This window comes from Arthrobacter sp. ov407 (assembly GCF_900102895.1).
Lineage (GTDB): Bacteria > Actinomycetota > Actinomycetes > Actinomycetales > Micrococcaceae > Arthrobacter.
On sequence record NZ_FNGD01000002.1, the window covers coordinates 112920 to 169477 of the forward strand.

Genomic DNA, 56558 nt, shown 5'->3' on the forward strand with positions numbered 1-56558 from the left:
CCGACGCCGGATCCTGCGCCCTGCTCCTGGAGCGCCTGGACGCCTACCGCTCCCTGCTGGATGTCCCCTTGGAAACGGCGGTGACGGTGTGGGGCGGCGTGGTCCGCCAGCTCAGCGTGGTCCCCGATGACCGGCCGGGGTGGCAGGAAATCGACCACGTGGCGGCCCGGGCCGAACAGTGGAGCGATGAGCTCCCCGCGACGTGGGAGCAACTGGCGCGGCCGTTCCCCCGGTGGTTGCTCGAGGCGGCGCTTGAAGTCTGCCAGACCCGCGGTGCCGTCGGCAGGCGGTCCGGCAAGGACGTTCTGGTCCACGCGGACCTGCACTACTTGAACATCCTGGCCCGGCCCGGCGTGCCGGGACCGGGCACCCGGCAGGAGGAACCGGCGGGGCTGGAGCCCTACGCTGCGATTGATCCCCAGCCCATGATCGGCGAGGCCGAATTTGCCGTGGCCCCCGTGCTGTGGAACAGGCTCCGCGAGTTGCCACAGCAAGATCCCGGACGGGCACTGCTCGCACGCTGCGGGGATTTCAGTGCGGCCGCCGGTCTGGACGCCGAGACCGCCCGGCAGTGGAGCCTGGTGCGCGAGGTGGAGAACGCCCTCGGGTATGCCTCGCTGCGACACCACGACGGCGATCTGGCCCGTTCACTGTGGGTGGCGAGCACGCTGGCCGGCCGGACTCTTCCCGGCTTGCCCGCTCCCCAGAAGCTCCCTTCGCCCGGGGAAGCAGCCGGGGAAGCAGCCTGGATGGCCGGCGGCTAGCCCCGCACGGCCGCCAGTGCGTCGCGGACGGCGTCGACGGCGATTCTGACGTCGGCGTCGTCCGTGCTCCAGTTGCTCACCGAAATCCGCAGGATATCGCGGTCCTGCCAGCGCGACCCGGACATCCAGACCCGGCCATCGCCCATCACCCGTTCCGTCACGGCGCGCGTCACGGCGTCGTCCCCGAACGCCAGGGACACCTGGGTGTAGTCGACGTCGTTGAGCACCTCGACGCCGTCCAGCGCCGCGAGCTGATCGGCCAACTGCGCGGCCCGGTGCACGAGCGTGCGGACCTGGCTGGCGACGCCGTCGCGGCCCAAGGATTTCAGCGCCGCCCACACCGGCACGCCCCGCGCGCGGCGGGAGAGCTCAGGCACTCTTTCGGACGGGTCCCCGGCCCCGTCCGCGGCCTGGATCAGGTAAACGGCGTGCAGCCCCATCGCCGAACGCAGGGCGCGGGCGTCGCGCACGATCACGATCCCGCAGTCGTAGGGGACGTTGAGGGTCTTGGGCGCATCCGTTCCCCACGAATCGGCCAGGCCGAGTCCCGCGGTCAGGGCGGACAGTTCGGGCACGGCGGCCGCCCAGAGCCCGAATGCCCCGTCCACATGCGCCTTCGCGATGGCGATGGCCTCGACTAAGGGGTCGAAGGCGCCCGAATGCAGGTTGCCGGCCTGAAGGCACACGAGGGCTGGGACCGGGCGGCCACCCTCCCCCGCGCTGAGCGCAAGGTCCAGGGCGCAATCCAGTTCCGCCGGGATGATGCGCCCTTGGCGGTCCGAGGGCACCACAGTGGGACGTCCGAGGCCCAGATAGCGCAGGCCGAGGTCGATCGTTTCGTGGCGCTCCTGCCCCACGAAGCAGCGGATCCGGGGCGCACCGGCGAGGCCGTCGCCGTCGAGGTCCCAGCCGGCATCGGCCATGAGCCGCCAGCGGGCGGCGGCGAGTCCGGTGAAGTTGGCCATGGTGGCGCCGGTGGCAAAGCCGACGTCGGACTCTTCGGGCAGACCCAACAGCTCCAGGATCCATTTGCCGGCGGCTTCCTCGATCGCGGCGGTAGCGGGCGTGGCGAAGCGCAGCCCCGTATTCTGGTCCCAGGCGCTGAGCAGCCAGTCCGCCGCCAAGGCGGCAGGCAGCGTGCCGCCGATGACCCAGCCGAAGAACCGCCCGGACGGCATGGCCATCAGCCCGGGTTCGGCCTTGGCCGCGAGATAGTCCACCACCTCCGCGGCCGGCATCCCTTCTTGGGGCAGCGGGCCGCCGAAGTCGGCCGCGAGCTCGGCCGCCGTGGCCTGCGGCCCGATGCGGCGTGTTCCCTGGCTCTCGAGCCACCGGCGCGCGTGCCCGGCCGCGGCCTCGAGGGCATCCCGGTAGCGTTCCTCACTTGCCGACATAGCTGCATGCTACGCCCGGGACCAGCGGACCGGGAGTCCTTGCGGGAGCTGCGGCCTAAGCGAAGTTGTCCTGCCAGACGTCGGAGCCGAGCTTGATGATCAGCGCGCCCACCACCACCAGGAACACGATCCGGATGAATTTGCTCCCCTGCCGGACCGCAGTGCGGGCACCGAGGTAGCCGCCGGCCATGTTCGCCATGCCCAGCAGCAGCCCGAGCCCCCACAGCACGGCGCCGTGCGGCACGAAGAACAGCAGGGCACCGGCATTGGTGGCCACGTTCACGATCTTGGCCTTGGCGCTCGCTTCCAGGAAGGCGTAGCCCATGGCCGAGACGAGGGCGATGATCAGGAACGAGCCGGTGCCGGGACCGATCAGGCCGTCATAGAAGCCGATCACGCCGCCGATCAGGCAGGCCACCACGTAGTGCCGGTGCCCCGCGTGGCGCAGTTTGGTCAGCTCACCGATGCCGGGCTGGAAGGCGGTGAAAAGCGCGACGGCGATCAGCGCCACCACGATGATCGGCTTGAAGACGCTCGCCGGCAGGTTGGCGGCCAGCGCCGCACCGCCGTAGCTGCCCGCCAACGCGATCGCCGCCATCGGCAGGGCAGTGCGCAAATCGGGCCGGACGCGGCCGTAATACGTGACCGCACTCGTGGTGGTGCCGAAGATGGAGCCCATCTTATTGGTCGCCAACGCCTGGACCGGGCTAATGCCCGGCACCAGGAGCATGGCCGGGAGCTGGATGAGCCCGCCGCCACCGACGACGGCGTCGACCCAGCCCGCGGCCAGGCCGGCCACGACGATCAGGATGACAGTTCCGAGCTGGATCGACTCGAGTCCGGAGACCATTACTTAGTACGGCCCGGGACTGTGCAGCATCAGCTGTTGCGCACGGCGTTGACTACGTAGTCAACAGCCTTGTCAACGGCTACATTCTCGGCATTGCCGCTGCGGCGGTCCTTGATCTCCACGACGCCGTCCACGAGTCCGCGCCCGACGGCGAGGATGGTGGGGACGCCGACGAGTTCGGCGTCGCCGAACTTCACGCCGGGGGAAACCTTGGGACGGTCGTCATAGATGACGTCGAGGCCGGCAGCTTCGAGCTCCAGGGAGAGTTTTTCGGCGGCGGCGAAGATTTCCTCGCCGCGGCCCACCGCCACAACGTGGACGTCGGCCGGGGCGACTGCGCGCGGCCAGACCAGGCCCTTGTCGTCGTGGTTGGACTCGGCCAGGGCTGCGACGGCGCGGGTGACGCCGACGCCGTAGGAACCCATGGTCACCACCACCTGCTTGCCGTTCTGGTCCAGGACCTTCAAGTCCAGTGCCGCGGCGTACTTCCGGCCCAGCTGGAAGATGTGGCCCATTTCGATGCCGCGGGCGGTTTCGAGCGGACCGGAACCGTCCGGAGCCTCGTCGCCGGCGCGCACGTCGGTGCACTCGATGACGCCGTCCCAGCCGAAGTCGCGTCCGGCAACGAGGCCGAAGACGTGTTTGCCGGCCTCGTTGGCGCCGGTGACCCAGGCGGAGCCGCTGACGACGCGGGGGTCCACGAGGTAGAGCATCTTTGCGGCGGCCTCGGTGCCCAGCAGGGGCGCGTTCAGGGACATGCCGGGGCCGAGGTAGCCCTTCACGATCAGGGGCTGCTTCTTGAGGTCCTCGTCGTTGGCGGCTTCGAGCGTGATTTCGCCTGCGATCGGCAGGAAGGACCCGATGTTCGCTTCGACGCGCTTGAGGTCGACGCCGCGGTCGCCGGGGAGGCCGATGACGACGAGCTGGCGTTCGCCGGTCGGCAGCGTCACGGCGAGCACGACGTTCTTGAGCGTGTCGGCGGCGGTCCAGGGGCCGCCGTCTGCCTCGGCGCGCGGGACGAGGACGTTGGCGGCGTCGACGAGCGTTTCGATGGTGGGCGTGTCCGGGGTATCACGGACTTCGGCGGCCGGTGCGTTGCTGAAGTCGATGTCCGCCGGGACCACGGTGGTGACGGCTTCGACGTTCGCCGCGTAGCCGCCGGCCGAGCGCACGAAGGTGTCCTCACCGATCTCGGTGGGGTGCAGGAATTCCTCGCTCTTGGACCCGCCCATGGCACCGGCGGTGGCAGCAACCGGAATCACCTCGAGGCCGAGGCGCTCGAAGATCTTCAGGTACGCGCCGCGGTGGGCGGCGTAGCTGTCGTCCAGTCCGGCGTCGTCGACGTCGAAGGAGTAGGAATCCTTCATGATGAATTCGCGGCCGCGCAGCAGGCCTGCCCGGGGACGCGCCTCATCGCGGTACTTGTTCTGGATCTGGTAGATGCTCAGCGGCAGGTCCTTGTACGAGGAGTACAGGTCCTTGACCAGCAGGGTGAACATTTCCTCGTGCGTGGGAGCCAGGAGGTAGTCGTTGCCTTTGCGGTCCTTGAGCCGGAAGATGCCCTCGCCGTATTCGGTCCAGCGGTTCGTGGCCTCGTAGGGCTCCTTGGGCAGCAGCGCCGGGAAGTGGACTTCCTGGGCTCCGATGGCGGTCATTTCCTCGCGGATGACCTGCTCCACCTTGCGCAGCACGCTCAGCCCCAGCGGCAGCCACGTGTAGATGCCCGGCGCGGCCCGCCGGATGTAGCCGGCCCGGACCAGGAGCCGGTGGCTGGCCACCTCGGCGTCGGCGGGATCTTCGCGCAGGGTGCGCAGGAACAGCTTGGAGAGTCGAAGGACCACAGGTGGGATATCCGTTTCTGGGGAAGTGCGGGCAAAACCGGGAAAAGCATCTAGGTACTAATCTACCGTCCGGAGCGCCCCCCTTTGCCGCGGCGGCCCCGCTGCGGCGGAGGGCAGGACATGGAAGAGCCACGCCATAACTGTGGAAGCCCCTGGCCGTTTCCGGCTGGTCATCCTGTCATGGCGTGGCTCCCGTGGCCCCAGCACCCCCAGATCTCAGGCTGCGAGCTACTTGGTGTCGTCTCCAGGCGCTGCTTTCCCCGGAAAATCCGCTGGGGAACGTTCGCGCCTATGCGACACGGCTAGCTAGAACCTATGTGACACCGGGCCGCGAAGCAAGAGTCTGCACCCAGATAATTTCGTCATGTCCTTACAAGTCCTTTGCGGGCGGCCCAGCCGGCTTACTTCCCGACGAGCGCGGCGGCCTGATCCAGCAACTTTCCCGCCCTGGACACGGCGTCGGCCTCGCTGGCGCCACCGGCCGCGCTGACGGTAAAGAGGACGCCGTTCTGCAACACCTGGCCGGTGATCGCGGACTGCATTTGGCCGTCCGGGAGGGCCGTGTCTGTCCGGTACGCGATGCTGCCCGGGGTTGAACCGAGTGCGCCCAGCTTGGTCAGCTTGACGTCCACCTTGGTGCCGCCGGTCATGACGGACAGGTTCGAGCACTTCTTGAGGTCCTCGGACTGAACGAGTCCCTGCGAGAGGACTTTGGAACCAGCTACTGACGCCAGCGAGATCCCCGTCACGGCGCCCGTTGCAGCATCCTGGGACAGCCCCGCCCCTGCCGCCAGACTTTCGGGCGAGGGCATCTGGCCTCCTAGCGCCAGCGGCGCGCACTCCGCGGGCTCCACCGAGATCGATGCCAGCGCGGATTTTGCCTGACCGATCGTTTTCTTGAGATCGGCGGTCGACATCACGGTGAGCGGCTTGCCGTGAGCGTCCTTCAACTTCGCCACAAGGGCCGTCAGTTCCTTGCTGGTGTAGGCCCTGGCCTGCGTCTGGGTGGGTGCCGGCGTCGCGGTCGCGCTGGAAACCGGAGTCGCAACCGGCGCCGCCGGACTCTTGGCTGTGTCCGGTGAGCCGGCCGAGTTGCCGCACGCGGACAGCCCGACGGCGCCCCAGATGAGTAGAACCGAGGCTCCGGCAATGCGCAGCGCTGACGTCTTCATGTTTCCCCCAAAAAACCAGAAAGGTAGCCGGCAGCCGCCTGCTAGAAGAGCACTGTAGCGAACGTGCCCACCTGGCGGAAGCCGACTCGCTCGTAGGTGGCGCGGGCCTTGGTGTTGAAGTCGTTGACGTACAGGCTGGTGACCGGCGCCAGGGTCTGGGCGAGGTCGACGACGGCGGCCATGTAGCCCGCGCTCAGTCCCAGGCCGCGGAACTCAGGATTCATCCAGACGCCCTGGACCTGGGTCACTTCCTGCGTGACGGCGCCCAGTTCGGCTTTGAAGACCACTTGGCCGTCCGCGTTCACGTGCACGAGGGAATGGCCCTGGCGGACGAGGTTCCTGACGCGGCGGCTGTAATACTCCCTGCCGCCAAGGTAGGGCGAATAGCCCACCTCTTCCTCGAACATGGCGGCGCACGCGGGCAGGATCTTCTCGAAGTCAGCCAGTTGGCCAAAGCCCAGTGCGGGCTCGGGCAGGACAGCGGGCGGGCCCGAGATCGTCAGCAGGGGCTGGTGGTCCCGGACTTCATGGGCCACCTGGCCGAGCTGTTCCAGGGCCGAGTAGATGGCCAGGACAGTCTCGGCGGGGCCAAAGATCGAGGCGTAGCGGCGCCCCGAGCGGTGTGCGGCCATGGCAACGAGGCCTGCGAGGTCGGGGGCCAGCTCGATCGGCACCAGGTTGGCACCGGCCCAGCAGGCGCCGAGGAGGGTGTCGCCGTCGAACACGCCAAGAATGCTGGCGCCCCCGGCCGTGGGTGCCGCCGTGCCGGCGGCCTCCAGATGCGAGAGGATGAAGACATTGGCCACGGCATCCCGGTGCGCCAGCGCCAGCAGTTGTCCGGTGTCGGCGCCACCTAGGACCCGGACAACGACGCCCGGAGCGGCGTCGTCCTTACGAGACGCTAACCACGGGGCTACCCTTGACAGCATCTTCGCCATCGGCGTCCCCCATCTCTTCCGCGATACGCATGGCTTCTTCGATCAGTGTCTCAACAATCTGATCCTCCGGGACAGTTTTGATGACCTCGCCCCTGACAAAGATCTGGCCCTTGCCGTTACCCGAGGCAACCCCGAGATCGGCCTCGCGGGCCTCGCCGGGGCCATTCACTACGCAGCCCATGACTGCCACCCGCAGCGGGATCTCCATGCCTTCCAGGCCCGCAGTGACCTGCTCGGCCAGCGTGTAGACGTCCACCTGGGCGCGGCCGCAGGACGGGCACGAGACGATTTCGAGCTTGCGGGGGCGCAGGTTGAGCGACTGCAGAATCTGGTTGCCGACCTTGATCTCCTCGACCGGCGGGGCCGAGAGGGAGACGCGGATGGTGTCACCGATCCCACGGGAGAGCAGGGCGCCAAACGCCGTCGCGGACTTGATGGTGCCCTGGAATGCCGGTCCGGCCTCGGTGACGCCGAGGTGCAGGGGCCAGTCGCCCTTTTCGGCCAGCATCTCGTAGGCGGCAACCATGATGACCGGGTCATTGTGCTTGACGGAGATCTTGAAGTCGTGGAAACCGTGCTCTTCAAAGAGCGACGCTTCCCAGACGGCGGATTCCACGAGGGCTTCCGGGGTGGCCTTGCCGTATTTCTTCAAGATGCCGGGCTCCAGGGAGCCGGCGTTGACGCCGATCCGGATCGAGGTGCCATGGTCCTTTGCGGCCCGGGCGATTTCCTTGACCTGGTCATCGAACTTGCGGATGTTGCCCGGGTTCACGCGCACGGCGGCACAGCCGGCCTCAATCGCGGCGAAGACGTACTTCGGCTGGAAGTGGATGTCTGCGATCACCGGGATCTGGGACTTCTTGGCGATGATCGGCAACGCCTCGGCGTCATCGGCGGAAGGGCAGGCGACACGCACGATGTCGCAGCCTGAAGCCGTGAGCTCCGCGATCTGCTGCAAGGTGGCATTGATGTCGGTGGTCGGCGTCGTGGTCATGGACTGGACGCTGATGGGCGAATCGGAGCCGACGCCCACGGATCCCACCTTGATCTGGCGCGTCTTCCGGCGGGGGGCAAGGACGGGGGGCGGTGCTGACGGCATTCCCAGGCTGACCGAGGTCACATGGACTCCCTTTTAGTATCGATGAAGCGAAGGTGGGCGGGACGGGCTAGGCGTGCTCGGCCAGAAGACCGGTCAGCGGCGCCCACACAGTGGTGCGCGTGCCCGAGATGGCACCGGCGGCCGCGAAGGGGTCCTGCCCCAGGAGGTCGTTCAAGGCCGCCTCATCGGCCGCCTTGAAGATGAGCAGCGCGCCCGCACCGTCGCCGTAGGGGCCGCTGGCCAGCAGGGCGCCCTCGCGGGCAAGTCCCGATGTCCATTCGCGGTGCGCCGGGCGGCTGGCATCGCGGACCTCGGAAGATTCGGCGTCGTACACGTACTCCACAGCAAAAACAGTCATATGGATACACTATCGCCCTGTTTGCCCGGTTCCCATCCGGGGGGTGCCGGGGCAGGCGGTCAGCCGAGGAAGAGGACCTTGGCCAGGGCGGCGACGCCGGCTGCCCAGAGCATGGAGGTGAGGGTTCCGATGATGAACCGCTCGGCGGCAACCGGGGTGGCTTTCAACTCGGCAAACCGGCCGAGGCCCTTGATCGCCACGACATAGGCGATTGCGACGGGCTGGCCGGCGAGGATTGCCAGGCACACGGCGAACCGTTCCAGGATGCCGATAATGGCGCCGCCGCGCAGGATGCGCACGCTACTGACGGTGTCGTCGGGCGCAGGGGCGCCCGGTGAGGCCGGAGCGGCGCCCGGCGAGACCTGCGCGGCGTCCGGTCCGGCCTCAAGGGGCGCCTGGATTTCGGGGTCCGTGGTGGAGTCGGCAGAGGGGTCTTCAGCCGCGTCCCCGCCGGGAGTGCGCGCCGCGCCGGCAGCGCCGCCGGCGTCGGCCCGGTCATCGATGGTCCGGGCGAGACGGAACACCCATGCGGTGACCGGCCAGCCGGCGAAGCCTGCGGTGAGCAGGGCCAGCATGATCCAGAGGGCGTTCACTTTTCTCCTTCTACGGTGTCGTGGGCGAGGGCCAGCAACATTTCTGCCGCCGGCCTCGCCGCCCATTCTTCCTGCCAGCCCGAGCGCAGGACTGCGCGGCTCACCGACTGTTCCGTGATTCCGAGTTTCTGCGCCGCAATTTTTTGGGTGCCATGAGTGCCGTGGGTGTCGTGCCGCACCGAGCGCAGCACGTCCACCACCTTCCATTGCGCCGCGGTCCGGTCCTGGACCAGGCGACCAATGAGTCGGAGCACCGCCTCGGCATTGGCGCAGGCCTTCGCCCCCTGGGACCCGCTTGCGCCGTCAGCGGCCGCCGCTGCGCTTACCGTTGCACTTGCCCGGCGGCGGCCGCGGCCGGCGACCACGGCGAGCGGTACGTGGGCGGCCGCCCCTTTGGCCCGGTCAACGGCGGCCCGGGCTGCCACGAAGGCAGGACCGGAGCCTTCCCGCGGGCTGTCCGGCAGCGGCTGGTCCACCTCCCCCACCCCGATTCCGACGTACCAGCGGCCGGTGCGCAGCGCATGCAGGGCGATCTCCACAACCTCATCCGCCCGTTCCACCACGCCCTGGACCTCGTCTCCCACCGAACGCTCAAAGCGCCCGGCAGTGGAGAGTGCACTGAGTTCCTTGAGGAGCCCGGGAACGCGGTCGACGTCGCCCGTGCTGCCGCGCTGGTCGATAGTCATGACGTACATGACTCCAGCCTAGGGAGGTGATTGACAATAATCAACCACTTCCAACTGATTAGTTAAAATCAGCTGAAATAAGCTTAGAAGTGAAAGTCGGTCGAATTTGACTGAGACGACAGGCGCGGATCCCTTATCCGAAGAGGTTGACCGGCTTGACGATGTCCGCGTAGATCAGCAACGCTCCCATACCCATCAGCAGCACGGCCACCACATACGTCACCGGAAGCAACTTGGCGATATCGAAGGCTCCGGGATCCGGGCGGCCGAACAGCTTGGCGATCTGGCGGCGGGCCCCCTCGTACAGCGCGCCCGCCACGTGGCCACCGTCGAGCGGCAGCAGCGGAATGAGGTTGAAGACGGCCAGGGCGAAGTTCAGTCCGGCCAGCAAACCAATCAGCGCGGCGAAGCGGGACTGCAGCGGGACCTCCTCCATGGCGGCGACCTCACCGGCCACGCGGCCCACGCCCACGACGCTGATGGGACCATTCGGGTCCCGGGGTTCCTCGCTGAAGGCTGCCTTGGCCACGCCGGCCACGCGGGCCGGCAGGTTCACCACAACCCCGGCAACCTGCTTGATGTTCTCCCCCGCCATCGGCAGCACGGACGACGCCGGCTGCTGCACGAGTGCAGTCTGGGCGCCGATGCCCAGGAAGCCGACGTCCTGGTACTGGAGGCTTCCGTCGGCGGCCTTGGCCTGACGGCCGTCGGGACCGATCACCGGGCGGGCGGAGAGCACGGGCGTGACGGTGGTGGACACCGTGGCGCCGTCGCGCTCCACGGTGATGCTGACCTGCTTGTCCGCCGAGGCGCGGATCCAGCCGGTGAGTTCATCCCAACTGGTGACGGCCTTGCCGTCGAAGGAGGTAATGGTGTCGTTCGGCAACAGGCCCGCGGCCGCGGCGGGCGTGAGCTTGCAGTCGGCGGAGTTGGGGTCCACGGTTTCGCCGGCTTTGACCTGGCACTTGGAGACGTCCGCGATGGTGGTGGTCTGGGTGGCGGTGCCGAATCCCATCAACAGCACCGCGGTCAACACGACGCCGATCAGCAGGTTCATCGCGGGCCCGCCGAGCATGATGATGACCTTTTTCCAGACCGGCAGCCGGTAGAAGACCCGGTTTTCGTCGCCGGGCCCGATTTCCTCGTGGGCCAGGGAGCGGGCGTCGGATGCCAGCGACTGGAACATGCCGGTGCTGGACGTGCGGACGGTGCCGTCTTCCTGGTTCGGCGGGTACATCCCGATCATGGACACGTAGCCGCCCAGCGGGATGCCCTTGAGGCCGTACTCGGTTTCGCCCCGCTTCTTCGACCAGACGGTGGGTCCGAAACCGATCATGTACTTGGTGACGCGGACTTTGAACAGCTTGGCCGGGAGCAGGTGCCCGACTTCATGCAGGGCAATGGACACGGCGATGCCCATCGCCACGAAGACGACACCGAGGATAAAGAGGAGGACGGGGCTCATGCTGTGATCTGCTGCTTCCTGAAAACTGGCAAAACTATACGCTTCTGACGGCTAAACGTTCGTGGGTGCGGGCGCGTGCCCATCTTTCAGCATCCAGCACAGACTCCAGCGTCAGCCCGGAGGATCCTGTGTGTTCGCTGAGGACGGCGTCAATCGTGTCGACGATGTCGGTGAACCGGATTTGCCCGGCGTGGAAGGCCATCACCGCTTCCTCGTTCGCGGCATTGAACACGGCAGGGAAGGTGCTGCCCTGCCGGGCGGCGGCCTTCGCGAGGGCGACGGCGGGGAAGGCCGCGGTGTCCAGCGGCTCGAACGTCCAACTGGTGGCCTTGCTCCAGTCGCAGGCGCTGGCGGATCCGGGGACGCGGTCCGGCCAGCCAAGACCGAGGGCAATGGGCAGGCGCATGTCCGGCGGCGAGGCCTGGGCGATCGTGGAGCCGTCGACGAACTGGACCATGGAGTGCACCACGGACTGCGGGTGGACCACGACGTCGATCCTCTCCAGCGGGATGTCGAAGAGCAGGTGCGCCTCGATCACCTCCAGGCCCTTGTTGACCAGGCTGGCGGAGTTGGTGGTAACCATGAGGCCCATGTCCCACGTGGGGTGGGCGAGGGCGTCCTGCGGCGAGACGTCATGCAGCTCGTCCCGGGTCTTGCCGCGGAACGGGCCGCCCGATGCCGTCAGGATCAGCCGGTCCACTTCCGCGGCGGAGCCGGAGCGCAAACATTGGGCAATGGCCGAATGCTCCGAATCCACGGGCACGATCTGCCCTTCGCGGGCAGCGGCCTTGACCAGGGCACCGCCGACGATCAGGGACTCCTTGTTGGCCAGTGCCAGCGTGGCACCGGAGCGGAGCGCGGCCAGGGTGGGGGCAAGCCCGATCGAGCCGGTGATGCCGTTGAGGACGACGTCGGCGCTGATTTCCGCGATCCGGGTGGAGGCATCCGGGCCGGTGACGATCTCGGGGCTGTACCCGATGAGTCCTGCCGCGCGGGCGGCGTCGGCGATCAGGTCCCGGAGGGCGGAGGCATCCCCGGACGCGACACCGACGGCCTGGGCGCGGGTGTGGACGGCTTGCCGGGCAAGGAGTTCGAGGTTGCCACCGCCGGCGCTGAGCGCCACCACCTCAAAAAGGTGCGGGGCGCCGTCGACGACGTCAATCGCCTGCGTGCCGATGGACCCGGTGGACCCGAGGAGGACGATTTTGCGCGGCTGCATGCAACAAGTATCCCGCACTCCGTTCTGTGCTCGGGTTGCCCCGTTTCCGCGCGCCGGCGGGTCGCCGCCACTCGTTGACGCAGCAGAGCGGAGGCGTAACGTGGAAAACGTGGAGTGGACCGCTTGGTTCGACGCGCCGGAGTACGAGTTCGCCCGGCAGGTGCTGCAGCGCAGCATCGCCACCCTTTACCTCGTGGCCTTCCTCTCCTCGCGTAACCAGTTCCCGGCGCTCCTCGGCGAGCGCGGCCTGTTGCCGGTGCCGGAGTATCTCGAGTGGTTCAACCGGCTGGGCCGGCCCAGCCTGTTCCGCTGGCGCTACTCGGACCGGCTGCTGCGGACAGTCTGCTGGAGCGGGATGGCCGTTGCCGCCACGCTCATGGCCGGGCTTCCCCAGCTCGGGCCGCCGTGGGTTCCGCTGCTCGCGTTCCTGACCCTGTGGCTGTTGTACATGTCGATCGTGAACGTGGGGCAGACGTTTTACGGGTTCGGCTGGGAGATGCTGCTGCTGGAGGCCGGGTTCACGGTGGCCTTCCTCGGCTCCGACCAGACTCCCCCGCCCAGGCCCATCCTGATCCTGCTGGTCTGGCTGGTGTTCCGGCTGGAGTTCGGCGCCGGCCTGATCAAGATCCGGGGCGGCCAGGAGTGGCGGGACCTGACGGCCCTCTACTACCACCACGAGACCCAGCCGATGCCGGGGCCGCTGAGCCGGCAGGCCCACCTGCTCCCCAAGGCCTGGCACCGGCTGGAGGTCCTGGGGAACCACTTCGCCCAACTGGTGGTGCCGTTCTTCCTCTTTGCCCCGCAGCCCCTGGCCAGCGCCGCCGCCGGGATCGTCATCTTCACCCAGCTGTGGCTGGTGGCGAGCGGAAATTTCGCCTGGCTGAACTGGATGGCGATCATCCTGGCGTTCGCGGCGGTCAGCGATCCCGTGGCCCACGCCGTGTTTCCGGCGATCCCGCTCGACTGGAACGCCCCGGCGTCAGCAGCAGGAGCAGCGGCCGGAGCCTCGGCCGGCAGCCAGGCGCCGGTCCCGTGGCTCGTGGTGGTCCTGGTCGCCACCGTGCTGCTGGTGGTGCTCAGCTACCGGCCCATCGAGAATCTTTTCTCCCACCATCAGCTGATGAACGCCTCCTTCAACCGCTGGCAGCTTGTGAACACCTACGGCGCGTTCGGCACGGTCACGAAGCGGCGGATCGAGATCGTGGTGGAGGGGACCCTCGACGCGGAACCCGGGGACGACGCGGACTGGCGGGAGTATGGATTCAAGGGTAAGCCGGGAGACGTCCGGCGCATCCCGCGCCAGTACGCCCCGTACCACCTGCGGCTTGACTGGCTGATGTGGTTCCTGCCGCTGCGTACCGTGCACGAAGAGTGGTTTTACGCGTTCCTGGCCAAGCTGCTGGCGGCGGACCGGCCCACGCTGCGACTGCTGCGCCATGATCCGTTCGACGGCGAACGGCCCCACTGGGTGCGTGCCAGCAGCTACCTCTACCGTTTCTCCACCCGGGCCGAGTTCCGCGCGACGGGCCAGCGCTGGATCCGGACCCCGCTGTCTGTTGCCATCCCGCCGTCGCGCCTGCCGCCGGGGGCTTGAATCCGTTTTCCGGGCGGCCCAGCGCCGGCCTGTGCGATCTCGTGCGGCCGTTGGACGCAGATGGCCGGAATGGGGTCACCATTCCGGCCATCTGCGGCAAGTCAGTGGAACGTTCGCGCCTAGACAGACACCTGCTCCCGCACCGGCGCAGCCTCCACCGCTGCCTGGCGGCGGCGCAGCCACCACGAGGCGGCGAAGATCAGCGCCATGGAGACGTACACCACCAGGGCGAACGGCGAGGAGAACAGTGCCGTGGGGTCGTTCTGCGAGAGCTGCAGCGAGCGGCGCAACTGCACCTCGAACATCGGTCCCAGGATCATCGCCACCACCATGGGCGCCACGGGGTAGCCGTAGCGGCGCATGAAGTAGCCCAGGATGCCCACCACCAGCAGGATTCCGACGTCGCTCGGCGAGAAGTTCACCGAGAACGCTCCGAGGGCGGCGAAGACCAGGATGCCGGCGTAGAGGTAGGGCCGTGGGATCTGCAGGATCTTCACCCACAGGCCCACCAGCGGCAGGTTCAGTACCAGCAGCATGAGGTTGCCGACATACAGCGACGCGATCAGGGTCCAGACAAGCGCCCCCTGGTTTTCGAACAGGAGCGGGCCGGGCTGGATCTGGTAGCGCTGGAACGCCGTGAGCATCATGGCCGCCGTCGCCGTCGTCGGGATGCCCAGGGTCAGCAACGGCACCAGCACACCGGCGGCCGCCGCGTTGTTGGCCGCTTCCGGTCCCGCGACGCCCTCGATCGCGCCCTTGCCGAACTGGGCCTTGTTGGCGCCCTTGGCCAGCTTCCGCTCGGCCGCGTAGGACAGGAACGTGGAGACGTCCGCGCCGCCTGCCGGGACGGTGCCGATCGGGAACCCGATGAAGGTTCCACGCAGCCACGGCTTCCAGGACCGCTTCCAGTCCTCCTTGGACAGCCAGGCGTTTTTGCCCTTGCTGACCGGGATGAGCTCCACGGGGCCGTGCCGCAGCTTGGAAGCGACGTAAAGCGCCTCACCGAGCGCAAAGAGGCCCACGGCCACGAGGACCATGTCCACACCGTCCACCAGGGTGGGGTTATCGAACGTGAAGCGCTGCTGGGCCGTGCTGTCATCGATGCCGATCAGGCCGATGAACAGCCCGAGGGCAAGGGAGGCCAGGCCACGCAGGACGGAGGCGCCCAGCAGCGCTCCGACAGTCAGGAAGGCCACCACCATGAGGGCCACGTAGTCCACGGGGCCGAGGCCGACGGCGAAATCGGCCACGACGGGCGCCAGGAAGGTCAGCAGGACCGTGGCGATGGTGCCGGCGATGAAGGATCCGATTGCCGCCGTCGCCAGGGCCGCCGCTCCCCTGCCGGCCTTGGCCATCTTGTTGCCTTCGAGCGCCGTGACGATCGAGGAGGATTCGCCCGGCGTGTTCAGCAGGATGGAGGTGGTGGAACCGCCGTACATGCCGCCGTAGTAGATCCCGGCGAACACGATCAGCGCCGCGGCAGGGTCCAGCGCATAGGTGATGGGCATGAGCAGGGCCACGGTCATGGCCGGGCCAATGCCGGGCAGCACGCCCACGGCGGTGCCGACGAAGACCCCGCCCAGGGCGTAGAGCAGGTAGACGGGCTGCAGCGCGGTGGAGAACCCTTCGAGCAGGAGCATGAAGCTATCCATGGAAGAAGGCCACCCCCTCCAGCAGCGGCCCCGGCGGCAGGGACACGCCCAGCAGCCCGCCGAAGACGTACTGCAGCACCAGCGCCAAGACCACCGACACGGTGATCACCTTCCAGAGGGGTTTGGCGTCCAGGGACCAAGCGGCACCGCTGAAGAGCACAGCCGCTGCCACCGGCCAGCCGGCCGGCTCGATCAGGAAGATGTGCAGCACCACGAAGCCCACCAGCTTGGCGAGGGCCACCCAGTCGGTCTTGGCGGTCACGTCCAGGTCTTCGCTGTCCTCGGCCTGCCCGACCTTGCCGCGGAGGACCTGCAGGACCACCCCGGCGCCGCACAGCACCAGCATGCCGCACACAATGTAGGGGAAGGCGCGCGGGCCGATGCCGGTCTCCGACGGCGGGATCGGAATGGATCCCGCCGTCACCAGGCCCGCGACGCCCACGCTGACGAACACGAGGGCGAACAGGATCTCCCCCGTCGGCCGTTTGGCGGGCGTTGCTACGGGTGGGGACTCTGATACGAGGGAAGACACTGTTACTTGACCAGGCCGATCTGGGTCAGGGTGGTCTTGACCTTGGCGATGTCTTCGGTCAGGAAGGTCTTGAAACCGTCACCGGCCAGGAAGGCGTCGTCCCAGTTGTTCTTGGTCAGCGTGGACTTCCAGGCCTCGGAGGCGTGCAGCTTGGTGACGACGTCGGTCAGCTTCGCGCGCTGGGCGTCGTCGATGGAGCCCGGCGCCACCACGCCGCGCCAGTTGGTCAGCACGACGTCGATCCCCTGGTCCTTGAGCGGCTTGATGCCGGGAAGCGCCGGGGCCTCGACCTTTCCGGAGACGGCCAGGGCCCGGACCTTGCCGGCCTTGACCTGTTCGGCGTACTCGCCCACGCCGGAGATGCCGGCCTGGACTTTGTTGCCGAGCAGTGCGGCGATGGATTCGCCGCCGCCGGAGTAGCCGATGTAGTTCAGCTTGTCCGCCTCCACGCCCTGGGATTTCAGGATCTGCCCGGCCAGGATGTGGTCCGCGCCGCCGGCCGAGCCACCGGTGATGGCCACGCCCTTGCCGTTGGCCTTGATGTCCGCCACGAGGTCGGCGACGGACTGGTACTTCGACGACGCCGGCACCACGATGACCAGCGGCTCTTCGGTGAGCCGGGCGATCGGTGTGGTGTCTTCGAGCCGTGTCTTGGCGCCGTTGGTCTCGACTGCGCCCACCATGACGTAGCCCATCACCATGAGGGTGTTGACGTCCTTCTCGGTGGCAAGCTTGGCAAGCCCGTTGGTCCCGCCGCCGCCGCCGATGTTGGTGACCTGGGCGGAGGAGACGAGCTTGTTGGACTGCAGGTCCTGCTGCATGGCCCGTCCGGTCTGGTCCCAGCCGCCGCCCGGGTTGGCCGGGACAATGATGCTGAGCTTCTTGATCGAGTCGCCGCCCGCGGACGCGCCGGTTCCGCTTCCTGCGCAGGCGGACATGGCCAGAACAACTCCGGCGGCTCCGGCAATGAGGGCGGCGCGGCGGGTGTGGGTGGGCCGCGTGAAAAAGTTCTGCGAAGTCATGGTTTCTCCTTGAGCGAATGTGATGCACATCATTGGAATCACGTCACTGACCCTAGGAGCGCCCGGCGAAGGGCAACAGAATTTGGCCTTAGAGGTAGTAGTGGTCATATTGGTCACGGCCGCGGCCGTCTTTTTGGCGGGCGGCCGGCGTTCCCGATGCGAAACTTGTGACATGTTTCACAGGATTCCCCTACGGTTCCAGCTGGTCGCATTGCAGCTGGGCATCGTGCTGGCTGTCCTCACGGCGGTGGGGGCCGTGACCATCAGGATGCAGGAACAACAGCTCCGGGACGCCTACAAAGGCCGCCTGATCGGCGTGGCCGAAAGTGTTGCCCAGCTGCCCTCCGTCATCAAGGCGTTCGGAACGCCGTCGCCGGCCCAGACCATCCAGCCGATCGCGGAAGTCATCCGGCAGGCATCCAATGTCACCTATGTGGTGGTGACCGACCGGCACGGGGTCCGGCAGTCGCACCCCAATCCGGCGGAGATCGGCCGGCCGGTTTCCACCGATCCCTCCGTGCCCCTGTCCGGGGAGATCTACGTGGGCACCCAGACGGGCACGCTCGGTGAGTCCTGGCGGGTGAAGGTTCCCATCTTCGATGCGGCCGGCGCGGTGATCGGCTCCGCATCCGTGGGGGTGCTGGAGAGCACCCTTGCCGCCGACCTCAATGAGGACATGCCGCAGCTGTTCGGCTGGCTGCTCGGGGCGGCGCTGCTGAGTTCCCTCGGCGCGATGTACGTCTCGAAACTGGTCTGGCGGCGGATCTACAAGCTCGAGCCCGAGGACATCGCGGCCCTGCTGGAAACCCGCGACGCCATGCTCCATGGCCTGGGCGAAGGGCTCGTGGCGGTGGACGCCGACGGCAGGATCGCGCTGGTCAATGACGAGGCACGCCGCCTGCTCGCGCTGGCCGGGGACATCACCGGGACGCCCGCCGCGGCGAGCCTGGAACCGGCGGTGCTCCGCTTGCTCTCGGCCGGGTCCGCCACGGAGGAACTGGTGCTCTCGGGCGAGCGGATCCTGCTGGGCAAGGTCAATGCGGCCACTGTCGACGGCCGCGAAGTCGGCAAGGTGCTGATTCTGCGGGACCGCACGGAACTGCACACCATCCTGCGTGACCGCGACGGCGCCGTGGACGTGACGCAGGCCCTCCGCGCCCAGGCGCACGAATTCGCCAACAAACTGCACGTCATTTCCGGGCTGCTGGAGCTCGGAAAACAGGACAAGGCCATCGAATACCTGGGCCGCAGCCACAACGACGCCGTCTTCGCGAACCGGCCGCAGGCGCCCGGAATCACCGATCATGGGGTCCAGGCCCTGCTGATCGCCAAGTCCACAGTCTGCGCCGAGCGCGGCATCGAGATCATCGTCAGCCCGGATTCGCTCTGCTCCGCCGATGAATCGGGCGACGTCATCACGGTCCTGGGCAACCTGATCGACAACGCTGTGGACGCTGCGGGCTATGACAGCACTGTTGCCATTCGGCTGGGCGAGAGCGCTGACGGCGGGCGGACCATTGTTGTGGAGGACGACGGACCCGGCGTCCCCGTGCCCGAACGCGCTAAAGTGTTCGAGCCCGGCGTGACCAGCAAGGAGGCCGCGGGAATCAACAGCCGCGGGTTTGGGCTGGCCCTGGTCCAGCGGGTTGCCCTCCGGCGCGGAGGCCGGGCAGCGGTCTCCTCATCGGCATTGGGCGGAGCCTGCTTCTCGGTAGTGCTCAGGACAAAAGAGGCGGAACTACAGAAGCAATGAGCGCCATACGCACCCTCATCATTGACGATGACGTAGCAGTGGCCGGGATCCATCACGGGTTCCTGCTGGCACGCGGCGGATTCGACGTCGTGGCCATGGCCCACACCGGGCAGCAGGGCCTCGATCTGGCCGCGGAGCTCGGGCCGGAGCTGGTGTTGCTGGACATTCACCTGCCGGACATGTCCGGCTTGGACGTCCTGCAGCGGCTGCGCGGGCGCCGGCGGCCTGTGGATGTCCTCGTGATAACCGCGTCCCGGGAGCTTGACACGGTCCGGGGTGCGATGGCCGGCGGGGTGCTGCACTACCTGGTCAAGCCCTTCTCCTCGCAGGCATTGATCGAACGGCTGGACGAGTACGTCATGCTGCGGGAGGAACTGGCCTCGGGCGCCGCCGGACCGCTGGACCAGGCAAGCATCGACCGCCTGGTGGCTCCCTCCCGCCGCGCCGCGGTGGCCGAACCTCCGGCGGGACAGTCTGCCCAGCCGGTGCCGCCGGGCCAGCCCGCCGTGCGGTTGCCCAAGGGACTCTCCCGCCCCACCCTGGACGCGGTCATCGAGGCGCTGAAGGCCAGTCCCGAGGACGTCTCCGCTGCCGGCCTGGCGCTGCAACTGGGCCTGTCCCGGGTCAGTGCACGCCGTTACCTCGAGTACCTCGTGGTTCACGGCCATGCCCGGCTGACGCCCCGCTACGGAGCGGCGGGCCGGCCGGAGAACCGCTACCTCTGGCGCCGCTGAGGACGCGCCGGCCACGGGCTGCGCCTCACGGAGCAGCCATTCGACGCAGGTGGCCGCAATAGGACCGCCAATGCGGCCATCTGTGGCGAATCAACGAGGTTCAGCCGGACAGAGCCCCACCTCGGCAGACTTCGGTGGCGTGCTGGGCGAGGGCCGGAACTTCGGCTCCGCTACGCTCCGGCGCGGCGCAGGGCGGACTCGGCGTGCTTGAGGATCGGGCCGTCGACCATCTTTCCCTTGTACTGGAACACGCCGGAGCCTGCCGCGGCGGCCGCTTCGAGCAGTTCCCTGGCTGCGGCAATGTCGGCCTCGGACGGAGCGTAGGCTTCGCGGACCACCGCCACCTGGTCCGGGTGGATGCAGGCTTTGGAAGCGAATCCGGAGGCTACGGCGTCACGGGCCTCGAGGGCCAGCCCGGCCAGATCCGGGATGTTGACGTAGACGGCGTCGATCGCGTCCTTGCCGAAGGCGCCGGCGGCCAGGAGCACGGTGGAGCGGGCGTGCAGCGCGACGGCACGGTAGCTGCCGTCTTCGGTCCTGCTGGAGGTTCCGCCGAGCGACGCCAGCAGGTCCTCTGCACCCCACATCAGGGCCACTACATTGGGTTCTGCGGCGATGGCGGCGGCGTTGAGGACGCCCGCTGCCGTCTCGCAGAGGGCAATCACGCTATAGCCCTCGAGCTCCTTCAGCTGTGCGGCGCTCTCCGCCTTGGCCAGCATGATGTGCCGGTAGGGCGTGTGCTTGAGGCAGTGCAGGTCCTTCTCGAACTCGTCCGTGCCGGCCGGGTTGACCCGGATGATGGTGCGGCTCGGATCCAGTTCCGGGACGTCGCCGGTGGCGCCGAGTTGGGCGAGGATGGCGCCGCGGGCCCGCTGCTTGTCGGCGGGGGCGACGGCGTCCTCGAGGTCCACGATCACGGTATCGGAGCGCTCGGCGGCTTTCTGGTACCGCTCGGGGCGGTCGGCGGGGCAGAACAGGAGGGCAGGACCCATCAGGAAACTCATGTCTCTATTGTCCCCTTTTGCGCAGCTTCCAGCTCGGCAGCGGCGTGGGCTTCGCGTGTCCACATCAGGCAGCTGCGGGCGGCGAGCGCCACCACCTCCCCGCGCTGGTTCCGCCCGGTGTGCTGCATGGTCACGATGCCCTGGCCGGGGCGGGACGCGGACAGCCGTTTCCCGGTGACCACCGTCTCCGTGTACAGGGTGTCCCCGTGGTAGAGCGGGCGCGGAAAGGACACATCCGTCAGGCCCAGCTGGGCGATGATGGTGCCCTGGGTCAGCTGCGGCACGGACTGGCCCACCACGGTGGCCAGGGTGAACATCGAATTCATCAGCCGCTGGCCGAACGGCTGCCCCGCGCTCCAGGCCGCGTCGAGGTGCAGGGCCTGGGTGTTCATGGTCATGGTGGTGAACAAGACGTTATCCGTCTCCGTGACCGTCCGGCCCGGCCGGTGGGCATAGACCACGCCCTCCTCCAGCTCATCGAAATAGAGGCCGCGCTGCTCGATCACCCGGGGGGTGCCGGCAACGGGGCTTGGGGCGGATCGGTCTGCGTCAGTCATACGGTCAGTTCCTGGTCTTCCTCAAAGAGTTCGGCTCCGGTGGCGGCCACGACGTCCTCCACGGACACGTTGGGCGCCAGTTCGCGCAGCACCAGCCGGGGCGGCCCGGCGTCGGTCACGACGTCGATCACGGCGAGGTCGGTGATGATCCGGTCCACGCAGCCCTTGCCGGTCAGCGGCAGTGTGCAGGTCGGCACGATTTTCGGCCTGCCGTTGCGGTCCACGTGATCCATCATCACGATCACCTTCTTGGCCCCGAACACGAGGTCCATCGCGCCGCCCATGCCCTTGACCATCTTGCCGGGGATCATCCAGTTGGCGAGGTCGCCGTTGGCGGCGACCTCCATGGCGCCGAGCACGGCCACATCGACGTGGCCGCCCCGGATCATGCCGAAGGAGGCGGCGGAATCGAAGAACGCCGCGCCCTTGTTGACCGTGACGGTTTCCTTGCCGGCATTGATCAGGTCCGGATCGATCTCATCCTCGGCCGGGTAGGGCCCGACGCCCAGGATGCCGTTCTCCGAATGCAGCACCACCTCGACGCCGGCGGGAATGTAGTTGGGGATCAGCGTCGGCATGCCGATGCCCAGGTTGACGTACTGGCCGTTGTGCAGTTCCTGCGCCACCCGGGCGGCGAGTTCGTTGCGGGTCCAGCCCTTGCTCTCAACACCGGCGGGGTGCTCGAGGGCGGAGCGCCGGTATTCGTGGCGCACGGCCTCGGGACGGGGCGGGGCGTCTTGGGCTTTGTTCGTTTCCACGGCTATGCTCCTGCCTGCTCTGGTGACAGTTTTGGTGCGCCGGAGGCGCCGGTGGTCACTGCAACCGTCCGCTTCTCAATGCGTTTCTCGCCCTGCGGGGCCAGCACCACGCGCTGGACGAAGATCCCCGGGACGTGGACGTGCTCCGGGTCCAGCTCCCCCGGCTGCACGAGTTCCTCGACCTCGGCGATCGTGATCTTCCCGGCCATGGCGCACAGCGGGTTGAAATTCATGGCGGTGGCGTGGAAGACCAGGTTGCCGTGCCGGTCGCCCTTCCAGGCGTGCACGAGGCCGAAGTCCGGTGTCAGCGCTTCTTCCAGCACGTAGTCGGCGCCGTGGAAGCTGCGGACTTCCTTGGGGGCGGAGGCGATCGCGACGTTGCCCTCGGCGTCGTACTTCTGCGGCAGGCCGCCGTCGGACACCTGGGTTCCGACGCCGGCCGGGGTGTAGAAGGCGGGAATGCCGGCGCCGCCGGCGCGCAGCTTTTCGGCCAGCGTGCCCTGCGGGGTGAGGACCACCTCCAGCTCGCCGGCGAGGTACTGCCGGGCAAACTCCTTGTTCTCCCCCACGTAGGAGCTGATGGTCCGCCGGATCCGGCCGTCCTTGAGCAGGATTCCGAGGCCCCAGTCGTCGACACCGCAGTTGTTGCTGACGGTTTCCAGATCCGTGGCACCGCGCTCGTGCAGGGCGTCGATCAGGGTCACGGGGATGCCGCACAGCCCGAACCCGCCGACGGCGAGGGAGGCGCCGTCGTGGATGTCCGCGACAGCCTCGGCGGCGCTGGCAACAACTTTGTTGATCATCAGTGATCCTTCCGGCCGGCTACAGTCCCAGTTCGCGGGCGATCAGCATCAGCTGGACCTCCGTGGTGCCCTCGCCGACTTCAAGGATCTTGGAGTCGCGGTAGTGGCGCGCCACGGTGAAATCGTTGATGAAGCCATAGCCGCCGAACACCTGGGTGGCGTCCCGCGCGTTGTCCATGGCTGCCTCGCCTGCGACCATCTTAGCGATGGCGGCCTGCGTCTTGAACGGCTTGCCGGCCAGCATCCGGGCGGCCGCGTCGTAGTAGGCCAGGCGGGCCGTGTGGGCGCGTGCTTCCATCCGGGCGATCTTGAATGCAATGGCCTGGTACTTGCCGATGTTCTGCCCGAAGGCGCTGCGTTCCTTGGCGTATTTCACCGACTGGTCCACGCAGCCCTGGGCCGCGCCGACGGCCAGAGCCGCGATCGCGATCCGGCCCTCGTCCAGGATGGAGAGGAAGTTGGCGTAGCCGCGGCCCCGGGTGCCCAGCAGGTTTTCCTCGGGGACGTGGACGTTGTCCAGCGTCAGCGGGTGGGTGTCCGAGGCGTTCCAGCCGACCTTGTTGTAGGCCTTCTCGGCTTTGAAGCCCTTGGTGTTGGTGGGCACCAGGATGGTGGAGATTTCCTTCTTGACGCTGCCGTCCGGGCGCTCTTCCTGGCCGGTGACCGCTGTGACGGTGACAAGCTTGGTGATGTCGGTGCCGGAGTTGGTGATGAACTCCTTGTTGCCGTTGATCACCCATTCACCGCCGCCCAGCTTGGCCGTGGTCTTGGTGCCGCCGGCGTCCGAGCCGGCTTCGGGCTCGGTCAGGCCGAAGCCGGCGAGCGCCTTGCCGGAGGCCAGCAGCGGCAGCCATTCCTGCTTCTGCGCGTCGTTGCCGAAGCGGTGGATGGGCATCGCGCCGAGGGAGACGCCGGCCTCGAGGGTGATCGCGACGGACTGGTCCACCCGGCCGAGCTGTTCCAGGGACAGGGCCAGGGCGAAGTAGTCCCCGCCCATGCCGCCGAACTCTTCCGGGAACGGCAGGCCGAACAGGCCCATGTCCGCCATCTGGGAGACGATCTCGTAGGGGAAGCTGTGTTCCGCATCGTGCTTGGCCGAGACCGGGGCAACCACGTCGTCGGCGAATTCGCGGACGGTGTCGCTAAGGATCTGGTAATCCTCGCTGAGTTCAAAATCTGTCATGGGGATGACTCCTGTGTCTGAGGTACTTCTGTGGTCTGTAAATAAGGGGTGTTGGCTGAGCTGTGTTCAAAAAAGCGGTGTTCAAAACAGCTGGGGATCAGTAACCGGCGGTGACTCCGCCTGCGTCAGTCCTGCGTCAGTACGGTGGGTTCATTCGGCCGCGCCCATCGCGATGACCTCTTCCTCGATCGTGTCCTCGGCTTTCGAAGGTTCAGTCGGGACAGCCGGGTGGATCGTCGCCAGCACCTGGTCTGCCTTGACGAGGTCGCCGGAACCGACGCTGATGTGGACGGTTCCGTCGAGGGGCGCCACGAGCTGGTGCTCCATCTTCATCGCCTCCACGGAGAGCAGGACCTGGCCGGCCTCCACAGTGTCACCGTTGCCGACGGACACGGATACCACGGTGCCGGGCATCGGCGAGCGCACCGCCGGGTCGGCGGCGCCTTCCTCGCGTTCGATCGCGGCCAGCACCCGGGCGAGCCGAGTCTCCCGGGTGAGCACCTCGAGGCGGCAGGACCAGCCCTCGTTGCCGAGGAACACTTCCGTTGGCATCGGGTTGCCGGGGCCAGGGGGGACGGGCCCGCGGGGGACCGGCACGAGCGCGTAACTGCGGGATTCGTCGCCCAGAGTCAACTCCGCCCGGCCTCGCTTGGTGGACCGAAATGATGCCGAGCGTCGCGGGCCGCCGTCGACGGCCACAGTCGCCGTCCCCCGCGCCAACGAGCCGGACACCTCCACCGTGGCGATACCGCCACCGGGGGTCCCCAGGCTGATCCGGCGCGGGGCAGCTGCACCGAGCCTCCACCCGTTAGCGAGATGCCAAGGGCCCGTCCCGGCGTCCTGCATTTCATGCTCATGCATCGCGGCGGCGAAGACGGCAACAGCGGCCACCTCGAAGTCGCCCGCATGCCGGAAGCTGAACTCCGGCATTTTCCGTTCGATCAGGCCGGTGTCGAGCCGTCCGGCGCGGACGTCGGCGTCGTTGATCAGCAGCCGCAGGTATTCGACGTTGGTGTCGATGCCCAGCGCGGTATACCCGGCGAGCGCCTCATCGAGGGTGTCCAAAGCCTCCGCCCGGTCCTCGCCCCACGCGATGACCTTGGAAATCATCGGGTCGTAGCTGCTGGAGATTTGGAGGCCCTCCAGCAGGGCCGAGTCGACACGGACCTTGCCACTCGCGGTGTCGGGCAGTTCGTCCAGCAGCACGACCTGTCCGATGGACGGCAGGAAGTTCTTCTCCGGGACCTCGGCGTAGACCCGTGCCTCCACCGAGTGGCCGGTAAGGACGACGTCGGCCTGGGTCACCGTGAGTTCCTCGCCGGCGGCGATACGCACCTGCCACTCGACGAGGTCGATGCCGGTGACCATCTCGGTGACGGGGTGCTCGACCTGAAGGCGGGTGTTCATCTCCATGAAGAAGAACTCGTCCGGGGCATTGTCCGAGACCAGGAATTCCACGGTGCCGGCGCCGGAGTAGTTGACACTGCGTGCGGCGTTGCAGGCGGCCTCGCCCAGACGGGCCCGGATTTCCGCGCCGTCGGGCAGGGATTCCAGCAACGGGGACGGCGCCTCCTCGATGACCTTCTGGTGGCGGCGCTGCAGCGAGCACTCGCGCTCCCCCAGATGAATGACGTTGCCGTGGTTGTCCGCGAGGACCTGGACTTCGATGTGCCGCGGGGTGAGCACGAGCCGTTCCAGGAACAAAGTGTCGTCGCCGAAGGCACTCGCGGCGACCCGGCGGGCGGTGGCCAGGGTGGATTCCAAGTCTTCGGGCCGCTCCACGATGTGCATGCCCTTCCCGCCGCCGCCGGCGGAGGGCTTGATCAGCAGCGGGAACCCGACGCCGGCCGCGGCCTCGATCAGCTGCGCGTCGGTCATGCCGGGTTCGGCGATGCCCGGCACCACGGGGACGCCGTAGCCGGTGACGTGGTTCTTGGAGCGGATCTTGTCGCCCATGACGTTGAGGGATTCGACGCCGGGGCCGATGAACGTGATCCCGGCGTCCTGAAGGGCGCGGGCGAAGTCGACGTTCTCGCTCAGGAAGCCGTAGCCCGGGTGCACGGCCTCGGCGCCGGTATCGCGGCAGGCCTTCAGGATTGCCTCGATCTTAAGGTAGCTCTCGGTGGCGGCGGCCGGGCCGATCCGGACCGCGACGTCGGCTTCCCGCACGTGCCGGGCGTCGGCGTCGGCGTCGGAATATACGGCGACCGAACGGATTCCCAGGGCGCGCAGGGTCCGGATGACGCGGCAGGCGATCTCGCCGCGGTTGGCGACCAGGACGGTGCCGAACAGGGGCTTCTGGAGTGTCGAAGGTGCAGGAGACAAAGAAATAGTCACAGCTGGCTCACATCCGGAACAGGCCGAAGGAGGTCTCCGGCAGTGGGGTGCGGGAGACGACGTCGAGCGCCAGTCCCAGGACGGTGCGGGTGTCCGCGGGGTCGATCACGCCGTCGTCCCAGAGGCGGGCGGTGGAGTAGTAGGGGCTGCCTTGGTCCTCGTACTGGGCCTTGATCGGGGCCTTGAACGCTTCCTCGTCCGCGGCGGACCATTCCTCGCCGCGGGCCTCGTACTGGTCCCGCTTCACGGTGGCGAGCACGCTGGAGGCCTGGTTGCCGCCCATCACGGAGATCCGCGACGCGGGCCACATCCACAGGAAGCGCGGCGAGTAGGCCCGCCCGCACATCGAGTAGTTGCCGGCGCCGAAGGACCCGCCGATCACCACCGTGAGCTTGGGGACCCGGGCGGTCGCGACGGCCGTGACCATCTTGGCGCCGTTCTTGGCGATGCCGCCCTGCTCGTAGTCTTTGCCGACCATGAAGCCGGAAAGGTTCTGCAGGAAGATCAGCGGGATGCCGCGCTGATCGCACAGTTCGATGAAGTGCGCGCCCTTGAGCGAGGACTCGCTGAACAGCACTCCGTTGTTGGCCACGATGCCCACCGGGTGGCCATGCAGCTTCGCGAAGCCCGTGACCAGGGTGGTGCCGTAGTTCTTCTTGAACTCGTGGAACTTGCTGCCGTCCACCAGCCGGGCGATGACTTCGCGCACGTCGTACTGGGCGTTGACGTCCGTGGGAACGGCGCCGTAGAGCTCGTCCGGGTCGGCGACGGGTTCGACGGCGGTGTCCACGTCCCAGACGGGCGCGGAAGGCTTCGGCAGGGTGGAGACGATGTCCCGGACGATCTGGAGGGCGTGCTCATCGTTCTCGGCCAGGTGGTCCGTGACCCCGGAGATCTTCGAGTGCACGTCGCCGCCGCCAAGTTCCTCCGCCGTGACGATTTCGCCGATCGCGGCCTTCACCAGCGGCGGGCCGCCCAGGAAGATGGTGCCCTGGTTACGGACAATCACGGTCTCATCGCTCATCGCGGGGACATACGCGCCGCCGGCGGTGCAGGAGCCCATCACGGAGGCGATCTGCGGGATCTTCGCCGCGGACATCCTCGCCTGGTTGAAGAAGATCCGGCCGAAGTGCTCCTTGTCCGGGAAGACCTCGTCCTGTTTGGGCAGGAACGCGCCGCCGGAATCCACGAGATAGATGCAGGGCAGCCGGTTCTCCAGGGCGATTTCCTGCGCGCGGAGATGCTTCTTCACCGTCATCGGATAGTACGTGCCGCCCTTGACCGTGGCGTCGTTGGAAATGACCAGCACCTGCCGGCCGTGCACCAGGCCGATTCCGGCGATGACGCCGGCGCCGGGAGAGTCGCCGTCGTACATGCCGTCCGCCGCGAGCGGGGCGATCTCCAGGAACGGGCTGCCGTCATCGAGCAGCCGGTCGATGCGTTCGCGCGGCAGGAGTTTGCCGCGCGCCACGTGGCGTTCCCGGGACTTTGCCGGCCCGCCCAGCGCTGCGGCGGCGAGCCGTTCCCTCAACTCCCCGGCCAGCCCCAGCTGGGCCTCCCGGTTCGCGGCATACGCTGTGCTCATCGCATCCACCCGGCTGGCGATTGTCTCCATTGACTGCTTCCGTTCCCTGACCTGCGTGCCGGACCGGCAACTCAAGCCGCCCGGCTATTTCGGTTAGTACCGCATAACTGAGATTTAGGTTAGTCTCTATTAACTGTGATGTCCAACACAGGGATCATTCGCAACGAGGGGATGCGCCGGTGACCGAGCCCAGCCAGACCGCCCAGCTTCCGCCAGTCCAGGCCGCCTCCACCCCGGCCGCCTCCACCCCGGCCCCCTCTACCCCGGCCCCTTCTACACAGCGCAGCCAGGCCAAGGCGAACAGACGGCAGGCTCTCTTGTCCGCCGCCGCTGCGCTCTTCGCCCTCGAGGGCTTCAACCGCGTGTCCCTGGAGGATCTGGGGGCCGCGGCCGGTGTCAGCGGGCCGGCGGTCTACCGCCACTTCGCCGGCAAGCAGGCCGTCCTCGGCGCGCTGCTGCTCAGTGTCAGCAAGGACCTGCTCGACGGCGGCCGCAAGGTGGTGGCAGATTCCGAGGGCGCCCTGGCCGCCTTGGGCGGGCTCGTGGCTTTCCACGTCGACTTTGCCCTGAGCAATCTGGACGTCATCCGGGTCCAGGACCAGGACTTCAGCAACCTGGCCGGCGAGGACCAGGCCGAGGTCCGCACGCTCCAGCGCAACTACGTTGAACTCTGGGTGGACGTGCTGGCCGGGCTGCACGAGGGCACGGAGGCCGCCGAACTGCGGATGCGGGCACATGCCACCTTCGGCCTGATCAACTCGACCCCGCACTCGGTGCGCAGCCACGGGCGCCGGATCGGCGTCCGCCGCGCCAGGCCGCTGCTGGAGAGCATGGCGCTGGCCGCGCTCATGGCTCCGGCCGCGCCCGAGCCGCTCGACTAAGCAACTCCCGCACGTCTCCACCCACGGCGCATTCCGGGGGCACTTTGGCGCGGACACGCCGTGAACCGGGGCCCCGCCGTCGAAGATTGCCCTCAAAGTGCCCCCGGACGGAAACCACCCCGCCCACAAAACACTGCGCACAACAACTCTGCCGGCCACCCCTCCTTTGCGGGAAGGGCAGCCGGCAGTTGTGAGCTGGGCGTGCTTAGACCATCGCGAGGACCATGCCCGGATCGGCCAGCATGGCGCCGAGGTCCTGGAGGAATCGCGAGCCCTGTTCGCCGTCGACCAAACGGTGGTCGAACGAGAGGCTGAGCGTCATGACCTGGCGCAGGGCAACCTCGTCCTGGTACTCCCACGGCATCTTCCGGACCGCGCCGAGGGCCAGGATGGCTGCCTCGCCCGGGTTCAGGATCGGCGTGCCGGCGTCAATGCCGAAGACGCCGATGTTCGTGATGGAGATCGTGCCGCCGGAGAGTGCCTCGGGGCCGGTCTTTCCGGCCCGGGCCGTGTCCGTCAGTTCCGTCAGGGCGGAGGAGAGTTCCATGAGGGACATCCGGTCCGCGTCCTTGATGTTCGGAACCGTCAGCCCCCGCGGGGTCGCGGCCGCGATGCCCAGGTTCACGTAGTTGAACTGCACGATCTCCTGGTTGGCCTCGTCCCACCGGGCGTTGAGCGTCGGGTGGTTGCGCAGCGCGATCAGCACGGCCTTGGACACCAGCGTCAGCGGCGTCAGCTTGTACCCGGCGAAGGCGCGGCTGGCCTTGAGCCGGGCCAGCAGCTCCATCGTGGGCGTGACGTCGATGGTCAGGAACTCCGTGACGTGCGGTGCGGTGAAGGCACTGGCCACCATGGCGGCAGCCGTGAACTTCCGCACGCCCTTGATCGGGGTGCGGGTCTCCCGCTCGCCACGGGCCTGGACAAGCCCGGTGGCCTGCGCTGGGGCGCCGGCGAGCTCCTGGGCGGCTGCGGGCAGGTCCCCGCCGCCGACGAAGTTCCGGACATCGTCTCGGGTGATGAGCCCGTGTTCCCCCGTGCCGGTCACGGCCACGAGGTCAACACCGAGATCCTTGGCCAGCTTGCGCACCGGCGGCGTGGACCGCGGACGCTCCCCCGGCACGGATGCGGCCGGCTTGGATTCAACCGGCTTGGATTCAACCGGCTTGGATTCAACCTGCATGGATTCAACCGGCTCAGCAGCGCGGACCGGCGCAACCGGCACCGGCTCGGCAGCGACGGAAGCCGCCGCCGGGGCCGCGAACGTGCGGGTGCGGCGGGCGGGCCGGCCGGAGGCTTCGAGGACGGCGCCGTAGCCCACGAGGTTCGGCTCACGCTTGCCGGCTGCCGCGTCAGGCGCGGAACCGCCGGCGCCGTCGTCCTCAATCTCGAAGGAGACGATCGGCTTGCCGACCTCGACGACGGTGCCGGGTTGTTCGTGCAAGGCCGCGACCACGCCGGCGAACGGCGAGGGCAACTCGACGACGGCCTTGGCCGTCTCCACCTCGGCGATGATCTGGTTGAGGGTGACGGTGTCCCCCACCGCGACCTTCCAGGCGACGATTTCCGATTCGGTCAGTCCTTCGCCGAGGTCCGGCAGCCTGAATTCCTTGATCATTGTGGCGCTCATCCTTCCAGCCCGCTGAGGGAGTTGGGGCGGCCCAGGGCACGGTCGACGCCGTCGAGAATCCTGTCGAGGCCCGGCAGGTGATGCATTTCCAGCTTGGAGTACGGGTACGGAACGTCGAAGCCGGTCACGCGGACGGGGGCGGCTTCGAGGTAGTAGAAGCAGCGCTCGGTGATGCTCGCGGCAACTTCGGCGCCGAGGCCGCCGGACTGGCCGGCCTCGTGGGTGATGACCAGCCGGCCGGTCTTGCGGACAGAGGCCTCAAGGGTGGCGAAGTCCAGCGGTGCCAGCGAGCGGAGGTCGATGACCTCGACCGAGACGCCTTCATCCGCGGCCGCCAGTGCGGCGTCGCGGGCAGTCTTGACCAGCGGACCGTAGGCCACGAGGGTGACGTCGTTGCCCTCGGTGACCACGCGGGCCTTTTCCATGGACAGCGCAGTGCTCAGGTCGGCGGTCTCGTCCACCTCGCCCTTGTCGTGGTAACGCCGCTTGGGCTCGAAGTACAGGACGGGATCATCGGAGGCGATGGCCTGCTGGATCATGGTGTAGGCGTCCTGGGGGTTGGACACGCTGATGACGCGCAGCCCGGAGGTGTGGGTGAAGTAGGCCTCGGGCGATTCCGAGTGGTGTTCCGGGGAGCCGATGCCGCCGCCGAACGGGACGCGGATGGTGATGGGCATCTTGACCGCGCCCTGGGTGCGGTAGTGCATCTTGGCGACCTGGCTGACGATCTGGTCGAACGCCGGGTAGATGAACCCGTCGAACTGGATCTCCACCACCGGGCGGTAACCGCGGTACGCCAGGCCGACGGCGGTGCCCATGATGCCCGATTCGGCGAGCGGGGTGTCCACGACGCGGTGCTTCCCAAAGTCTTTCTGCAGCCCGTCGGTGACTCGGAAGACGCCGCCGAGGGCGCCGATGTCCTCCCCCATCAGGACCACTTTGGGATCGTTTTCGAGAGACTTGCGCAGGCCCGAATTGATGGCTCGGGCAAAGGTCATCTGCGTCATCAGCGTGCACCTTCTTCAGAAGCGGCTTCTGCGGGATCGCCGAAGGAAGCCAGGTAGCGGGAGTAGTGGTCCTGCTGGCGGTCCAGCCAGGAGTTGGGCGTGCTGTAGACGTGCTTGAAGATATCCAGCGGCTGCGGCTCGGGCATGTTGATGGTGCCGGCCCGGAGTTCCTTGGCCACGGCGTCGGCTTTCGCAGCGACGGCGTCTTCAAGGTCCGCGGTCAGCAGTCCCTTGCAGTCCAGCAGCGCTTTCATCCGGCTGATCGGGTCCTTCGCGGCCCAGTCCTCGAGCTCGTTGGCATCCCGGTAGCGGGTGGGGTCGTCCGCCGTCGTGTGCGGGCCCATCCGGTAGGTCACGGCCTCGATAAAGGTGGGTCCGCCGCCGCGCCGGGCGCGGTCCAGGGCGATGCGGGTAGCCGCCATGACGGCCAGGACATCGTTTCCATCGACCCGCATGCTGGGGATGCCGAAGCCTGAGGCCCGGTCCGCCAGCTGGATGTGGGACTGCAGCCGGACGGGCTCCGAGATGGCCCAGTGGTTGTTCTGGCAGATGAAGACAACCGGCGCCTGGAAGCTCGCGGCGAAGACCATGGCTTCGTTGACGTCGCCTTCGCTCGTGGCGCCGTCGCCGAAGTAGGCCACGGCGACGCAGTCGGCGCCGTCGTTCTGGATGCCCATGGCGTAGCCGGTGGCGTGCAGGCTCTGCGCACCGATGATGATCTGCTGGGTGGCAACGTTGACGGTGAACGGGTCCCAGCCGGCGGAGGCGTTGCCCCGCCAGGCGCGGACGAGGTCCTCCACCTTTACTCCGCGGCAGTAGGCGACGCCGTTGTCGCGGTAGCTGGGGAAAACAAAATCATCGTCGCGCAGTGCGCGGGCCGAGCCGATCTGGGATGCTTCCTGGCCGAGCAGCGGCGGCCAGAGTGCCAGTTCGCCCTGCCGCTGGAGGGCAGTCGCTTCGGCATCGATCCGGCGAATGACCACCATGTCCTCGTAGAGCGAGCAAAGCTGCTCGTCGCTGACGTCCTTGAGCCAGGAATCGAACTCCGGATGGCTGATGCGCTCACCCGCCGGAGTGATGAGCTGGACGAGATCGCCGCCCGTCCGCCTCATTGAATTTTCACTGTTCCCGGGGCCCCCGGCGGAAATGCCGCCCTTGCCCGCGTCGTCGGTAAACACTGTTGTCCGCACCTTCTGACGTCGTCTGACCGGAACTCGCAGGACTCGTGATCCCGCGGCGCGCCAGCCGCCCGGGCGCCGTTGCCCCGGATAATTGTGACCCTACTCACAATGCTCATCGGGTACAACCGCCCGTAAAAATGTTGAGCATTATGCACTGTTTGGCGTACCCGAACCGTGCTAATCTTGCGCATTATGCAACCTTTGGATGGCACTGACACCCGCCTGCTTTCGGCCATGGCCCGGGACCCCCGGAGGACCGTGGTGGCCCTCGCCCAGAAGCTGGGACTCTCGCGCAATACGGTGCAGGCCAGGATGGCCCAGCTGGAGAAAAAGCATGTGTTCCTCTCCTTCGAGCGACGCATCAATCCGGCGTCCTTGGGGTACCCGCTGATGGCCTTCATCTCCGTCCACGTCCAGCAACAGAAACTCGGCGCCCTGGCTCTGGAACTCGCCGGGATTCCGGAAATCCTGGAGGGCTACGGCCTGACGGGCTCGGCCGATCTGCTCCTGCGGGTGGTGGCGCTCGACGCCGAGGACCTGTTCCGGATCAACGGCAAGATCCTGGCCTGCGACGGCGTCGACCGGACCGATACCGCCCTGGCGATGGGTGAGCTGATCCCGTTCCGGATTCAGCCCCTGCTGGAACGTGGATCCGCCGACAACTGATCTGCTCCGCATCTGTGCCGTGAGCGGCCGCGGCGCTAGGCTGTGTCCGTTGGGTCCCCCTGAGTCCCTGGGTCCGCGCACGCGGCCCTGCGCACAGGCAGTGGCTGTCTGGACTGCCGGAGAGGCTTGAACCGTGAGCAGTCCCGAGGAACCGCACCGCCCGGTACCGCCGCAGCCCGGACATGAGCCTGCAGCAGGCCACTCGGCGCCGGGTCAGCCGCCCGTTCCGTACTATTCCGCCCCGCCCGGGCCGCCCGGCAACGGCGCGCCACCCAACTACCCGCCGCCCGGCTACCCGCCGCCCGCGAACGGCGCGCCGCCGTACTACGGCGACCCCGGGCAACCTCCCCCCAAAAAGAGCCGCAAGGCCTTGTGGATCGTCCTCGGGATCGTCGGCGGGGTCCTGCTGCTGGTAGCGGCCGGCGTCGTCATCCTCCTTAACGTGGTGGGTGGGGCCACCAACCAGGCCCGGGGCCTCGCGGACGAGTTCACCAAGCTGATCATCGCCGGCGACGTCAATGGCGCCTATGAGAAGTACCTGGATCCGGCCCTCATGGAGAAGCTTTCCCGGGAGGAGTTCGCCGCCGGGGTGCAGAGCCTGGAGCTGGACGGCAGCTGTAAACCAAACTTTTCCAGCCTCAACGTCAGCTCCGACAACGGCGCCAACACGGCCGACGTCGCCGGTGCCATCGACTGCGACACCAAGAGCGTAGACCTGGTCTACCGTTTCGAGGGTCGCGACGAGCTGAAGATGGTGAAAATCCGGCTGCGGCCGCAGGGCTGACCTCGGAATACTCTCTCGCGGACGGCGCCCATCCAACGGCAGGAGCTCCCGTGCTGCTGCACGGGAGCTCCTGCGTTGGTATGCCGGTCCTAGTGGTTGGTGGCCTTTTCGGCACCCACACCGGTCAGGGAACGGACTTCCATTTCGGCCTGCTTCGTGACATCTTCCTTCCGCTTGTCCAGGACGGTTCCGAGCCAGCCGAGGAAGAACGCGAGCGGGATGGAGACGATGCCCGGATTGCTCAGCGGGAAGACCGCGAAGTTGGCGCCCGGGATCATCGACGTCTTGGTTCCCGATACCACCGGGGAGAGCGCAATCAGGATGATGGCCGCGGACAAACCGCCGTACATGCTCCACAAGGCACCCTGGGTGGTGAACCGGCGCCAGAACAGCGAGTAGAGGATGGTCGGAAGATTGGCGGAGGCCGCCACGGCGAAGGCAAGCGCCACGAGGAACGCGACATTCTGTCCGTTGGCGAAGATGCCGCCCACGATGGCCAGCAGGCCGATCACCACGACGGTGCGGCGGGCGACCTTGACCTCGGTGTCGGCGTCGGCCTTCCCCTTGGCGATCACGCTGGCGTAGATGTCGTGCGCGAAGGATGCCGCCGCGGTAATGGTGAGGCCGGCGACGACCGCCAGGATCGTGGCGAAGGCCACCGCGGAGATGAAGCCGAGCAACAACGGTCCGCCCAGGTGGAACGCGAGCAACGGCGCGGCCGAGTTGACCCCGCCTGGGGCAGCCTTGATGGTGTCAGCACCCACCAGTGCGGCCGCGCCGTATCCCAGGACCAGGGTGAACAGGTAGAAGATGCCGATGAGCCAGATGGACCACACGACCGACTTGCGGGCTTCCTTGGCTGTCGGCACCGTGTAGAAGCGCATGAGCACGTGCGGCAGGGCTGCGGTGCCGAGCACGAGGGCCAGGCCGAGGGACAGGAAGTCGATCTTGGAAGTCTCGGTCTTGCCGTACTGCAGTCCCGGGTTGAGAATGTTCGGGTTCTTTGAGGTTTCCACTGCGCCGCCGAGCAGGTCGGAGAGGTTGAAACCGTAAATCGCGAGGACCCAGAACGTCATGACGGCGGCGCCGGCAATCAGGAGCATGGCCTTGATGATCTGGACCCAGGTGGTGCCCTTCATGCCGCCGATCAGCACATACATGATCATGAGGGCGCCGACGACGATGATCACCAGGGCTTGTCCGCCCCAGTCGCTGATGCCCAAGAGCAGGGAGATAAGGCTGCCGGCACCGGCCATCTGCGCCAGCAGGTAGAAGAAGCAGACGGCCAGCGTGGAGATGGCGGCCGCGATGCGCACGGGGCGCTGCTTGAGCCGGAAGGAGAGGACATCGGCCATGGTGAACTTGCCGGTGTTGCGCAGCAGTTCGGCGACCAGCAGCAGGGCCACGAGCCAGGCCACGAGGAAGCCGATGGAGTACATGAAGCCGTCGTAGCCGTTGATGGCGATGGCGCCGGTGATGCCAAGGAAGGATGCCGCGGAGAGGTAGTCACCTGCGATGGCCGTGCCGTTCTGCGGGCCCGAAAAGGAGCGCCCGGCCGCGTAGTAGTCGGCCGCCGTCTTGTTGTTGCGGCTGGCCTTGATCACTATCACCATGGTGATCGCGACGAAGAGGGCGAAGATGCCCATGTTCAGCAGGGTGGTGTCTTTGAGGTCGGCGACATTGACCGCGGGGACCATGAGTGTCATTTTGTTGTACCCCCTACCGGGTTGCCGTGCTGGTCGAATTCGTGGCCTTCGATTTCCTGGCGGATTTCGGCGGCAATGGGGTCGAGCTTGCGGTTCGCGTAGCTGACGTACCAGCCGGTGATGGCGAACGTGGAGACGAACTGCAGCAGGCCCAGGATCAGGCCGATGTTGATGTTGCCCCAGACCTTCGTGGACATGAAGTCCACCGCGTAGTCGGCCAGCAGGACGTAGGCGAAGTACCAGAGCAGGAATGCAATGGATAGCGGGAAAACAAAGCTGCGGTGACGTTTGCGCAGTTCCTTGAACTGCTCCGTCGATTGGACTTCCTTGAAGTCCACGGCCGCCGCTGCGTCCGTTTCTTGGGCGTCGTGACCCATCGGTTCCTCCTCATTGAGACTGGTGAGCCCACACCGGCTGCCGTGGTCTCGCGGGACACCGCATACACCCCTCAAAGCCAATGTGACTCCAATCACTGTGTACCGTGACACGCCGTGCGTTCCAGAACCCACGCCACCTGCGTCGCCCAGCGGTCCTCATGCTGCGCCCAACGGCGCCCCATCAACCGAGAGGAGCCCGTACCGCCCCCGACGGTAGGCTGGCACCATGCCGGACTCTCCCCTGCTCACCGCCGCCGCAGTCGCGGTGATTGCCCTGGCGATCGCGGCCGTCGTCGCCGTGGGGCTCAAGGTCCTCCGTTCCTTCCGGGAGCTCGGCACCGATGCGGAGCGGGCCACCTACAAGACCCTGCATGCCGCCTCCCGTGCCGGCCAGCACCTGCGGACGGGCCTGAACCCGGCCGGCGCGGCCAAGGCCAGCAAGCAGCTGCGCAGCCTCCTGGGCTGCGACGCCCTGGCCATCACCGACACAACCGGCGTCCTCGCGTGGGACGGCGCCGGCGAGGAGCTCAAGCCTGCCCTGATGGGGCTCGCGGCCAAAGTGCTCGACGGCGGCCACCTCGCCGTGATTCCGGCGGGCGAACTCCAACTGCAAGCCGCAGGCGGCGGCGGCCGGACCCTGGCACCGGAGGTGGAACGCGCCGTCGTGATCGCCCCGATCAAGGCCGGCAACCGGGTGGTCGGCGTGGTCGCCGCCTTCGCGCCGGCCGCCGGCGCCGGACTGGTCCGTGCCACCGGCGAGGTGGCCGACTGGGTGGCCACCCAGGTGGAACTCGCCGAGCTCGACGCCTCCCGCACCCTCTTGATGGAGGCGGAGGTCCGGGCCCTCCGCGCCCAGATCAGCCCGCACTTCATCTACAACTCGCTCAACGCGATCGCCTCCTTCATCAACACGGATCCGGTACGGGCACGTGAGCTCGTCGTGGAGTTCGCCGACTTCACCCGCTACTCCTTCCGCCGCCACGGCGACTTCACCACCCTGGCCGAGGAGCTGCGCTGCATCGACCGCTACCTGCTCCTGGAACGGGCCCGGTTCGGTGACCGTGTGCAGGTCAGCCTGCGGATCGCACCGGAGGTCCTCAGCACCGTGATCCCCTTCCTGAGCCTGCAGCCGCTGGTGGAAAACGCGGTCCGGCACGGGCTGGAGGCCAAGGAGGGACCGGGCCACATCTCCATCACGGCGAACGACTCCGGCGCGTTCGCCGAGGTGACGATCGAGGACGACGGCGTGGGCATAGACCCGGACCAGCTGCGCTCCGTCCTTGCCGGGCACAGCGACGGCGAGCACGTGGGGCTGCGCAATGTCGACGCCCGGCTGCGGCAGGTTTACGGTGACGACAACGGCCTCGTGATCGAGACGGCACCGGGCGAAGGTACCCTGATCACGATGCGCGTCCCCAAGTCCCAGCCCCGGCACGACGCCTGACCCGGGACGGTCCCCCGCCGTCCTGTCTTGCTGTCCCCGCCGGCACGTGCCTGACGGCCTGGGTCAGAATGGCGCGGCAGTAGGCTAGTCCAATGATTAACGTCCTCGTCGCCGACGACGAGCTCCCCGCCGTCGAGGAACTGGCCTTCCTGCTCGGCAGGGATGACCGGATCGGCGCCATCCACCGTGCCTCCTCAGGTGCCGAGGCCCTGCGGGCGCTTGAGGCCGAAGAAGTCGACGCCGTCTTCCTCGACATCCACATGCCGGCGCTGTCAGGGCTGGACATTGCCCGGGTCATTTCCCGCAGCGCCCATCCTCCGGCCGTGGTTTTCGTGACCGCGGACGAGGACTGCGCGCTGGAGGCTTTCGAGCTCGCGGCCGTGGACTACCTCCTCAAGCCCGTGCGCGCCGAACGGCTGGCGAAATCGATCGGCCGCATCAGCGAACTGCTCAAGGACGGTGCCCCGGCGCCCGAAATGATCACCGTGGATCTGGGCGGGACCACCAAGATGATCCGGCGCGAAGACGTCACGTACGTCCAGGCGCAGGGCGACTACGCCCGGCTGCACACCGCGGAGGCGAGCTACCTCATCAGGGTTCCGCTGGCCGACCTCGAGCAACAGTGGGCCGACGCCGGATTCCTCCGCGTCCACCGCTCCTACCTGACCGCGCTGAGCCACATCAGCCACATGAAGCTTGCCGCAGCGCGGCCCAGCGTCACCGTGGCCGGGGCCGAACTGCCGATCAGCCGCCGGCTCCTGCCCGCGGTCCGGGAAAAGCTCGAAGCGAGCCGTATCCGGCCGCAGGCATGACGCGGGTCCGGGTCACGGCGCCCCGCAACGTCACATCGGGCAGCGGCACACCGAGCAGCGTCACACCGGCCGGCGGGCGCCCCGCGGCGGCCCCGCACGAGGCGGCAGAGGAATCCGACGCCGGACAGTTGTTCGTCCGCTCACTCATCCGATCCCAGCTCCGGCTGGGCCTCGTGGTGGGCCTGGGTTTCCTGCTGATCCTGCTCGCCTTCCCGCTCGTGCTCGGGCTGGTCCCGGGCCTGGCGGACTCCACGATTGCCGGCCTGCCTTTCGACTGGGTCCTGCTGGGTGCCGGTATCTATCCGGTGATCGGCCTCAGCGCCTGGCTGTACGTGCGGACTGCCGCCAGGAACGAGGCCCGCTACCGGGACCTCGCCGGCGACAAGTGAGGGAAATGACCGGACAGCTGACGTCCCGGGTGAGCGGAACGTGAACCCTGTCGTCGGGGTGGCGGCGTTCGCCGCCGTCTCCCTCGCCACGGCCGTCATCGGTTTCTACGGGCTGCGGGTCTCACGCACCACCGGGGACTTCTACGTGGCTTCCCGGACGGTCAAGCCGTGGTGGAATGCCTCGGCGATCGGCGGCGAGTACCTCTCCGCCGCGAGTTTCCTCGGTGTCGCCGGTCTGATCCTGCTCTCCGGCACTGATGCGCTGTGGTATCCGGTGGGTTACACGGCCGGCTACCTGATGCTGCTCCTGTTCGTCGCCGCTCCCTTGCGCCGCTCCGGGGCCTACACGATTCCGGATTTCACCGAGGCGCGCCTCGATTCGCGTTCCGTCCGCCGCGTCACAAGCCTGGTGGTGGTCCTGGTCGGCTGGCTCTACATCGTCCCGCAACTCCACGGCGCCGCCCTGGCAATCCGGATCACCACGGGCCTGCCGGCCTGGGTGGGCCCGGTGGCGGTGGTCGGGGTCGTCTGCATCACCGTGGTGGCGGGCGGGATGCGCTCCATTACGTTCGTCCAGGCGTTCCAGTACTGGCTCAAGCTGACCGCGCTGGCGGTGCCAATCGTGTTCCTGCTGTTTGTGCTGGGCGGCGGCGAATCCGCCGCGGCGGAGTCGCCGTCTTCCAGCACAGCCAATCCGACGGCGCTGGCCCCCGCGGGCCCGTACCAGATCATTTCGCTGCTCGTGGCCCTGCTCTTTGGAACGCTCGGGCTCCCGCACGTGCTGGTCCGTTTCTACACCAACCCGGACGGGCAGTCCGCCCGGCGGACCACCCTGATTGTCCTGGGCCTGCTGTCGGTCTTCTACTTGTTCCCGACGGCGTACGGCATGCTCGGCCGAGTGTTCGCCCCCGACCTTGCCCGGAGCGGCCAGGCTGATGCCCTGGTGCTGCTGCTGCCGGGCCGGATGATCGGCGGGATGGCCGGCGACCTCCTGACGGCGCTCGTGGTGGCCGGGGCGTTCGCGGCGTTCCTGTCGACGACGTCCGGCCTGGTGGTCTCCCTGGCGGGCGTGATCAGCCAGGACGTGTTCGGCGGCAGTGTCCGGGGCTTCCGGCTGGCGGCACTGATCTCGGCCATAGTCCCGCTGGGGATCGCGTCGATGACCGGATCGGTAGGGCTGGCCGGCAGCGTAGGGCTCGTGTTTGCCTTTACCGCGTCCACCATCTGCCCGGTGCTGTTGCTGGGCATCTGGTGGCGGGGACTGACGGACGCCGGGGCAATCATCGGCATGGTGACCGGCGGCGTGCTGTGCGGCAGCGCGATGGTGGCCGGCTCGGTGCTGGGCGCTGCCCAGACGCCGTCGTGGCTGGCGCAGCCCGCCGCCTGGACGGTCCCGGCGGCGTTCGCCGTCACGGTCTTGGTGTCCCGGGCCACGCGGGGCCGCGTGCCGCGGACCATGACCCGCCTCATGACCCGGCTGCACACTCCGGAACGGCCGCTCGCGACGGAACGGTGACCCGACGTCGGGCGTGGCTAGTCGATGGCCGCCATGAGCTCCACGGCGCGCTCCAGGAACGCATCGACCTGGCTTTCCTCGTAACCCTCCCGGCCGGCGGCGGGGCGGAACACGGCACGCCGGACGTTGTCCACGCTAAGCGGCTGGTCCTCCTCGAGGTAGCCGATCAGCTCGTGACACAAATCGTCGACGTCTTTGGTGTTGTAGCCGCGGGCTTTGGGCTTGGTCGGGCTCCGGAAGCGCTGGCCGTCCGGGCGGTGCAGGCGCCCGCGCAGGACGCCCGCGAGCCGCCCGATTTCGCGCAGCCAGGCTTCCTCGCCGCGTTCGGCAACCAATTCATCGCGCTCCCGCCGGGCCATGGCGTCTTCGAGCCGGTCCAGCGCGGCGTCCACGCCGGCTGCCACGTAGCCGCCCTTCACCGGATCGAAGGACACGGCGCGGACATCAGAGCTCTTGATGGCGCCGGCGGCCGAGGACGGGGCTTCAAATGACACCCGAGCGCGCTGCAGGAAATCGTCGACCTGCCTGGCGTTGTAGCCGTACTGGTTCCGCTGCACGCGGTCAAAAGACGCAGGAATCTGCCGTTGAATGTCCACTATTACTTTGTTCCTTTGATGCCGTTCGGCTGGTTTGCTCGGCACCATTGTAGGCGCCGGAAGTGCTGGTCCGGTGCTTCTAGGCGCCAACGAGGGCCGAGAAGAGGATGAACGCCACCGGCGAGGCGAAGACAATCGAGTCCAGGCGGTCCATGACGCCTCCATGACCGGGGAGAATGCTGCTCATGTCCTTGATGCCGAGCTCGCGCTTGACCATCGATTCGGCGAGGTCGCCGGCGGTGGCGGCTGCCACCATGCCCACAGCGAGTACGACGCCGAACCACCACGGCTCGCCCAGCACGAAGACCATGGCAAGGACGCCCACGACGACGGCCCCGGCGATCGAGCCGGCGAAGCCTTCCCAGGTCTTCTTGGGGCTGATCTTGGGGGCCATTGGATGCTTGCCCAGGGATGCGCCCACGAGGTAGCCGAAGGTGTCGTTGGCCACGACCAGGAGCAGCAGCGTCGCGATCTGCCATGCTCCCTGCGGGATCACCCCGTCAGGCCACAGGCCCACCGGCGTCTCGCCGTCGGCGGTGTGCAGCAGCAGCGTGGCAAAGCTGATCAGGAACGGCACCCAGGACAGGGTAAAGACCCCCGCGAAGATGCTCCGCGCCGAACCGGCGGCGCCTTCCAGGGTCCGCCACAACAGCACCGCCACACTGCTGACGAGCATGGCAAAGAGCAGGCTTTCGAGGCCGCCGAAGTAGGCGGCGATCGGCATGGCGACCGTGCCGACCATCACCGGGACGATCGGCAGCCGCGTGCCGGCGGCCTCGAGCGCACGGAAGATTTCCCAGACGCCGAAGATCGCGAAGGTGGCGGTCACCAGGACGAAGCCGAGCGGGAGGAACAGCAGGCCGCCAAGGACGCACACGAGCATGCCAACGCCCACCCCGGTGGCGGCGGGCAGGTTCCGGCCAGCTTTGGGCGTCGGGTTTTCGCGTTGCTTCCGCCGCCGGGCGCGCGGCCCGGAGGCCTCTCTTGCCTGATCCATCAGACCTCGAGCAGCTCAGCTTCCTTGCGCTTGAGCAGCTCGTCGATCCCGTCCACGTGCGCCTTGGTCATGGCGTCGAGTTCCTTCTCGCCGCGTGCGCCTTCGTCTTCGCCGGCGTCGCCGTCCTTGACGAGCTTGTCCAGCGTTTCCTTGGCCTTGCGGCGAATGTTGCGGATGGCCACCTTCGCGTCTTCACCCTTGGACTTGACGATCTTGACGTATTCCTTGCGCCGTTCGCTGGTCAGCTCGGGAATGGTGATCCGGATGACGTTGCCGTCGTTGGAGGGGTTGGCGCCAACCTCGGAGTCGCTCAGGGCGCGTTCGATGTCGCGCAGGGCTGTCTTGTCGTACGGGGTGATGAGGATGGTGCGGGCATCCGGGACCGCGAAGGAGGCAAGCTGCTGCAGCGGCGTCGGCGTGCCGTAGTACTCGACAATGACCTTGTTGTACAGGCCAGGGGTCGCGCGGCCGGTCCGGATCGAGGCGAAGTCTTCCTTGGCTACCTCAACTGCCTTGTCCATCTTGTCCCCGGCTTCGAGCAAGGTTTCTTCGATCACGGTCTCTCCTCAGAATTTGGTGCGTCCCGGGGGCCGGGGCGCGGCACGTCTTCTTGTGCGCCTGTGTCTTCCGCCTGGCGCCTGCGTCTTCCACCTGGCGGTGGAGGGTCCTGAAAACATCCTAGCCGTTGCTACGGGGTGACGACGGTGCCCAGGTCTTCGCCCAGGATGGCGCGGGTGACGTTGCCTTCGCCTTCCATGCCGAAGACCACCATCGTGAGGTTGTTGTCCTTGCACATGGTCATCGCGGTCTGGTCCATCACGCGGATGTCGCGGCGGAGGGCGTCGTCGTAGCTGAGGCGGTGCAGCTTCTCCGCCGTCGGGTCCTTCTTCGGGTCGGCGGTGTAGACGCCGTCGACGCCGCTCTTGGCCATCAGGACGACGTCGGCGTGGACCTCCATGGCGCGCTGGGCCGCAACGGTGTCCGTGGAGAAGTAAGGCAGGCCGGCGCCGGCGCCAAAGATGACAACCCGGCCCTTTTCCATGTGGCGGATGGCGCGGCGGGGAATGTACGCCTCGGCGACCTGGCCCATGGTGATGGCGCTCTGCACGCGCGTTTCCACCCCGGCCTGCTCCAGGAAATCCTGGAGCGCGAGGCAGTTCATGACGGTTCCGAGCATGCCCATGTAGTCGGCACGGGAACGGTCCATGCCGCTCTGGGACAGTTCGGCGCCGCGGAAGAAGTTGCCTCCGCCGACGACGATTGCGACCTCGACGTCGGGGACTGCGGCGGCGATCTGTTTGGCCACGCCGCGGACGGTATCCGGGTCAACGCCAAGTTTCCCGCCGCCGAAGACCTCGCCGGAGAGCTTCAAGAGGACGCGGCGCCTGTTCTTCTTTGGCTGGGCTGAAGTGGTGACGGTTTCCATGGTGCCTTCCCGTTGGTTAACTCTGAGTTAGGTTATCGTGCTGGGCGCCCAAGGCGGGATTCCGGCCCTGATCGGAACCGGTGCCTCGCGCGTGCATGCAAAAGGGGTGGCCACCGTGGTGACCACCCCCTTAGCGTGTCTGACTATTGCCTGACTGGTGTCTGACGTGTCTGACTAGGAACCGACGCGGAAGCGCGTGAACGCGGTGCCCTTGACGCCAGCCTCTTCGAGGATCTGGGCGACGGACTTCTTGGCATCCTTGGCGAATGCCTGGTCGAGGAGAACCTCGCCCTTGTAGAAGCCAGTGACACGGCCTTCCACAATCTTGGTCATTGCTGCTTCGGGCTTGCCTTCAGCCTTGGCAGTCTCCTCGGCGATGCGGCGCTCCGACTCGACGAGCTCGGCCGGAACATCCTCGCGGGAGAGGTAGTTCGGGGACATCGCGGCGATGTGAACGGCGACGTCGTGGGCTGCGGTGGCAGCTGCTTCGCCTTCGCCGTCAACAGCGAACAGGACGCCGACCTGGGCCGGCAGATCCTTGGAGGTCTTGTGCAGGTAAGCGTCGACCGTTGCGCCCTCGATGCGGGAGATGCGGCGGACAACAACCTTCTCGCCCAGAACGGCGCCCTCTTCGATGACAACCTCGGACAGCGGCTTGCCGTCGACCTCGGTGGCCAGCAGGGTCTCGAGGTCGGCAGCGCCGGACTCGACAGCCACGGCCAGGACCTTGTCGGCCAGCTGGATGAACTTGTCGGCCTTGGCCACAAAGTCGGTCTCGCAGTTGACTTCGATCATCACGCCGACGCCGTTGGCGACCTTGGCAGCAACCAGGCCTTCAGCGGTGGAGCGGCCTTCGCGCTTGGTGGCGCCCTTCAGGCCCTTGATGCGGATGATTTCGATGGCCTTCTCGGCGTCACCGTTGGCTTCGTCAAGAGCCTTCTTGACATCCATCATGCCGGCGCCAGTGCGCTCGCGCAGAGCCTTGATATCAGCGGCAGTGTAGTTCGCCATGTGAACCCCTCTGTCTAGAAATTTATGTGGTGTACGGACCGACAGGACGGCTGCTCACCGAGTGAGCGGCCATCCTGTCGGTACCCCCTATGCAGCTGAGCGCATGTGGGGAGATCCAGATTTACTTGTGTGACTACTTGGCTTCGTCGGCGGCCGGTGCTTCAACAGCCGCCGGAGCAGCCTCGGCGGCCGGTGCTTCCTCAGCAGCCGGAGCAGCTTCAGCGGCGGGTGCTTCCTCAGCAGCCGGAGCAGCCTCAGCGGCGGGCGCTGCAGCAGCTTCAGCCTTGTTGCCTTCGAGGAGCTCGCGCTCCCACTCGGCCAGCGGCTCTTCCGGAGCTTCCGTGGTGCCGGTGGCGCGCTGGTTGCGGGCGATGAGGCCCTCGGCAACGGCGTCGGCGACAACGCGGGTCAGCAGGTTGACGGAGCGGATGGCGTCGTCGTTACCCGGGATCGGGAAATCAACTTCGTCGGGATCGCAGTTGGTGTCCAGGATGGCCACAACCGGGATGTTCAGCTTCTTGGCTTCGTCGACAGCAAGGTGTTCCTTCTTGGTGTCAACGATCCACAGCGCGGACGGCGCCTTGGTCAGGTTACGGATACCACCGAGGTTGGTTTCCAGCTTGGTGAGTTCGCGGCGAAGGAGCAGCAGTTCCTTCTTGGTGTAAGCCGAACCGGCGACGTCGTCGAAGTCGATCTCTTCGAGTTCCTTCATGCGCTGGATGCGCTTGGAGACCGTCTGGAAGTTGGTCAGCATACCGCCGAGCCAACGCTGGTTGACGTACGGCTGGCCAACGCGGGTGGCCTGCTCGGCGATGGATTCCTGCGCCTGCTTCTTGGTGCCGACGAAGAGAACGGTGCCGCCGTGTGCAACGGTGGCCTTCACGAACTCGTAGGCACGGTCGATGTAGGACAGCGACTGCTGCAGGTCAATGATGTAGATACCGTTGCGCTCCGTGAAGATGAAGCGCTTCATCTTCGGGTTCCAACGGCGGGTCTGGTGTCCAAAGTGGACGCCGCTGTCAAGCAGCTGGCGCATAGTTACGACGGGCATGCCGACGCTCCTTCCGGCAGGTCATTCATGAGAGAGCCCATGGCCCTCTTACCCTGCCAATAGTTGACGGTTGTTTAGCATTCGCCCGGGGCGGGCGTTGCTCCTGGCATCCACTGCGCTTCCCATCCGTGCCATATGGACGTGCCATGTGGAACGGACCGCAGGAGGCGCAGTCCTCCGCATCGGAAGTTTCAGGCTTCTTTTGAGGAGGGCTGGATACGCGTAGTCAGCCACTGCTCCCCCGCACCCCTGAATGAGGCGTGCCGGCTACAGAAATCACGAAATATCGCGATTTACAAGCGTGAGGGCACAGCAAACTGCTCCACCAAGTGTACTACAGCGCCCCCGCCCCGAAGGACGGTTTTCGCGCGGCAGCGGGGCCGAGTTCCGGGGCTTTGGCGGGCGACGGCGAGCGCCTTCCGCGGCGCCTTCCGCAGCGTTTGAACCGCGGCCGGACCGGCATGCGACTGGGGCGGGTGTGCGGCTTCCGTGGTGGCATTGGAGGCTCGGGCGCCGGCGCCGGCCGACGGCACCGGAGGCTTTTCCACATAGGCATCGTGGGAGATTCCGCCCGTCTCGCCGCCGCGGCAGGCTGGGGTCATGAAGATCTCCCCCGGCCTTGCCGCATTGCTCCTGGCGCTGTCCCCCATCCCCGCAGATTCCGTCGGCGCGGCCACCCCGGCCTCGGCTGCCACTCAGGTTTCAACTTCCACTGAGGTTTCAATTTCCTCCGTCCGGGGCTCCCCGGGGGCAGGGCCAGTCCCGGCACCTGCCTGGAGCTGGCCGCTCAGCCCGCGGCCTGCGGTTCTGCGCACCTTCGATCCCCCGGCCAGGCCGTGGCTCAGCGGTCACCGCGGCGTCGATATTGAGGCCTCACATGATGGTGCCCAAGTCATTTCGCCGGCCGCCGGGACGGTGAGCTTTGTCGGGACAGTGGTGGACCGGCCGGTCATCACGATCGATCACGGCAACGGGCTGCGCAGCAGTTTCGAGCCGGTGGCGAGTTCACTCACGGCGGGGTCCGCCGTGAGTGCAGGGCGACGTCCTGGGGCAGGTACAGGCCGGCCACTGCGGCCCGGCGCCGCCCTGCCTCCATTGGGGCGTCCGCCGCGGCGAAGACTACGTCAACCCGCTTGCGTTCGTGATGGACCTGAGACCGTCTGTCCTGCTCCAGCCCCTTGAGGCCGGCCCCCGATGAACCGCTCCCCCGTGTACGGTCCCTGGAGCGTCGCGGCGGCCATTCGGCGCGCATTAGACGATCGCGGAAATTCCCGTGATCGCCCGGCCGGTGACCAGGGTGTTGATCTCATGCGTGCCCTCGTAAGAATAGATGGCTTCGGCGTCCGCGAAGACTTTGGCCATCTCGAAGTCCGTCACGATTCCGTTGCCGCCGAGGATGCTCCGGCCCAGGGCCACGCTTTCGCGCATGCGCGCGGTGGTGAACGCCTTGGCCAGGGCGGACTGCTCGTCCTTCGCCTCCCCCGCGTCCTCCAGCTGGGAAAGCCTCACCATCATGCCCATGGAGCTGACCGCGTTGCCGAGGATCTGCACGAGCTGGTGCTGGACCAGCTGGAAGGAGGCAATCGGGCGCCCGAACTGGCTGCGCTCCACGGCGTAGCGCCGCGCGACGTCGAAGGCCGCGAGCTGCTGGCCCACCGCTTGCCAGGCCACGGCGAGGCGGGTGACCTTGAGGACCTTGTTGGTGTCGCGGAAGCTGTTGGCATTGGCCAGCTTGAAGAAGTCCGGCACCACCACGTTATCGAGCGTGATGTCGGCGTTCTGGACCGTGCGCAGCGAGATCTTGTTTTCGATCTTCACGGCACTGTACCCCTCGGTCTTGGTGTCGACGAGGAATCCCTTGACCTGGTTGTCGTCGACGTCGCGGGCGTAAATGACCACCCAGTCGGAGAAGGTCGCGTTGCCGATCCAGCGCTTGGCCCCGTTGAGGACCCAGCTCCCGCCGTCGCGCCGCGCCGTGGTGCGCGTGCCGCCGGCGACGTCGGAGCCGCCAAGGGGCTCGGTGAGGCCGAAGGCGCCGATCTTCTTGAGCGAGTAAATCTCGGGAAGCCACGCGTCCTGCTGCTCCTTGGAGGCGAGGGCTTCAATGGAGCCGGTGAAGAGCCCGTCATGGACGCCCATGAACGTCGCGATCGACGTGTCCGCGCGGGTGGCTTCTGCGTGCAGGATTCCGGCGAAAAGGTTCGAGTAGCCCTGCCTCCTGACCGGGCTGACCAGGTCGATTTCGGCAAGCTTCGGGATCAGCTCCATGGGGAACTCCGCGCGATTCCAGCAATCGACGGCGATCGGCCTGACCTCGCGGGTGAGGAACTCGCGGACCTCGGCCAGCCTGTCCTGCTCCTTGGCGCTGAGCAGCTGCTCGAACGCGAAGAAGTCGCCGTCGGCGTAGGGCAGGTTGTTGATGTCGATTGCAGCTTTCGGCATGATGTTCCTTCACTCGTGATCGCCAGCGACCAAAAGGGCGCGGGCTTCGCCCCGGCGGTATGTTACTCACCAGTAACATATCGCAGTCTGCTGGCGCCTGCAAGCACCGGGCCCGACAAAAAGGAGCCGCGGCCGACGTCGAACGTCAGCCACGGCTCCCGTGGGCGGGCCCCTGATGAGGAGGGTTCCGCAGAAATGTAGGGCTACTCGGACTTGAACCGAGGACCTTAGGATTATGAGTCCCGCGCTCTAACCAGCTGAGCTATAGCCCCCTGCGCCCGGAGCCAGACCTGGCCCGCGGGGGCCGGACTGATTCCGGGCAAAAATACTCTAGCAATAGTAGACGCATCAGAAGTGTACGCGACCACCAGTCGGCACGGCCCACATCCAGCCGCCCGGCCGTTGCCGGCCCAGCCGTAGCTGGCCTAGACGACGAGGTCGTCGTAGCTGGCGCCCCGGTAGATGTCCTCAAACGTCTGAAGCGTGCGCGCGATGCCGTGGTTCTCCACCATTTCCCGGCTGGTCTTGCCCATCGCCGCGAGCTCGTGTGCGGGCAGGGAGAAGACACGCGCCAGTTTGGCGGCGAGGTCATCGCTGTCATTGGGCGTGAAGAGGTAGCCGTTCTCCCCGTCGCGCACCAAGTGCGGCAGCGCCATGGCGTTGGCGAGCAGGACCGGAGTCGACGCCGACATCGCCTCCAGGGTCACGAGGGACTGAAGTTCCGCCGTGCCGGGCATGCAGAACACGTCGGCCCTGATGTAAGCCCTGCGAAGGTCGGCGTCGCTGGCCATGCCGAGGAATCTGACCCTGTCCGTCAGCCCGAGCCGGGCGACCTGGGCTTCGAGGGCCGGGCGGACTTCTCCCCCGCCAACGATTTCCAGGTGGATGTCCAGGTCCTTGGGCGTCTTGGCGACGGCGTCGATCAGCACGTCCACGTGCTTCTCCTCCGCCAGCCGGCCAGCGAAGAGTGCGGTGGGGCTGGCATGGCGTTCCGCCGTTTCGTCGGGACCCAGCTCGTAGGCGGCGGCGTCGATGCCGTTGGACAGTGGCAGGACCTTGCGGAGGAAGGCATGCTGGTGCATGGCTTTGGCGGCAAGCGGCGTGGGTGTGGTCACGACGTCGGCCTGGCCCATGACCTTGCCCATGTCCCGCCAGGAGATCCGGCCCACGATGTCTTTGAACCATTGCGGGAACGGCAGGAAGGGGTTCAGGTTTTCCGGCATGAAGTGGTTCGTCGCCACCACCCGGATGCCGCGCTTCACAGCTTCGTAGAGGACGTGCTCGCCGATCATGTAGTGGCTCTGGATGTGCACCACGTCCGGCTGAATGCGGTCAAACAAGAGACCGATTTCCTTCTTGATCTCCCACGGGAACGTGACCCGGAAGTACTCGTGCGTGGGCACGGAATGGGAGCGGAGGCGGTGCACGGTGGCCTCCTCGCTGAACTCGCTGTAGCTCGCACCCTTGCCCGGGCGGCACGCCAGGACGTGCACGTTGTGTCCGCGGGCCGTCATGCCTTTGGCGAGGCGGTAGCCGAACTGGGCGGCGCCGTTGACGTGCGGCGGGTACGTGTCAGCGGCAATCAGGATGGTCAGCGGGGACTGGCTGTCGGACTTGGTCACGTGAAGAGCTCCTGGTGGTCGCTGTGCGGACAGCTGGATCAATGGCGGCCGGCTGGCGGTCGGCACAGGCGCGCCGGGCCTGCAGCCGAAGTCTGGACTGATGCCCTAGGACCGGCCCGCGGCCTTCCGCGCGTCCTTCTTGCGCTTGGTGACTTCCGGGTGGTGCCTGGAGAGGGCTATTACTCCCACGATAGCAAGTACTGCGGCCGTCCCCATGGCAATTGCCGTCACGGCTTGGACGTCCGGACGCAATTCTCCCAGAATTACGATGCCGATCGCGATGCCCACAATGGGGTCGATTACGGTCAATCCGGCGATCACGAGGTCGGGTGGTCCGCTGGAGTAGGCGTTTTGGACAAACCACGATCCCAGAACGCCGGCAGCAATAATCGCCACGGCGCTGTACCACGGCACGTTCAGCAGGAACTGTCCGTTGGAATCGAGCAGGTGCCTGCCGATGATGCGGGTCAGGACAGCCACGAAGCCGAACAGGACGCCGGCGCCGAGGATGTAGACGAAGGCGCTCATGCGGTGCCTGAACAGGACGGCGAGCGTGCCGAAGAGCCCCACAGCCAGGGCCAGGAGCAGCACGATTGTCAGCTCGTCCTCGCTGCTGACGTTGTGATTCTCCTGGGTCGCGTTGACGGCCAGCAGTACGAACAGCGCCGAGCCGGTCACGCAGGCCGAGATTGCCACGACGGTTGCCCGGTTCATGCTCAGGCCCTGGTCCTTGGTGTTGACCACGGTGGTGATGACCAGCGCAATCGCCCCGATCGGCTGCACCACCGTCAAGGGGGCCATGACGAGGGCGACGGCGTTCATCGCCATCCCGACGCAGAGCAGCGTGAGCCCGAAAACCCAGCGAGGATTGCGCGCGAGCCGAAGCAGGCCGTGCGTGCTCAGCGCCAGGCCGCCGGTATCGGCCTTCACCGCGCTGCCCTGGCGCTGGGCGCCAAAGGCCAGGCCGAAGGCGCCGAGGACCGCAAGCAAAACCGCAAACCAGACCATCAGCGGGAGCCGCCGTCGTGCGCCCGAAGCTGCCTGCCCTTGCCGATGATGGCCCGGACGTAGTTGTAGGCCGCGATCCAATGCCCCACGAGTCCCAGTCCCAGGAAGATCCACGCGACCGTGGCGTAGACGTTCGCGGCGGGCACCGGAAGTTTGGACAGCACCAGCAGCGGTGTGCCCACCAGCAACAGGCCGGTTCGGATCTTTCCGATGCGGCTCACCGGCAGATCCGGGTGGCCGTGGAAATAGAACAGGGACAGGGCCAGCAGGACCGCGTCCGGGACCAGCAGTGCGACGAGATACCACCACTCGACGACGCCGGCGATCACGAGGGTCACGGCCACGGCGATCAGCGACAGCCTGTCGGCAATGGGGTCCATGAGCCGTCCGAGGTTGGACATCTGGTTGAAGCGCCGGGCGATGTAGCCGTCGACCCAGTCGGTGCCGGCCATGATGGCGAGGACGAGGGCGCCGTAGCCGTACTCGTGTTCCGAGAGGACGAGCCAGATGAACAGGGGAACACCAAGGAAGCGCACCACGGTCAGGACATTTGGAACCGTGAAGACCGCGTCGCGGTGGACGAGGGGTTGCCCGGGGCGGGCACCAGCGCCGATGAACTTCATCGATTCCCCCTTTCCGTGGACGGCAACGGTTCGGTGTTTCGGTTCAGGGGTCTGCCTAGCCCTTCATCAGCCTGCGCACCAGGACCGCAAGGGCGGCCGCGGACGCGGCGAGCACCGCGAGGGGCTTCCAGCGCTGCTTGATCGTGCCGGCCAGATCCTGCCCGTCAGCGGATGTGGGCGATCCCGCCGAGGAGCGGGCTGAGGAGCGGAAGCCTGCGATCTTGTCGCTGAGCTGCTCTTTGCCGGCCTGCAGCCGGACCTGAGTGGCGGCCAGCAGCGTCCGGGCCTGGGCCTTGACATCGAGTTCCCGGCCGAGATCGTCCCGCACGCCGGTGAGATGCGTACGCCGCTGGGCCAGCCGGCTACGGAGTTCGGCCTCTGTGGGGGCGGGCCCGAGTTCGGGCTTTGCGGCAGCCTTGGCTTCCTTTTCCGCCCTTGCTTTCGCGGCGGCGGCTTCCTTGGCGGCCTTCGCCGCTTTGTACTGTTCGGAGTTCGGATCCAGGATCGCCGCGTCGAAGGCCGAGCCTTCCTTGGCGATGCCGAGATCGTACTTAAGCCCCCGGATCGTCTCCTCGGGGACCAGCGGCATGACCGCCTTGAACTTCCTCAGCCCGACGAGCGCCCCGATCGCGGCGATAATCAGGCAGACGGCGGAGACCAACAACGCGGCGAGCCACGCGGGCATGATCGTGGCCAGACCCATAATCGCGGCGACCATCAGACCGATCACCAGGAGCGCAACGAAGACCAGGGCGACGGCGAAGAAGGCGCCTGCAACGCCGAGCTGGGTCCCCTTGCGCTTGATTTCGGCCTTGGCCAGAGCAATCTCGTCATTGAGCTGCCGAGGCGCCAGCTTGAAGATCATCTTCAGGGTTTGCGGCAGCGCGGAAATGCGCAACCCGCTGCCTATCCCGCCGCTGTGACGTCCGCTCATCGGTCCCGCCTAACTGGTGCCATCCGTCGATCCGCTCGCGCGGGCTTGCCGGGTCTGGACAGCTTCGCACAGACCCCGGTGTCAAAACTATCATTTAGGCTCTTGGGAGGCCTTTTCGGGCAAGGCGTGGCGCGCCTGCCCAGCCACCGGCCGGCCGCCCCGGTGGGCCCTAGGATGGACCCCTGTGAGCACACCCCCCAACCCCGGTGATTCCCTGAGCCGGCGTCGTAAATTCCTCTACATCCTGACGCTCGGCGCATTGACCGCCCTCGGGCCGTTCACGGTGGACCTCTACCTGCCCGCATTCCCGGCCCTGGAAGACAGCCTTGGCGTCTCCGCGGCCGCGGTCCAGCTGACGCTCACGGGGACGACCATAGGTTTCGCGCTGGGACAGCTGGTGGTGGGCCCGCTGAGCGACAAGTTCGGCCGGCGGCTGCCCCTGATCCTGGCGACAGCGGTCCACATCACGGCATCCCTGGGTGCAGCCCAGTCCACGGATATCGCCACCCTGGGTTTCTTCCGTGTCCTCATGGGCGTCGGGGCTGCCGGCGGCGGCGTGGTGGCCATGGCCATGGTCCGTGACCTGTTCAGCGGCTACGCGATGGTGCGGATGTTCTCGAGGATGGCCCTTGTCAACGGGCTGGCCCCGATCCTCGCCCCGGTCATCGGCTCCCAGCTGCTGCTGCTGATGCCCTGGCCCGGCATCTTCTTGTTCCTAGCCGCCTACGGGACCTGTGTCATCATCGCGGCCCTGTTCGTGATCCGGGAGACCCTGCCGCCAGAGCAGCGCGGCAAATCCGGGATGACCGCGCGCCAGCGCTACAAAGTGCTGTTCTCCGACCGGATCTTCGTGGGCCTGCTGCTGGTGGGCGGCTTGAACTTCGCGGGCCTCTTCACCTATCTCTCCGCTTCGCCGTTCCTGTTCCAGGATGTCTACGGTTTCACGCCCCAGCAGTACGGCCTGCTGTTCGGCATCAACTCACTGGGCATCGTGGCAGGCGTGCAGACCAGCGCAAGGCTCATCCGGCGCGTCCCGCCGCAATGGATCCTGGCCTGTTCCACGGCCTGGATGTTCGTCATGGCCGTCCTGATTGTCATCTTCGACCAGCTGGGCTTCGGGCTGTGGGGCGTCCTGGTGCCGCTCTGGTTCTACATCCTCGGCGCCGGTTTCACCTTCCCCACCGTGCAGGTGCTGGCCCTGGCCAAACACGGCGCCCAGGCCGGAACCGCGGCTTCCCTCCTTGGCGCGGCGACCTTCATGATGGCGGGCCTGGTCTCCCCGGTGGTCGGCTGGCTCGGCGTCGGGTCCGCAACCCCCATGGGCGCCGTCCAGGCCGCCTGTATCTTCCTGGCAGCCGCTGCACTGTGGCTGGTTGTACGGCCCAGCACGGTACCCCCGATCCAGTAACCAGGCCCCGCCCAGCACCAGCTCCCCGAGGGACATGCCCATCCTTCGCGCCCATCCCGGCGGGACATGCCCATTCTTCGCGCCCATTCCGGAGGGACATGCCCAGTCTTCGAGCTCGGGACTGGGCATGTTGGCATTATGTCCACGCGCCAGGACCAGAACTGAGCATGTCCCCCCACGGGCACCTCACCAGCACTGGACATGTCCCGAGTGCACCTCACTGAACGGACCACGCGAGGGACATGCCCATTCTTCGTGCCTCCCCCGGCGGGACATGCCCATTCTTCGTGCCCGGGATTGGGCATATTGGCACCATGCCCACGCGCCAGCACCAGAACTGGACGTGTCCCCCCACGGGCACCTCACCAGCACTCGACATGTCCAGGCGCCAGGCCCAAGGCTGGGCATGTCCCGGCGGCAGCTCGAACACGGCGACCCCTCTGGCTGCCCGTGGCCCGTTCGCACCCTGTTCGACGTCCGCGGCGGGCGATAAAGTTATTTCATGCCCCACAGGCAGGACCCCCCGCCTCTTCCGGCCACTTGGCAGCGGTGCGACGCCGGAATCCTGCCCCTGTGGTGGGATCGTTTGTGCAGCCAGACCAGTCCGCAGTCGGCAGCCCTATATGCCTCCGGCCTGTTCACCGAAGACCGCCGCCGCCCGATTGCCCAGTGGTACAACCCTGCATATGACTCCGCCCTCCTCGTGGCCCCGGAATCATCCCCGGAGTGGCCGGTGCAACGGTTCGGCATCTTCTATGCTCCCCCCGGCGGCGGGTTCACCCAGGTGCATTCGGCGCCGCATGAGTGGCACCCGCGCGAGCCTCGGAAGTCCCCCACCGAGCTGGAGGCCTTCCAGGCCGCCGTGGCCGAGGCCCAGCGCTTCCTCCAGGTGGAAATGTACTTCGTCTGAGCCCGGCGGCAACCGCCCTGGCCAGTGAACGGATCAACAAAAACGAGGCAATAAAAAAGGTCCCGCGGCTGGTTTTCACCGGCCGCGGGACCTGTCCGCTCCTCCTGCTGGACTTGAACCAGCAACCCTTCGATTAACAGTCGAATGCTCTGCCAATTGAGCTAAGGAGGAATGAAGCAGGTACGACATTAGCAAACGTTTTGCCGGTAGGGAAATCGGCCAAGGGGCCAGCGCCGGCCCGCCGCGAAATACCCCCGCCGGGTATAAAAAAGTCCCCGTTCCGGAACCCGGAACGGGGACTGCGCGCTCCTCCTGCTGGACTTGAACCAGCAACCCTTCGATTAACAGTCGAATGCTCTGCCAATTGAGCTAAGGAGGAATGAAGCGGGTATAAGCCTAGCAAACACCAGCCCGGGAAACGAAATCGGCGGCTCAGGCGTCCGAGCGCAGGGACCGCCGCTGCATCTCAAGCTGCATGAGTTCGCGATTCAGGCGCTGGAATTCCTCGGGATCGGCCGATGCGTCCAGACGCTGCAACTGGCCCATCTTCTCGGCCTTCACCCGGGTGATCTGGAGCTCAAACAAGCGGGCGAGGATGTCCTTGCAGTAGCGCAGGACACCTTCGGGCGTGTTGGCCGGCAGGGGCACCACCGCGAGTTCGGACACGAGCGGACGCAGCGGCTCAGGCACCTCCTGCAGCAACTGCTCCACCCAGCGCACCGGGTCCCCGGCAAACCCGAGTCCGGTGGCACGGATGGCTTCGTGGATGGCGAGATAGGCGGGCGTGGAGAACCGCGCCTCCGAGAAGCGTTGCCACGTCTCGCCCTCAAGCATGCCGGGTTCTTGCAGCGCGACCTCGAGCGCCTGGCGCTCCATCGCTGCCACGGGGTCCCGGGGATCAGGCCGGTTGAAGGACGGGAGCACGGCCGACGGCGGCAGCGGGGCAACGCCCGGCGCAGTCCCGGCAAAGCCGCGGCCGGACCCGGCATGTCCCTGCCCGCCGCCCTGCCCGTGGCCCTGGCCACCGCCCGACGGGGCCGAGGCGCCCTGTGCGGCACGCTTGGTGGCAGCACCAACGGCCCTGCTGACCTCCTCGACCGGCATCCCCAGCCAACCGGCGAGCTCGCGGGCGTAGGCCGGCCGGATGCCGGCGTCGCGGATCTGCGCCACCACAGGCGCGGATTCACGCAGGGCCGCGATCCGGCCCTCGACGGTGTCCAAATTGTGTCGTTTCAGGCTGGCCCGGATGGCGAACTCGAACAGCGGCCGGCGGCTCCCGATCAAGTCCCGGACGGCTGAGTCGCCCTTGGACTGGCGGAGTTCGCAGGGGTCTGCGCCGCTGGCTTCCACCGCCACGAACGTTTGCGCGACAAACCGCTGGTCCTCTTCGAAGGCGCGCAGTGCCGCCTTCTGGCCGGCGGCGTCGCCGTCGAACGTGAAGATGACCTCTCCCCCGCTGCCGTCGTCAGAGAGCAGCCGGCGGGCGATCTTGATGTGCTCGGTGCCGAAGGCGGTGCCACACGTGGCCACGGCCGTCGGGATGCCGGCCAGGTGGCAGGCCATGACGTCGGTGTAGCCTTCCACCACCACGAGCTGGCGATCCTTGGCGATGCTGCGCTTGGCGAGGTCGATTCCGTAGAGGACCTGGGACTTCTTGTAGAGCGCGGTTTCGGGGGTGTTCAGGTACTTCGGGCCCTGATCATCCTCATAGAGCTTGCGGGCACCGAAGCCGATGGTGTCGCCGGCGATGTCCCGGATGGGCCAGATCAGCCGGCCGCGGAAACGGTCGTAGATTCCCCGGCCGCCTTCGGAGAACATGCCGGTCAGCTTGAGTTCAGGGTCGGTGTAACCGCGGCCGCGGAGGTGCTTGAGCAGCGAGTCCCAGCCCTGCGGCGCGTAGCCCACACCGAACTGTTCCGCCGCCGCACGGTCGAAGCCCCGTCCGTAGAGGAAGTTGCGGCCCTCGGCCGCGCCCGGGGTGATCAGCTGGGCACGGAAGAACTCATCGGCCACCTTGTGCGCGTCCAGCAGCCGCTGGCGCCGTCCGATGTCCTCCCGGTTGGGCCCGGAGCCGCCGTCCTCGTAACGGAGTTCGAAGCCGATCCGGTGGGCCAGCTTTTCCACGGCCTCGTGGAAGGTGGTGTGGTCCAGCTTTTGGACGAAGGAGATGACGTCGCCGTCCTCGCCGCAGCCAAAGCAGTGGTACCGGCCGACTTGGGGGCGGACCGTGAACGAGGGTGAGCGCTC

At 67.2% G+C, this 56558-nt stretch carries 51 protein-coding genes, 3 tRNA genes and 1 pseudogene (2 of these 55 cut by a window edge); 14 read left to right on the forward strand and 41 right to left on the reverse strand.

Features of this window, described 5'->3' with window-relative positions:
- A protein-coding gene (locus BLS42_RS03300) for an aminoglycoside phosphotransferase family protein (RefSeq protein WP_090576403.1) crosses the window boundary here: on the forward strand, positions 1 to 764 show its 3' portion. The gene continues 343 nt to the left of window position 1, outside the view; only the last 764 of its 1107 coding nucleotides appear in the window; its start codon lies beyond the left edge, outside the window; its stop codon occupies positions 762 to 764.
- On the opposite strand, the gene BLS42_RS03305 is transcribed toward BLS42_RS03300, so the two are convergent.
- The 11 genes from BLS42_RS03305 to dxr form a co-directional block, all read right to left on the reverse strand.
- Positions 761 to 2158 (reverse strand): pyridoxal phosphate-dependent decarboxylase family protein, encoded by a 1398-nt coding sequence (locus BLS42_RS03305; RefSeq protein ID WP_090576407.1) that lies wholly within the window; start codon positions 2156 to 2158, stop codon positions 761 to 763. The two genes, BLS42_RS03300 and BLS42_RS03305, sit on opposite strands and share 4 nt — an antisense overlap.
- A gap of 55 nt (positions 2159 to 2213) precedes the next feature.
- Entirely contained in the window at positions 2214 to 3008 is a 795-nt protein-coding gene (locus BLS42_RS03310) for a sulfite exporter TauE/SafE family protein (RefSeq protein ID WP_090576410.1), read from the reverse strand.
- Positions 3009 to 3037: 29 nt separating this feature from the next.
- Positions 3038 to 4849 carry a proline--tRNA ligase gene (locus tag BLS42_RS03315; RefSeq protein ID WP_090576413.1) on the reverse strand — a complete coding sequence of 604 codons (1812 nt, stop codon included), beginning with the start codon at positions 4847 to 4849 and terminating at the stop codon, positions 3038 to 3040.
- Positions 4850 to 5250: 401 nt separating this feature from the next.
- Positions 5251 to 6021, reverse strand: a complete 771-nt coding sequence (locus BLS42_RS03320) for a hypothetical protein (RefSeq protein WP_090576416.1) — start codon at positions 6019 to 6021, stop codon at positions 5251 to 5253.
- A gap of 41 nt (positions 6022 to 6062) precedes the next feature.
- Positions 6063 to 6950: a GNAT family N-acetyltransferase gene (locus BLS42_RS03325; protein ID WP_090577080.1), complete on the reverse strand. Its 888-nt coding sequence runs from the start codon at positions 6948 to 6950 to the stop codon at positions 6063 to 6065.
- Positions 6913 to 8079, reverse strand: a complete 1167-nt coding sequence (ispG, locus tag BLS42_RS03330) for a flavodoxin-dependent (E)-4-hydroxy-3-methylbut-2-enyl-diphosphate synthase (protein WP_090576419.1) — start codon at positions 8077 to 8079, stop codon at positions 6913 to 6915. Before ispG ends, BLS42_RS03325 begins: the two co-directional genes overlap by 38 nt.
- 46 nt (positions 8080 to 8125) lie before the next feature.
- Entirely contained in the window at positions 8126 to 8416 is a 291-nt protein-coding gene (locus tag BLS42_RS03335; RefSeq protein ID WP_090576422.1) for a YciI family protein, read from the reverse strand.
- A gap of 59 nt (positions 8417 to 8475) precedes the next feature.
- A complete protein-coding gene (locus BLS42_RS03340; RefSeq protein ID WP_090576425.1) occupies positions 8476 to 9009 on the reverse strand; it encodes a hypothetical protein in 534 nt (177 codons plus the stop codon).
- Positions 9006 to 9704, reverse strand: a complete 699-nt coding sequence (locus BLS42_RS03345) for a MarR family transcriptional regulator (protein WP_090576427.1) — start codon at positions 9702 to 9704, stop codon at positions 9006 to 9008. The genes BLS42_RS03340 and BLS42_RS03345 overlap by 4 nt, the downstream gene beginning before the upstream one ends.
- 124 nt (positions 9705 to 9828) lie before the next feature.
- Complete coding sequence (locus BLS42_RS03350; RefSeq protein ID WP_090576430.1) at positions 9829 to 11160, reverse strand: M50 family metallopeptidase; 1332 nt, start codon at positions 11158 to 11160, stop codon at positions 9829 to 9831.
- 34 nt (positions 11161 to 11194) lie between these two features.
- Positions 11195 to 12379: a 1-deoxy-D-xylulose-5-phosphate reductoisomerase gene (gene dxr, locus BLS42_RS03355; RefSeq protein WP_090576433.1), complete on the reverse strand. Its 1185-nt coding sequence runs from the start codon at positions 12377 to 12379 to the stop codon at positions 11195 to 11197.
- Positions 12380 to 12488: 109 nt separating this feature from the next.
- On the opposite strand from dxr, the gene BLS42_RS03360 reads away from it, so the two are divergent.
- The gene (locus BLS42_RS03360) at positions 12489 to 13973 is read left to right on the forward strand and encodes a lipase maturation factor family protein (protein ID WP_090577082.1); all 1485 of its coding nucleotides are present in this window, start codon (positions 12489 to 12491) and stop codon (positions 13971 to 13973) included.
- Positions 13974 to 14092: 119 nt separating this feature from the next.
- On the opposite strand, the gene BLS42_RS03365 is transcribed toward BLS42_RS03360, so the two are convergent.
- The 3 genes from BLS42_RS03365 to BLS42_RS03375 are packed head-to-tail and all read right to left on the reverse strand — an operon-like array spanning position 14093 to position 17179.
- Complete coding sequence (locus BLS42_RS03365; protein WP_090576436.1) at positions 14093 to 15625, reverse strand: tripartite tricarboxylate transporter permease; 1533 nt, start codon at positions 15623 to 15625, stop codon at positions 14093 to 14095.
- Positions 15618 to 16157, reverse strand: coding sequence for a tripartite tricarboxylate transporter TctB family protein (locus BLS42_RS03370; protein WP_090576439.1), 540 nt, complete (start codon positions 16155 to 16157; stop codon positions 15618 to 15620). The genes BLS42_RS03365 and BLS42_RS03370 overlap by 8 nt, the downstream gene beginning before the upstream one ends.
- Before the next feature lie 2 nt (positions 16158 to 16159).
- Positions 16160 to 17179 carry a Bug family tripartite tricarboxylate transporter substrate binding protein gene (locus BLS42_RS03375; RefSeq protein WP_090576443.1) on the reverse strand — a complete coding sequence of 340 codons (1020 nt, stop codon included), beginning with the start codon at positions 17177 to 17179 and terminating at the stop codon, positions 16160 to 16162.
- A 172-nt stretch (positions 17180 to 17351) separates the two neighbouring features.
- Between BLS42_RS03375 and BLS42_RS03380 the strand changes: the two genes are divergently transcribed.
- On the forward strand, positions 17352 to 18932 hold the full coding sequence (locus BLS42_RS03380) for an ATP-binding protein (protein WP_090576446.1): 1581 nt from the start codon (positions 17352 to 17354) through the stop codon (positions 18930 to 18932).
- Positions 18929 to 19666, forward strand: a complete 738-nt coding sequence (locus tag BLS42_RS03385) for a response regulator (RefSeq protein WP_090576450.1) — start codon at positions 18929 to 18931, stop codon at positions 19664 to 19666. Before BLS42_RS03380 ends, BLS42_RS03385 begins: the two co-directional genes overlap by 4 nt.
- Before the next feature lie 170 nt (positions 19667 to 19836).
- Here BLS42_RS03385 and BLS42_RS03390 read toward each other — a convergent pair whose 3' ends face one another.
- The 7 genes from BLS42_RS03390 to BLS42_RS03420 all read right to left on the reverse strand — a co-directional run bounded on the left by BLS42_RS03390 (position 19837) and on the right by BLS42_RS03420 (position 27923).
- Positions 19837 to 20670, reverse strand: coding sequence for an HpcH/HpaI aldolase/citrate lyase family protein (locus BLS42_RS03390; RefSeq protein WP_090576452.1), 834 nt, complete (start codon positions 20668 to 20670; stop codon positions 19837 to 19839).
- A complete protein-coding gene (locus tag BLS42_RS03395; protein WP_090576455.1) occupies positions 20667 to 21227 on the reverse strand; it encodes a MaoC family dehydratase in 561 nt (186 codons plus the stop codon). Before BLS42_RS03395 ends, BLS42_RS03390 begins: the two co-directional genes overlap by 4 nt.
- Positions 21224 to 21985, reverse strand: a complete 762-nt coding sequence (locus BLS42_RS03400; RefSeq protein ID WP_090576458.1) for a CoA transferase subunit B — start codon at positions 21983 to 21985, stop codon at positions 21224 to 21226. Before BLS42_RS03400 ends, BLS42_RS03395 begins: the two co-directional genes overlap by 4 nt.
- Before the next feature lie 2 nt (positions 21986 to 21987).
- Positions 21988 to 22788, reverse strand: coding sequence for a CoA transferase subunit A (locus BLS42_RS03405; protein ID WP_090576461.1), 801 nt, complete (start codon positions 22786 to 22788; stop codon positions 21988 to 21990).
- Between the two features lie 19 nt (positions 22789 to 22807).
- Positions 22808 to 23971: an acyl-CoA dehydrogenase family protein gene (locus tag BLS42_RS03410; protein ID WP_090576464.1), complete on the reverse strand. Its 1164-nt coding sequence runs from the start codon at positions 23969 to 23971 to the stop codon at positions 22808 to 22810.
- Positions 23972 to 24121: 150 nt separating this feature from the next.
- Positions 24122 to 26308, reverse strand: coding sequence for an acetyl/propionyl/methylcrotonyl-CoA carboxylase subunit alpha (locus BLS42_RS03415; RefSeq protein WP_090576467.1), 2187 nt, complete (start codon positions 26306 to 26308; stop codon positions 24122 to 24124).
- Between the two features lie 7 nt (positions 26309 to 26315).
- Positions 26316 to 27923 (reverse strand): carboxyl transferase domain-containing protein, encoded by a 1608-nt coding sequence (locus BLS42_RS03420; RefSeq protein WP_090576470.1) that lies wholly within the window; start codon positions 27921 to 27923, stop codon positions 26316 to 26318.
- Positions 27924 to 28072: 149 nt separating this feature from the next.
- On the opposite strand from BLS42_RS03420, the gene BLS42_RS03425 reads away from it, so the two are divergent.
- A complete protein-coding gene (locus BLS42_RS03425; protein WP_090576473.1) occupies positions 28073 to 28774 on the forward strand; it encodes an SACE_7040 family transcriptional regulator in 702 nt (233 codons plus the stop codon).
- A gap of 205 nt (positions 28775 to 28979) precedes the next feature.
- Here the strand turns inward: BLS42_RS03425 and BLS42_RS03430 are convergent, their stop codons facing one another.
- From BLS42_RS03430 to pdhA, 3 genes are read right to left on the reverse strand one after another with little or no spacing between them, the layout of a single operon-like run.
- Positions 28980 to 30401 (reverse strand): dihydrolipoamide acetyltransferase family protein, encoded by a 1422-nt coding sequence (locus BLS42_RS03430; protein WP_090576477.1) that lies wholly within the window; start codon positions 30399 to 30401, stop codon positions 28980 to 28982.
- Positions 30398 to 31408 carry an alpha-ketoacid dehydrogenase subunit beta gene (locus BLS42_RS03435; RefSeq protein ID WP_090576480.1) on the reverse strand — a complete coding sequence of 337 codons (1011 nt, stop codon included), beginning with the start codon at positions 31406 to 31408 and terminating at the stop codon, positions 30398 to 30400. Before BLS42_RS03435 ends, BLS42_RS03430 begins: the two co-directional genes overlap by 4 nt.
- Entirely contained in the window at positions 31408 to 32586 is a 1179-nt protein-coding gene (gene pdhA, locus BLS42_RS03440) for a pyruvate dehydrogenase (acetyl-transferring) E1 component subunit alpha (RefSeq protein WP_090576484.1), read from the reverse strand. Before pdhA ends, BLS42_RS03435 begins: the two co-directional genes overlap by 1 nt.
- Positions 32587 to 32781: 195 nt before the next feature.
- On the opposite strand from pdhA, the gene BLS42_RS03445 reads away from it, so the two are divergent.
- Positions 32782 to 33255 carry an Lrp/AsnC family transcriptional regulator gene (locus BLS42_RS03445; protein ID WP_090576487.1) on the forward strand — a complete coding sequence of 158 codons (474 nt, stop codon included), beginning with the start codon at positions 32782 to 32784 and terminating at the stop codon, positions 33253 to 33255.
- Positions 33256 to 33388: 133 nt separating this feature from the next.
- The gene (locus tag BLS42_RS20480) at positions 33389 to 34039 is read left to right on the forward strand and encodes a hypothetical protein (RefSeq protein WP_256336218.1); all 651 of its coding nucleotides are present in this window, start codon (positions 33389 to 33391) and stop codon (positions 34037 to 34039) included.
- A gap of 89 nt (positions 34040 to 34128) precedes the next feature.
- Here the strand turns inward: BLS42_RS20480 and BLS42_RS03455 are convergent, their stop codons facing one another.
- Together BLS42_RS03455 and BLS42_RS03460 are read right to left on the reverse strand one after the other, a co-directional pair.
- Complete coding sequence (locus BLS42_RS03455; RefSeq protein WP_090576490.1) at positions 34129 to 35745, reverse strand: solute symporter family protein; 1617 nt, start codon at positions 35743 to 35745, stop codon at positions 34129 to 34131.
- Positions 35742 to 36122 (reverse strand): DUF485 domain-containing protein, encoded by a 381-nt coding sequence (locus BLS42_RS03460; RefSeq protein ID WP_090576494.1) that lies wholly within the window; start codon positions 36120 to 36122, stop codon positions 35742 to 35744. Before BLS42_RS03460 ends, BLS42_RS03455 begins: the two co-directional genes overlap by 4 nt.
- Before the next feature lie 226 nt (positions 36123 to 36348).
- On the opposite strand from BLS42_RS03460, the gene BLS42_RS03465 reads away from it, so the two are divergent.
- From BLS42_RS03465 to BLS42_RS03480, 4 genes are all read left to right on the forward strand, one after another.
- The gene (locus BLS42_RS03465) at positions 36349 to 37566 is read left to right on the forward strand and encodes a sensor histidine kinase (RefSeq protein ID WP_090576497.1); all 1218 of its coding nucleotides are present in this window, start codon (positions 36349 to 36351) and stop codon (positions 37564 to 37566) included.
- Positions 37567 to 37658: 92 nt separating this feature from the next.
- Complete coding sequence (locus BLS42_RS03470; protein WP_090576500.1) at positions 37659 to 38378, forward strand: LytR/AlgR family response regulator transcription factor; 720 nt, start codon at positions 37659 to 37661, stop codon at positions 38376 to 38378.
- The gene (locus BLS42_RS03475; protein ID WP_090576503.1) at positions 38375 to 38767 is read left to right on the forward strand and encodes a DUF485 domain-containing protein; all 393 of its coding nucleotides are present in this window, start codon (positions 38375 to 38377) and stop codon (positions 38765 to 38767) included. The genes BLS42_RS03470 and BLS42_RS03475 overlap by 4 nt, the downstream gene beginning before the upstream one ends.
- A gap of 40 nt (positions 38768 to 38807) precedes the next feature.
- Complete coding sequence (locus tag BLS42_RS03480) at positions 38808 to 40283, forward strand: sodium/solute symporter (protein WP_090576506.1); 1476 nt, start codon at positions 38808 to 38810, stop codon at positions 40281 to 40283.
- Positions 40284 to 40300: 17 nt separating this feature from the next.
- Here BLS42_RS03480 and BLS42_RS03485 read toward each other — a convergent pair whose 3' ends face one another.
- From BLS42_RS03485 to rpsB, 6 genes are all read right to left on the reverse strand, one after another.
- Positions 40301 to 40927: a DivIVA domain-containing protein gene (locus tag BLS42_RS03485; protein WP_090576510.1), complete on the reverse strand. Its 627-nt coding sequence runs from the start codon at positions 40925 to 40927 to the stop codon at positions 40301 to 40303.
- Positions 40928 to 40958: 31 nt separating this feature from the next.
- Positions 40959 to 41876, reverse strand: a complete 918-nt coding sequence (locus tag BLS42_RS03490) for a phosphatidate cytidylyltransferase (RefSeq protein ID WP_090576514.1) — start codon at positions 41874 to 41876, stop codon at positions 40959 to 40961.
- Complete coding sequence (frr, locus tag BLS42_RS03495) at positions 41876 to 42433, reverse strand: ribosome recycling factor (RefSeq protein ID WP_090576518.1); 558 nt, start codon at positions 42431 to 42433, stop codon at positions 41876 to 41878. The genes BLS42_RS03490 and frr overlap by 1 nt, the downstream gene beginning before the upstream one ends.
- A 131-nt stretch (positions 42434 to 42564) precedes the next feature.
- The gene (gene pyrH, locus BLS42_RS03500) at positions 42565 to 43302 is read right to left on the reverse strand and encodes a UMP kinase (RefSeq protein ID WP_090576522.1); all 738 of its coding nucleotides are present in this window, start codon (positions 43300 to 43302) and stop codon (positions 42565 to 42567) included.
- Positions 43303 to 43476: 174 nt separating this feature from the next.
- Complete coding sequence (gene tsf / locus BLS42_RS03505) at positions 43477 to 44313, reverse strand: translation elongation factor Ts (RefSeq protein ID WP_090576525.1); 837 nt, start codon at positions 44311 to 44313, stop codon at positions 43477 to 43479.
- Between the two features lie 133 nt (positions 44314 to 44446).
- The gene (gene rpsB / locus BLS42_RS03510; RefSeq protein ID WP_090576527.1) at positions 44447 to 45364 is read right to left on the reverse strand and encodes a 30S ribosomal protein S2; all 918 of its coding nucleotides are present in this window, start codon (positions 45362 to 45364) and stop codon (positions 44447 to 44449) included.
- Positions 45365 to 45964: 600 nt separating this feature from the next.
- Here rpsB and BLS42_RS03515 point away from each other — a divergent pair.
- A pseudogene (locus BLS42_RS03515) lies at positions 45965 to 46562 on the forward strand (M23 family metallopeptidase).
- A gap of 53 nt (positions 46563 to 46615) precedes the next feature.
- On the opposite strand, the gene BLS42_RS03520 reads toward BLS42_RS03515, so the two are convergent.
- The 6 genes from BLS42_RS03520 to BLS42_RS03545 all read right to left on the reverse strand — a co-directional run bounded on the left by BLS42_RS03520 (position 46616) and on the right by BLS42_RS03545 (position 51993).
- On the reverse strand, positions 46616 to 47806 hold the full coding sequence (locus tag BLS42_RS03520; protein ID WP_090576530.1) for an acyl-CoA dehydrogenase family protein: 1191 nt from the start codon (positions 47804 to 47806) through the stop codon (positions 46616 to 46618).
- 198 nt (positions 47807 to 48004) lie between these two features.
- Positions 48005 to 48078 (reverse strand) — tRNA-Ile (locus tag BLS42_RS03525).
- 153 nt (positions 48079 to 48231) lie between these two features.
- Positions 48232 to 49428 (reverse strand): glycosyltransferase, encoded by a 1197-nt coding sequence (locus BLS42_RS03530; RefSeq protein ID WP_090576533.1) that lies wholly within the window; start codon positions 49426 to 49428, stop codon positions 48232 to 48234.
- Positions 49429 to 49533: 105 nt separating this feature from the next.
- Positions 49534 to 50436: a DMT family transporter gene (locus BLS42_RS03535; RefSeq protein WP_090576536.1), complete on the reverse strand. Its 903-nt coding sequence runs from the start codon at positions 50434 to 50436 to the stop codon at positions 49534 to 49536.
- Positions 50436 to 51059, reverse strand: coding sequence for a CDP-alcohol phosphatidyltransferase family protein (locus BLS42_RS03540; RefSeq protein WP_090576539.1), 624 nt, complete (start codon positions 51057 to 51059; stop codon positions 50436 to 50438). Before BLS42_RS03540 ends, BLS42_RS03535 begins: the two co-directional genes overlap by 1 nt.
- A gap of 55 nt (positions 51060 to 51114) precedes the next feature.
- Positions 51115 to 51993 carry a phage holin family protein gene (locus tag BLS42_RS03545; RefSeq protein ID WP_090576542.1) on the reverse strand — a complete coding sequence of 293 codons (879 nt, stop codon included), beginning with the start codon at positions 51991 to 51993 and terminating at the stop codon, positions 51115 to 51117.
- A 184-nt stretch (positions 51994 to 52177) separates the two neighbouring features.
- On the opposite strand from BLS42_RS03545, the gene BLS42_RS03550 reads away from it, so the two are divergent.
- Positions 52178 to 53401, forward strand: a complete 1224-nt coding sequence (locus tag BLS42_RS03550; RefSeq protein ID WP_090576545.1) for a multidrug effflux MFS transporter — start codon at positions 52178 to 52180, stop codon at positions 53399 to 53401.
- 502 nt (positions 53402 to 53903) lie between these two features.
- The gene (locus BLS42_RS03555) at positions 53904 to 54311 is read left to right on the forward strand and encodes a hypothetical protein (protein ID WP_090576548.1); all 408 of its coding nucleotides are present in this window, start codon (positions 53904 to 53906) and stop codon (positions 54309 to 54311) included.
- Between the two features lie 98 nt (positions 54312 to 54409).
- Here the strand turns inward: BLS42_RS03555 and BLS42_RS03560 are convergent.
- The 3 genes from BLS42_RS03560 to dnaG all read right to left on the reverse strand — a co-directional run.
- A tRNA-Asn gene (locus BLS42_RS03560) sits at positions 54410 to 54482 on the reverse strand.
- Positions 54483 to 54617: 135 nt separating this feature from the next.
- A tRNA-Asn gene (locus BLS42_RS03565) sits at positions 54618 to 54690 on the reverse strand.
- Between the two features lie 53 nt (positions 54691 to 54743).
- Positions 54744 to 56558, reverse strand: the 3' portion of a protein-coding gene (gene dnaG / locus BLS42_RS03570; protein ID WP_090576551.1) for a DNA primase. The gene runs 135 nt beyond the window's last position; only the last 1815 of its 1950 coding nucleotides appear in the window; its start codon lies off the right edge, out of view — the gene reads right to left on this strand; its stop codon occupies positions 54744 to 54746.

What these genes read in the sequence shown, in the direction of transcription:
- BLS42_RS03305 (WP_090576407.1), bottom strand. Translation starts at nt 2,158, where the DNA reads ATGTCGGCAAGTGAGGAACGCTACCGGGATGCCCTCGAGGCCGCGGCC.
- BLS42_RS03310 (WP_090576410.1), bottom strand. Translation starts at nt 3,008, where the DNA reads ATGGTCTCCGGACTCGAGTCGATCCAGCTCGGAACTGTCATCCTGATC.
- BLS42_RS03320 (WP_090576416.1), bottom strand. Translation starts at nt 6,021, where the DNA reads ATGAAGACGTCAGCGCTGCGCATTGCCGGAGCCTCGGTTCTACTCATC.
- BLS42_RS03325 (WP_090577080.1), bottom strand. Translation starts at nt 6,950, where the DNA reads ATGCTGTCAAGGGTAGCCCCGTGGTTAGCGTCTCGTAAGGACGACGCC.
- BLS42_RS03335 (WP_090576422.1), bottom strand. Translation starts at nt 8,416, where the DNA reads ATGACTGTTTTTGCTGTGGAGTACGTGTACGACGCCGAATCTTCCGAG.
- BLS42_RS03345 (WP_090576427.1), bottom strand. Translation starts at nt 9,704, where the DNA reads ATGTACGTCATGACTATCGACCAGCGCGGCAGCACGGGCGACGTCGAC.
- BLS42_RS03350 (WP_090576430.1), bottom strand. Translation starts at nt 11,160, where the DNA reads ATGAGCCCCGTCCTCCTCTTTATCCTCGGTGTCGTCTTCGTGGCGATG.
- dxr (WP_090576433.1), bottom strand. Translation starts at nt 12,379, where the DNA reads ATGCAGCCGCGCAAAATCGTCCTCCTCGGGTCCACCGGGTCCATCGGC.
- BLS42_RS03365 (WP_090576436.1), bottom strand. Translation starts at nt 15,625, where the DNA reads ATGGATAGCTTCATGCTCCTGCTCGAAGGGTTCTCCACCGCGCTGCAG.
- BLS42_RS03375 (WP_090576443.1), bottom strand. Translation starts at nt 17,179, where the DNA reads ATGACTTCGCAGAACTTTTTCACGCGGCCCACCCACACCCGCCGCGCC.
- BLS42_RS03380 (WP_090576446.1), top strand. Translation starts at nt 17,352, where the DNA reads ATGTTTCACAGGATTCCCCTACGGTTCCAGCTGGTCGCATTGCAGCTG.
- BLS42_RS03385 (WP_090576450.1), top strand. Translation starts at nt 18,929, where the DNA reads ATGAGCGCCATACGCACCCTCATCATTGACGATGACGTAGCAGTGGCC.
- BLS42_RS03390 (WP_090576452.1), bottom strand. Translation starts at nt 20,670, where the DNA reads ATGAGTTTCCTGATGGGTCCTGCCCTCCTGTTCTGCCCCGCCGACCGC.
- BLS42_RS03395 (WP_090576455.1), bottom strand. Translation starts at nt 21,227, where the DNA reads ATGACTGACGCAGACCGATCCGCCCCAAGCCCCGTTGCCGGCACCCCC.
- BLS42_RS03405 (WP_090576461.1), bottom strand. Translation starts at nt 22,788, where the DNA reads ATGATCAACAAAGTTGTTGCCAGCGCCGCCGAGGCTGTCGCGGACATC.
- BLS42_RS03410 (WP_090576464.1), bottom strand. Translation starts at nt 23,971, where the DNA reads ATGACAGATTTTGAACTCAGCGAGGATTACCAGATCCTTAGCGACACC.
- BLS42_RS03420 (WP_090576470.1), bottom strand. Translation starts at nt 27,923, where the DNA reads ATGGAGACAATCGCCAGCCGGGTGGATGCGATGAGCACAGCGTATGCC.
- BLS42_RS03430 (WP_090576477.1), bottom strand. Translation starts at nt 30,401, where the DNA reads ATGAGCGCCACAATGATCAAGGAATTCAGGCTGCCGGACCTCGGCGAA.
- BLS42_RS03435 (WP_090576480.1), bottom strand. Translation starts at nt 31,408, where the DNA reads ATGACGCAGATGACCTTTGCCCGAGCCATCAATTCGGGCCTGCGCAAG.
- BLS42_RS03445 (WP_090576487.1), top strand. Translation starts at nt 32,782, where the DNA reads ATGCAACCTTTGGATGGCACTGACACCCGCCTGCTTTCGGCCATGGCC.
- BLS42_RS03455 (WP_090576490.1), bottom strand. Translation starts at nt 35,745, where the DNA reads ATGACACTCATGGTCCCCGCGGTCAATGTCGCCGACCTCAAAGACACC.
- BLS42_RS03460 (WP_090576494.1), bottom strand. Translation starts at nt 36,122, where the DNA reads ATGGGTCACGACGCCCAAGAAACGGACGCAGCGGCGGCCGTGGACTTC.
- BLS42_RS03465 (WP_090576497.1), top strand. Translation starts at nt 36,349, where the DNA reads ATGCCGGACTCTCCCCTGCTCACCGCCGCCGCAGTCGCGGTGATTGCC.
- BLS42_RS03470 (WP_090576500.1), top strand. Translation starts at nt 37,659, where the DNA reads ATGATTAACGTCCTCGTCGCCGACGACGAGCTCCCCGCCGTCGAGGAA.
- BLS42_RS03475 (WP_090576503.1), top strand. Translation starts at nt 38,375, where the DNA reads ATGACGCGGGTCCGGGTCACGGCGCCCCGCAACGTCACATCGGGCAGC.
- BLS42_RS03485 (WP_090576510.1), bottom strand. Translation starts at nt 40,927, where the DNA reads ATGGTGCCGAGCAAACCAGCCGAACGGCATCAAAGGAACAAAGTAATA.
- BLS42_RS03490 (WP_090576514.1), bottom strand. Translation starts at nt 41,876, where the DNA reads ATGGATCAGGCAAGAGAGGCCTCCGGGCCGCGCGCCCGGCGGCGGAAG.
- pyrH (WP_090576522.1), bottom strand. Translation starts at nt 43,302, where the DNA reads ATGGAAACCGTCACCACTTCAGCCCAGCCAAAGAAGAACAGGCGCCGC.
- tsf (WP_090576525.1), bottom strand. Translation starts at nt 44,313, where the DNA reads ATGGCGAACTACACTGCCGCTGATATCAAGGCTCTGCGCGAGCGCACT.
- rpsB (WP_090576527.1), bottom strand. Translation starts at nt 45,364, where the DNA reads ATGCCCGTCGTAACTATGCGCCAGCTGCTTGACAGCGGCGTCCACTTT.
- BLS42_RS03520 (WP_090576530.1), bottom strand. Translation starts at nt 47,806, where the DNA reads ATGCCGAAAGCTGCAATCGACATCAACAACCTGCCCTACGCCGACGGC.
- BLS42_RS03535 (WP_090576536.1), bottom strand. Translation starts at nt 50,436, where the DNA reads ATGGTCTGGTTTGCGGTTTTGCTTGCGGTCCTCGGCGCCTTCGGCCTG.
- BLS42_RS03540 (WP_090576539.1), bottom strand. Translation starts at nt 51,059, where the DNA reads ATGAAGTTCATCGGCGCTGGTGCCCGCCCCGGGCAACCCCTCGTCCAC.
- BLS42_RS03545 (WP_090576542.1), bottom strand. Translation starts at nt 51,993, where the DNA reads ATGAGCGGACGTCACAGCGGCGGGATAGGCAGCGGGTTGCGCATTTCC.
- BLS42_RS03555 (WP_090576548.1), top strand. Translation starts at nt 53,904, where the DNA reads ATGCCCCACAGGCAGGACCCCCCGCCTCTTCCGGCCACTTGGCAGCGG.